The organism is Escherichia sp. MOD1-EC6819 (assembly GCF_002965765.1).
GTDB lineage: Bacteria > Pseudomonadota > Gammaproteobacteria > Enterobacterales > Enterobacteriaceae > Escherichia > Escherichia ruysiae.
This window is the reverse complement of record NZ_PTRG01000012.1, coordinates 114,367-172,037: the sequence shown is the minus strand read 5'-3', so window position 1 is coordinate 172,037 and position 57,671 is coordinate 114,367. Positions and strand designations below refer to the sequence as shown.

The window sequence follows — 57,671 nt, the reverse complement described above, 5'->3', positions numbered from 1 at the left end:
ATATGGTTACACCAGCAAAGGGGACAAAGTTTATTTGCAATGCTTTGATGCTGATGAGCTGAAACGCATTAAAAATGAGCTGGAACCGAAAATGGGCATGAATCTCAATCTGGTTCAGTTGATTGCTTATACTGACTGGAATGAAACTCAGCAGAAACAGCCGGACGGAACCTGGGTAAATTACAGCTATGACTGGATGTTTAAGCCGGGTGCCATGAAGCAGGTGGCGGAATATGCCGACGGTATTGGCCCCGATTACCATATGGTGATTGATGAGAAATCGCAGCCGGGTAATATCAAGCTTACCGGAATGGTAAAAGATGCACAGCAGAATAAGCTGGTGGTGCATCCTTATACCGTGCGGGCCGACAAGCTACCGGAATATGCCACCGATGTGAATCAATTGTATGACGCTCTGTATAACAAAGCAGGTGTTAATGGGCTGTTTACGGACTTCCCGGATAAGGCAGTAAAATTCCTCAATAAAGAGTAAATTCAGTGTCGGATGGCACTTATGTGCCATCCGGTGCCTCTCTTCATTCACACCCCTGCACATAGCGGACATATTTCATTCTTCAATAAAGTCTGTTGGTTATCCTTACTTGCTGTTATTTACAGCGGGATGACTTGTTTCCGGCAAAAGAGATCCAGTAAGAAACACTTTTTATTAAGTTTTTCTTAAGGTAAACACCTATAGTCATTGTCGTTAACAATAAAGACAGGCGACAGGGTATGGCTGTTTCAGCAAAACACGATGAGTTTAATCATTGGTGGGCTACAGAAGGTGACTGGGTTGAAGAGCCGAATTTCCGCCGCAACGGCATGAGCGGGGTGCAATGCGTCGAGCACAACGGCAAAAAGTTGTACGTGAAGCGCATGACTCACCACTTGTTTTATTCTATCCGCTATCCGTTTGGGCGTCCGACGATTGTGCGCGAGGTTGCGGTGATAAAAGATCTGGAACGCGCTGGCGTGATTGTGCCGAAAATCGTTTTTGGAGAAGCGGTGAAAATTGATGGCGAATGGCGCGCGTTGCTGGTGACAGAAGATATGGCGGGATTTGTCAGCATTGCTGACTGGTATTCACAACACGCAGTAACGCCTTATTCCGACGATGTGCGGCAAGCCATGTTAAAAGCGGTGGCGTTGGCATTTAAAAAGATGCATAGCGTTAATCGTCAGCATGGTTGCTGTTATGTTCGCCATATCTATGTGAAAACAGAAGGTAAGGCAGAAGCCGGTTTTCTTGATCTGGAGAAAAGTCGCCGTCGTCTGCGTCGCCATAAAGCGATTCATCATGACTTCCGCCAGCTGGAGAAATATCTGGAACCGATCCCCAAAGCCGACTGGGAGCAGGTGAAAGCGTATTATTCTGCCATGTAATCGTTGTAGGCCAGATAAGATGCATAAGCGTCGCATCTGGCGCTAGTACCCAATCACATCTCGATTTCAATATCGCCTTTTGCCCGGCAACAACAGGGCAAAATCTCCCCTGGCTGAATAAAGGCTAACGGTTCGGCAATCCAGTCCACCTGGCCTGCGACAAGGCGCGTGCGACAGGAGCCGCAGTAGCCTTCGCGGCACTGATACTCAACTGCCACATTGTGGGATTCCAGCGCCGCCAGCAGGGAAGGGTGTTCATCCTGGCACAGCAGTTGTGTGCCAGTGATGCGCAGGGTAACACGAGCCATCAGAGTTGGAAGTTACTCAAATCGTCGGTGTCTACTTCCGAGTCAATCTGTCCGACCAGATAAGAACTGACTTCCACTTCCTGCGGAGCAACCTGTACGTTATCAGACACCAGCCAGGTGTTGATCCACGGGATTGGGTTGGAGCGCGTCTGGAACGGCAGATCTAAACCAACCGCCTGCATACGGATATTGGTGATGTACTCGACGTACTGGCAGAGAATGTCTTTATTCAGACCAATCATCGAACCGTCGCGGAACAGATAATCCGCCCAATCTTTCTCTTGCTGTGCTGCCTGAACGAACAGGTCATAGCACTCTTGCTTACACTCTTCGGCAATTTCCGCCATCTCAGGATCGTCCGCGCCGCTACGCAACAGATTCAGCATATGCTGAGTACCAGTCAGGTGCAGGGCTTCGTCACGGGCAATCAGGCGAATAATTTTGGCGTTGCCTTCCATCAGCTCACGTTCAGCGAATGCGAAAGAGCAAGCGAAGCTGACGTAGAAACGAATCGCTTCCAGCGCGTTAACGCTCATCAGGCAGAGATACAGTTTTTTCTTCAGCTCGCGCAGGCTAACGGTCACGGTTTTGCCGTTGACGGTATGAGTGCCTTCGCCAAGCAGATGCCAGTAACTGGTCATTTCGATCAGTTCGTCGTAGTAAGCTGAAATCCCTTCCGCGCGTTTCTGGATCTGCTCGTTGGTGACGATATCGTCAAACACAACAGACGGATCGTTAACGATATTACGAATGATGTGCGTGTAGGAGCGGGAGTGAATTGTTTCCGAAAACGCCCAGGTTTCTACCCAGGTTTCCAGTTCGGGAATGGAAATCAGCGGCAGCAGCGCCACGTTCGGGCTACGACCCTGAATGGAATCCAGCAGCGTCTGATATTTCAGGTTGCTGATAAAGATGTGTTTTTCGTGCTCCGGCAGCGCCTGATAATCGATACGGTCGCGGGAGACGTCAACTTCTTCCGGGCGCCAGAAGAAAGAGAGCTGCTTTTCGATCAATTTTTCGAAGATTTCATATTTTTGCTGATCGTAGCGAGCCACGTTGACCGGCTGACCAAAGAACATGGGTTCTTTGAGCTGATCATTCTTCGTCTGTGAAAAGGTGGTATATGCCATGAATGTGTCCTGTGGTTTTATTACCCCTCACCCTAACCCTCTCCCGCAAGGGGAGAGGGGACGGTTTGGTGCAAAGGCTGGGGGATTATCAGATCTTACATGCGCCGCTTTCGCAGCCATCGTCCTGGATTGACGGCACCAGATCGTCCTGCGCGTCTTCAGCGCCGTCACGGGTGTTCTGATAATACAGCGTTTTGACCCCGAATTTGTAGGCGGTGAGCAGGTCTTTCAGCAACTGCTGCATCGGCACTTTTCCTGACGGGAAACGTGACGGATCGTAGTTGGTGTTAGCAGAGATCGACTGATCGATAAATTTCTGCATGATACCCACCAGTTGCAGGTAGCCATCGTTACCCGGCATTTCCCACAGCAGCTCATAGGCGTCGTGCAGGTGTTCGTAGTCAGGCACCACCTGGCGCAGAATACCGTCTTTCGACGCTTTAATGCTGACGTAACCGCGCGGCGGCTCAATACCGTTAGTGGCGTTGGAGATCTGCGAAGAGGTCTCGGACGGCATCAGAGCAGAAAGCGTGGAGTTACGCAGGCCGTGCGTTTTGATTGACTCACGCAACGCTTCCCAGTCGTAATGCAGCGGTTCATTGGCGATAGCATCCAGATCTTTCTTGTAGGTATCGATCGGCAGGATGCCTTTCGCGTAAGTGGTTTCGTTAAACCACGGACACGCGCCTTGCTCTTTCGCCAGCTCGTTAGACGCTTTCAGCAGGTAATATTGAATAGCTTCGAAGGTTTTATGCGTCAAGTTGTTGGCGCTGCCGTCAGAGTAGCGTTTACCGTGCTTCGCCAGGTAGTAAGCGAAGTTGATTACACCAATACCCAGCGTGCGACGACCCATCGCTCCGCGTTTGGCTGCCGGGATCGGGTAGTCCTGATAATCCAGCAACGCGTCGAGTGCGCGTACCGCCAGAATCGCCAGCTCTTCCAGTTCATCCAGGCTATTAATTGCGCCCAGGTTGAAAGCAGACAGCGTACACAGCGCGATTTCACCGTTTTCGTCGTTGACGTCATTGAGCGGTTTGGTCGGCAGGGCGATTTCCAGGCACAGGTTAGACTGGCGCACTGGTGCAATAGCCGGATCAAACGGGCTGTGGGTGTTGCAGTGGTCAACGTTCTGAATATAGATACGACCGGTAGACGCACGTTCCTGCATCATCAGCGAGAACAGCTCAACGGCTTTCACACGCTGCTTGCGGATGCTGTCGTCTTTCTCATATTTGGTATACAGACGTTCAAACTCTTCCTGATCGGCGAAGAACGCGTCGTACAGCCCCGGTACGTCGGACGGGCTGAACAGAGTGATATCTTCACCTTTCAGCAGGCGGGTATACATCAGTTTGTTGATCTGTACCCCGTAGTCCATATGACGCACGCGGTTGCCTTCCACACCACGGTTGTTTTTCAACACCAGCAGGCTTTCTACTTCCAGATGCCAAATTGGGTAGAACAGCGTTGCTGCACCGCCGCGCACACCGCCCTGAGAACAGGATTTCACCGCTGTCTGGAAATGTTTGTAGAACGGAATACAACCGGTATGGAACGCTTCGCCACCGCGAATCGGGCTACCCAGCGCACGAATACGACCGGCGTTGATGCCGATCCCGGCACGCTGGGATACGTATTTTACAATCGCGCTGGAAGTCGCGTTGATGGAATCCAGGCTGTCGCCGCATTCGATCAGTACGCAGGAGCTGAACTGACGAGTCGGGGTACGCACGCCGGACATGATTGGCGTCGGCAGCGAAATTTTAAATGTGGAAACCGCGTCGTAAAAACGCTTCACATATTGCAGACGGGTTTCACGCGGATAGTTTGAGAACAGGCAGGCAGCAACCAGAATATACAGGAACTGGGCGCTTTCGTAGATCTCGCCGGTTACGCGGTTTTGTACCAGATATTTGCCTTCCAGTTGCTTAACGGCAGCGTAAGAGAAGGTCATATCACGGTCGTGATCGATAAACGTGTCCATCTGCTTGAACTCTTCTTCCGTGTAGTCTTCCAGCAGATGATTATCGTATTTGCCCATTTCGACCATTTTCTTCACATGGTCATACAGCGCAGGCGGCTCAAACTGGCCGTAGGCTTTTTTACGCAGGTGGAAAATTGCCAGGCGCGCGGCGAGGTACTGATAATCCGGTGCTTCACGGGAGATCAGGTCTGCGGCAGCCTTGATAATGGTTTCGTGGATGTCAGAAGTCTTGATACCGTCATAAAACTGAATGTGGGAGCGCAGTTCGACCTGGGAAATCGAAACGTTATGCAGTCCTTCTGCCGCCCAATCCAGAACGCGATGGATTTTGTCGAGATTGATGCGCTCTGTGCTACCGTTGCGCTTTGTCACCAGCAGATTCTGATTCATGTATGTAGTACCTGTTCTTTCCGAAATAGTTTCATGCAGACTACCTGTAGTGAGGGAAGTCGCTACAAACACTATATATAGGGGGTATGTTTGGGATTCACTGCAAGATAGTGTGAAAATGACCCTCTTGCAAGTGTATAACTTTGTGGATAACTCGCGACGGAAAAGGCGGCTTCCACGCACCTTAGGTCAGACAAGGTGTTCGGGAAAGTCAATGGGAAGAGAAAAAATTGTTAAAAATAACCGTTCGGTGATTTCTTGAACGTTCAATTTAAGATAATTATTGATCCAGGTTATTTATTGCGCTTATGTCAGATGTGGCGAAAATTGATACCATCACAAACTCATATCACGTCGACACTTATTGTTATGTTTATGATGTGAGCAAATGTAAAGAGGTGTGGTTCACGAAACAGATATTTTTTAATCAGTAGATGTAAAATAAAAGTTTGCGATATTGATTATTCCAGGTAAACAAGAAATGAATTAATCAGTTTAATATGTTTTAATTATCATTGTTTAATAATCAGGTAAACTTTGAAAGAAATAATTAATTCCTTTCTGTAAATATTATTGCTGGTACGCTTATTTTAAAAATTTCTTGTTTACAATTGGTTGTTATCTACAATCGCAATATGCCTTTTAATGATAGCCTGTTATTTCTCACAGGCTGTCAGATCATGAATAAAAAATGGATTATTTTTATCAGGAAAGGATATCTGTTAATTTTCCTGGCTGTCGTTGCTTGCGTGTTTACGCGTGCAAACGCGGCGTCGCAGATTCTGTCTTCATGTCAGGGGGTTAATGTTACTACCAGTTGCCTGGCCAGTCGCCAGAGCCTCTCAGGTAGTATGCAGACCTGGAGTGTTGCTGACGGGCAATGGCTTATTTTTTCCTCTATGGCAAATGATGCCAGTGGCGGGGCGGTATTTTTACAACAAGGAGCTGATTTCATATTGTCAGCACAAGGTGGAACAGGTATGACTCTGTTCGAAAATAATACCGTGAGTGGTGAATATAATAATGGAGGTGCTATTTTTGCGAAAGAAAACTCAACGCTGAATCTTACTCGGGTTATCTTCGACAGTAATGTGGCAGGAGGATATGGCGGGGCAATCTATTCTGCGGGTACAAATGACGCTGGTGATATTGATCTTAGCGTTACCAATGCTGTATTTACAGGTAATATTGCTAACGACGGCAAAGGTGGCGCAATTTATTCGATTAATAATAATATTTACTTAAATAATACGATTTTTAATCATAATCGGGCATATACATCAACAAGTTACAGTGATGGCGATGGTGGCGCTATCGATATCACTGATAATAATACGGAAACCATTCACCCATCAGAGTTCACAATAATTAATAACACCACGTTTACAGATAATATTGCTGAAGGTTACGGTGGCGCAATTTATAGCAGTAGTACGAACTCTCCCTATCTTATTGATATTTCGGTTGATGCCAGCTACAGCTACAACGGTGGCGTTTTGATGGATGAGAACAACAGTGCCGCAGGATATGGCGATGCGCCATCTGCATCGGCGGGCGGCTTTATGTACATCGATTCAAGTCAGGTCAGGTTTGATATCGCTGGTAATAAAACGTTGATTATTGGTGACCTGAGCAACGATGGTGCGCTCGATTCCATTGCCGGAACCGGAAGTATCAGCAAAACCGGCGCAGGCGAACTGGTGCTTAATGCGGATAATAATAATTTTACCGGCGAGATGCGGGTTGAAAACGGTGAAGTGACGCTGGGGCGTAGCAATTCTCTGATGAATGTTGGCGATGATCGTTGCCAGAGTAATCCACAAAATTGCTATGGACTGATGGTCGGCAGTATCAGTCATCGGGATGATCAGGCAGAACTTAACGTTGGCGCAACACAGCAGACTTTTGTTCACTCACTGACGGGTTTTCAGAATGGCACTTTAAATATTGATGCTGGCGGTAACGTGACGGTAAATGCCGGCGGGTTTAGCGGAACTATTGAAGGTGAAGGGCAACTGACCATTGCCGAAAATGGTAGCTATGCGCTGGCGGGGGCGTCGTCGATGGCACTGACCGGCGATGTCGTGGTAGAAGATGGCGCAATCCTCTCGCTGGCGGGAAACGCGGCGGATCTGGCGGCGATGCAGGACGATCCGCAGTCAATTGTATTAAACGGTGGCGTATTAGATCTTTCCGATTTCACCACCTGGCAGAGCGGTACGTCAGAGAACGATGGGCTGGAAATCAGTGGTAACGGCGGTACGGTGATTGGTCAGCAGGACGTTGTCGATCTTTATGGTGGTGAGGAATTGCATATTGGCGATGACGGGAAAAAAGGCGTCTATGTAGTGGTAGATGCAGGCGATGGACAGGTAAGCCTGGCGAATGACAATCAATACCTCGGCACAACACAAATCGCTTCCGGCACGCTGGTAGTGAGCAACAATTCTCAGCTTGGTGATACTCACTATAACCGCCAGGTTATCTTCACTGATAATCAACAAGATAGCGCGATGGAGATTACGGCTGATGTCGATACTCGCTCTGCGATGGCTGGTCATGGGCGTGATATCGAAATGCGCGCTGATGGCGAAATTGTGGTTGATGATGGTGCTGTGACGCAGTGGGGCGCATTGATGGCCGACAGCAGTGGACAGCACCAGGACGCGGGAACCACACTGACGAAAACCGGTGCAGGCACGCTGGAACTGACTGCCAGCGGCACGGCGCAGTCGGCAGTGCGAGTGGAAGAAGGTACGCTGAAAGGTGATGTTGCGGATATCTTTCCTTACGCTTCGTCGCTGTGGGTTGGTGACGGGGCAACGTTCGAGACTGGCGCGGATCAGGATATTCAGTCTATTGATGCCAGTTCCAGTGGCACTATCGACATCAGCGATGGCACGGTTTTGCGTTTAACCGGGCAGGATACGTCTGTGGCGCTCGACGCCTCATTATTTAACGGTGGCGGTACGCTGGTGAATGTCACCGATGGCGTTACGTTAACGGGCGAGCTTAATACCAACCTTGAAACTGACAGCCTGACTTATCTTCCTGGCGTGACGATCAATGGTGATCTGAGCAATACTTTCGGCGCGGTCAGCCTGCAAAATGGCGTCGCTGGCGATACCCTGATCGTAAACGGTGATTACAACGGTGGCGGTACGTTGTTGCTCGACAGCGAATTAAACGGCGATGACTCGGTAAGCGACCGGTTGGTGTTGAACGGTAATACCGCTGGCAACACGACCGTGGTGGTTAACCCCATTACTGGCATTGGCGATCCGACATCTACAGGTATAAAACTGGTTGATTTCGCTGGCGATCCCACACAATTTCAAAATAACGCGCAGTTCAGTCTGGCGGGCAGCGGCTACGTCAATATGGGAGCGTATGACTACACGCTGGTGGAAGATAACAACGACTGGTATTTGCGATCACAAAAAGTCACGCCTCCATCGCCACCTGATCCAGACCCGACTCCCGATCCTGATCCCACGCCCGCTTATCAGCCGGTGTTGAATGCAAAAATTGGTGGATATCTTAATAACCTTCGGGCGGCAAATCAGGCGTTTGTGATGGAGCGACACGATCACGCAGGTAGCAACGGTCAGACGCTGCATTTGCGCATTATCGGCGGACGTTATCATTACACGGCGGCAGGGCAACTGGCTCAGCATGAAGACACCTCTACGGTGCAGCTTAGCGGTGATCTGTTTAGGGGGCGCTGGGGCGATGATGGCGAATGGATGCTTGGGATTGTAGGTGGCTACAGCGATAACCAGGGAGACAGCCGCTCGAATATGACTGGAACTCGCGCCGATAACCAGAACCACGGTTATGCCGTTGGTCTGACTTCGAGCTGGTTTCAGCATGGTAGCCAGCAGCAGGGGGCGTGGCTGGATAGCTGGCTGCAATACGCGTGGTTTAGCAATGATGTTTCCGAACAAGGCGATGGCGCGGATCATTACCACTCGTCGGGTATTGTCGCCTCGCTGGAAGCTGGCTATCAGTGGTTACCGGGGCATGGTGTGGTAATCGAACCACAGGCGCAGGTGATTTATCAGGGCGTGCAGCAGAATGATTTTACCGCCGCTAACCGTGCGCGGGTGTCGCAATCGCAGGGCGATGATATTCAGACGCGTGTCGGGATACATAGCGAATGGCGTAATGCTTTCCATATCACGCCAACCCTGGATCTGAATTATTATCACCATCCCCATTCGGCGGAAATTGAAGACGATGGCAGCAATATCAGCGACGATGCGCCGAAGCAGCGTGGTGAAATAAAAGTGGGGATAACAGGCAATATTAGCCAGCGAGTTTCCCTGCGCGGCAGCGTCGCATGGCAGAAGGGAAGTGATGATTTTGCCCAGACGGCAGGATTTTTGTCGATGACGGTGAAATGGTAATTGTTGTCCGCCCGGCATCGTTGCCGGATGCGGCGTAAACGCCTTATCCGACCTACGGGGGAGTCATTTGTAAGCCTGATAAGACGCGGCAAGCGTCGCATCAGGCATTGGTACGGTTGCCGGATGAATCCGGTCAACAGGAGAGCCATTTGTAGGCCTGATAAGACGCGGCAAGCGTCGCATCAGGCATTGGTACGGTTGCCAGATGAATCCGGTCAACAGGGGAGTCATTTGTAGGTCTGATAAGACGCGGCAAGCGTCGCATCAGGCATTGGCGCGGTTGTCAGATGTATCCGGTCAACAATCTCACTTATTCTGCGTGTGCAGCATATAGTTCACATCCACGCCGGGGCCGAGCTTAAAAGTATTTGTGATTGGGTTGTAATGTAGCCCGGTCATATGGCGCTCTTTAAGACTGGTCTGATCCACCCAGCCCAGCAGTTCTGCCGGTTTAATAAACTTCTTCACATCATGCGTGCCTTTGGGCACCATGCGCAAAATATATTCCGCGCCGACCACCGCCATCAGCCATGACTTGCCGTTGCGGTTAAGCGTGGAGAAAAAGACATCGCCGCCCGGTTTCACCAGTTGCGCACAGGCTCTAACCACTGACTGTGGATCGGGGACGTGCTCCAGCATCTCCATGCAGGTCACCACATCATACTGTCCGGCATGTTTTGCTGCGTGTTCTTCAACGGTTTCCTGCACGTACTCCACCTGAATACCGCTTTCCAGCGCGTGTAGCTTTGCAACTTGTAGCGGTTCAAAACCCATATCCAGGCCGGTCACCGTCGCGCCTTCGCGCGCCATACTCTCAGCCAGAATGCCGCCGCCACAACCGACATCGAGCACCTTTTTGCCAAATAAACCGCCAGCACGCTCGGCAATATAGCCCAGACGCAGCGGGTTAATGCGGTGCAGCGGTTTGAACTCACCTTCAAGATCCCACCAGCGGGAGGCGACGGCTTCAAATTTAGCGATCTCTTCGTGGTCTACGTTATGGTTTACCGGCGATTTTTCGGCATTCATTGGCACTTCTACTCCGTAATTGGCAAGACAAACGAGTATATCAGGCATTGGATGTGAATAAAGCGTATAGGTTTACCTCAATCTGCGCGGCTGTGTTATAATTTGCGACCTTTGAATCCGGGATACAGTAGAGGGATAGCGGTTAGATGAGCGACCTTGCGAGAGAAATTACACCGGTCAACATTGAGGAAGAGCTGAAGAGCTCCTATCTGGATTATGCGATGTCGGTCATTGTTGGCCGTGCGCTGCCAGATGTCCGAGATGGCCTGAAGCCGGTACACCGTCGCGTACTTTACGCCATGAACGTACTAGGCAATGACTGGAACAAAGCCTATAAAAAATCTGCCCGTGTCGTTGGTGACGTAATCGGTAAATACCATCCCCATGGTGACTCGGCGGTTTATGACACGATCGTCCGTATGGCGCAGCCATTCTCGCTGCGTTACATGCTGGTAGACGGTCAGGGTAACTTCGGTTCCATCGACGGCGACTCTGCGGCGGCAATGCGTTATACGGAAATCCGTCTGGCGAAAATTGCCCATGAACTGATGGCCGATCTCGAAAAAGAGACGGTCGATTTCGTTGATAACTATGACGGTACGGAAAAAATTCCGGACGTCATGCCGACCAAAATTCCTAACCTGCTGGTGAACGGTTCTTCCGGTATCGCCGTAGGTATGGCAACCAACATCCCGCCACACAACCTGACGGAAGTCATCAACGGTTGTCTGGCGTATATCGATGATGAAGACATCAGCATTGAAGGGCTGATGGAACACATTCCGGGGCCGGACTTCCCGACGGCGGCAATCATTAACGGTCGTCGCGGTATTGAAGAAGCTTACCGTACCGGTCGCGGCAAGGTATATATCCGCGCCCGTGCTGAAGTGGAAGTTGACGCCAAAACCGGGCGTGAAACCATTATCGTCCACGAAATTCCGTATCAGGTGAACAAAGCGCGCCTGATCGAGAAGATTGCGGAACTGGTAAAAGAAAAACGCGTGGAAGGCATCAGCGCGCTGCGTGACGAGTCTGACAAAGACGGTATGCGCATCGTGATTGAAGTTAAACGCGATGCGGTCGGTGAAGTGGTGCTCAACAACCTCTACTCCCAGACCCAGCTGCAGGTTTCTTTCGGTATCAACATGGTGGCATTGCACCATGGTCAGCCGAAGATCATGAACCTGAAAGACATTATCGCTGCGTTTGTCCGTCACCGTCGCGAAGTGGTGACCCGTCGTACCATTTTCGAACTGCGTAAAGCCCGCGATCGTGCTCATATTCTTGAAGCATTAGCCGTAGCACTGGCGAACATCGACCCGATCATTGAACTGATCCGTCATGCGCCGACGCCTGCAGAAGCGAAAACCGCGCTGGTTGCTAATCCGTGGCAGCTGGGCAACGTTGCCGCGATGCTGGAGCGTGCGGGTGACGATGCTGCGCGTCCGGAATGGCTGGAGCCAGAGTTCGGCGTGCGTGACGGTCTGTACTACCTGACCGAACAGCAAGCTCAGGCAATTCTGGATCTGCGTTTGCAGAAACTGACCGGCCTTGAGCACGAAAAACTGCTCGACGAATACAAAGAACTGCTGGATCAGATCGCGGAACTGCTGCGTATTCTGGGTAGCGCCGATCGTCTGATGGAAGTGATCCGCGAAGAGCTGGAACTGGTTCGTGAACAGTTCGGCGACAAACGTCGTACTGAAATCACTGCCAACAGCGCAGACATCAACCTGGAAGATCTGATCACTCAGGAAGATGTGGTCGTGACGCTCTCTCACCAGGGCTACGTGAAGTACCAGCCGCTTTCGGAATACGAAGCGCAGCGTCGTGGCGGGAAAGGTAAATCTGCCGCACGTATTAAAGAAGAAGACTTTATCGACCGACTGCTGGTGGCGAACACCCACGACCATATTCTGTGCTTCTCCAGCCGTGGTCGCGTCTATTCGATGAAGGTTTATCAGTTGCCGGAAGCTTCTCGTGGTGCACGTGGTCGTCCGATCGTCAACCTGCTGCCGCTGGAACAGGACGAACGTATCACCGCGATCCTGCCTGTGACCGAGTTTGAAGAAGGCGTGAAAGTCTTCATGGCGACTGCTAACGGTACTGTGAAGAAAACCGTCCTCACCGAATTCAACCGTCTGCGTACCGCCGGTAAAGTGGCGATCAAGCTGGTTGAAGGCGATGAGCTGATCGGCGTTGATCTGACCAGTGGCGAAGACGAAGTAATGCTGTTCTCCGCCGAAGGTAAAGTGGTGCGCTTTAAAGAGTCTTCTGTCCGTGCGATGGGCTGCAACACCACGGGTGTTCGCGGTATTCGTTTAGGCGAAGGCGATAAAGTCGTGTCTCTGATCGTACCGCGTGGCGATGGCGCAATCCTTACTGCAACACAAAATGGTTACGGTAAACGTACTGCGGTGGCGGAATACCCAACTAAGTCGCGTGCGACGAAAGGGGTTATCTCCATCAAAGTGACTGAACGTAACGGTTTAGTGGTTGGTGCGGTACAGGTTGATGACTGCGATCAGATCATGATGATCACCGATGCCGGTACGTTGGTACGTACCCGCGTTTCGGAAATCAGCATCGTGGGCCGTAACACCCAGGGCGTGATCCTCATCCGTACTGCGGAAGATGAAAACGTAGTGGGTCTGCAACGTGTTGCTGAACCGGTTGACGAGGAAGATCTGGATACCATCGATGGCAGTGCTGCGGAAGGGGACGATGAAATCGCTCCGGAAGTGGACGTTGACGACGAGCCAGAAGAAGAATAATTTTATTTCTTCATGTCAAAAGGGAGCCATCTCCCTTTTTTAAATTGAAAAGTCCAGGCTGCAAAGTCTGGGCTTTTGTCGTATTAGGGCGCGATAAAGTTGTGCATCGCCCATAAAAAATGGCTGGCTTTACACAAGGAATGTGGCAATGAGTGGTGAAAAAAAGGCGAAAGGCTGGCGGTTTTATGGCCTTGTAGGTTTTGGTGCAATAGCCCTACTTTCCGCTGGCGTCAGGGCATTGAAGGCAGCAACAGTGTGCAGGTCATCAGCCCGGATGGGCAAAGCCGACAAAAAATGCAGTTTTACTCAACGCCGGGTACAGGAACGATTCGCGCACGTTTACGGCTGGTTCTCTCGTGGGATACGGATAATACCGACCTCGATCTTCATGTCGTTACGCCTGATGGCGAACACGCCTGGTACGGTAACACGGTGCTGAAAAACAGTGGCGCACTGGATATGGATGTCACGACGGGGTACGAACCCGAGATTTTCGCCATGCCAGCGCCAGTTCACGGGCGTTATCAGGTGTATATCAACTACTATGGCGGACGCAGCGAAACGGAATTAACCACCGCCCAACTGACGCTGATCACCGATGAAGGATCGGTCAATGAGAAACAGGAAACATTTATTGTACCGATGCGTAATGCTGGCGAGCTGACGCTGGTGAAAAGTTTTGACTGGTAATTAATGAGGTTACTTTCACTGTCGATGTTTAAGAAAACGCCCGATGACTTTCGCTATCGGGCGTTTTTGTTCGTTAATTCAATCGTTCAATCACCATCGCAATTCCCTGACCGCCGCCAATGCACAGCGTCGCCAGACCCAGCGTTTTATCGCGAGCCTGCATTGCATGTAATAGTGTGACCAGAATACGTGCACCGCTGGCGCCGATAGGATGCCCCAGCGCGATGGCTCCGCCGTTGACATTCACTTTCTCAGGATCAAAGCCCAGGGTTTTCCCAACGGCAAGGAACTGCGCGGCAAATGCTTCATTGGCTTCGATGAGATCAATGTCTGCCAGTTGCAGCCCCGCCAGTTGTAACGCTTTTTGCGTGGCAGGTACTGGCCCCATACCCATCAATGCAGGGGGCACGCCACCGCTGGCATAGCTTTTAATGCGTGCCAGTGGTTTTAGGCCTGCCGCCAGCGCCGCAGATTCTTCCATAATCACCAGTGCGGCAGCCCCATCGTTAATGCCAGACGCGTTCCCGGCGGTGACCGTTCCGGCTTTGTCGAAGGCCGGGCGCAATGCAGCAAGAGCTTCTGCAGTAGAATCTACTTTCGGGAATTCATCGCGATCGAAGACGATGTTTTTCTTCCGTGTGACAACATTTACCGGGACAATTTCGGCGGTAAAAGCACCGGACTCAATGGCTGCTGCCGCTTTACGCTGTGAATGTAGCGCCAGTTCATCCTGCATTTCACGGGTAATTCCGTACTCTTTGGCAACGTTCTCGGCGGTAATACCCATATGATAACCGTGAGTGGCGCACATCAGGCCATCGCGCAGGATCACGTCATAAACCTGTCCGTCTCCAAGACGATAACCAGAGCGTGCTTTTGCATCGAGTAAATAGGGCGCTAAACTCATGTTCTCCATTCCACCCGCTACGATGCTCTGTGCCTGACCGGCCTGAATTGCCTGGGCGGCAAGCGCCACGCTTTTCAGACCAGAACCACATACTTTGTTGACCGTAAATCCGCACACCGTTTCTGCCAGTCCGCTTTTTAGCAGTGCCTGACGAGCCGGATTTTGCCCCAGCCCGGCCTGCAATACGTTACCCATAATCACTTCATCGACGTGTTGTGAATCGAGTTTTGCGCGTTCAATGGCGGCCTGAATTACTGTTGCCCCCAGATCGATGGCGCTGGTGGAGGCGAGTGAACCATTAAAACTACCGATGGCAGTACGTACCGCACTGACGATGACACAATTTTTCATTTTATATTCCTTCTGTCTGTAGAGTTGCCGTCAGAACAGCGTTAAACCAATGACGAAAATGACGCCGGAGAAGAGCAGGGCAGTGATGCAATAGCCCATGATGTCGCGGACACCGAGCCCGGCGATTGCCAGTGCTGGCAGCGCCCAGAACGGTTGTGCCATGTTCATCCATTGCTCGCCGTAGGCGATCGCCATTACCGATTTACCGAGATCAGCGCCCAGCGCCTGGGCTGCGGGTATCACGAAAGGTCCCTGAATAACCCAGTGACCGCCGCCAGACGGAACGGCGAAGTTAATCAGTGCAGAACTAAAGAAGGTCATTACCGGGAAGGTGTCTTTGTTCGCAACATTGATGAAGAATTCGGTAATGAGTCCGCCCAGACCGGAGTGCTCCATCATCAGTTGGATCCCGGCGTAGAAGGGGAATTGCACCAGAATACCGGCGGTACTGCGTGCTGCCGCGCTGATAGCACGCATATAAGCCATTGGCGTTTTATGTAGCAGCAGACCCGCAATCATAAACATCAGGTTGACGGTATTGATGGTGATGTTGAAGCCATGTTCGCTGAAGTACATTGCCAGGTAAGCGATACCGAGTGCGCCGATGATCAACGTCAGAATGCGGCTTTCTTCCAGTCGCTCGGACGGTGGAGCATCTTTCGGTAGCTGCTTTTGAAAATCAGCCTCTTCCATGAGTAGTTTTGGATCGATACTCACCACGTCAGACGGTTTTGGCATCATCATGCGGGTGATAAATGGCATCACCACAATCAATGCCACAGTGATGAAAATGTTAAAACCACTGAACAGAGTATCGCCCACCGGGATAAGCCCGGCGATATGCTCAACCGGGTTGCCCGGTGTTGCAGCCAACAGAGGCATTGAGCCAGAGAAGCCGCCACCCCAGGTGAGAAAACCAATGTAGGCGCAGGCAATGAGCAACGGATAATCAGAGCCAGGTACTCGCCGGGCGACTTCACGGGCGAACATTGCGCCGACAACCAGACCAAATCCCCAGTTGATGACACAAGCGACGGAACCGAAGAAAGTGACCAGCATGACGCCCTGTACGGGTGTTTTTGCGGCGGAGGCGGCAGTCCGCAGCAAGCTTTTCACCGGAGCAGAGCTGGCAAGGGCATGACCGGTAACGATGATCAGCGCCATCTGCATACCGAACGCCAGCAAGTTCCAGAAACCGTCACCCCACATTTTCACCATGCTGATCGGCGTTTGTGGTGTTAACCAAAGCGCGATCACGAACGTTAGCAACGTCAGCAACATGGCAAAAATCAGAGGATCGGGAAGCCACCGGCTGACAAAACGCGTCATAAAACGTGAGATGCGACCAATCATAAATCACCCCGTTGCGTATTCAGATCGGCGGCTACTTCAAACTGAGCTTCGGTTTTGGCACGCACGGTGGCTAAATCACACCCGTCGGCAATTTCGGTGAGCCACATTTTGCCGTCAATGAAACGAAAGACAGCCAGTTCAGTGACCAGCATATGCACCGCGTGTTGCGCAGTGAGCGGCATGGTGCAGCGGCGCAAAATTTTCGGTGAACCATCTTTGGCGCAATGTTCCATGGCAATGATCACTTTGCGCGCCCCGGTCACCAGATCCATCGCGCCACCCATACCGGGCACCATTTTTCCAGGCACTACCCAGTTCGCGAGGTTGGCTTCTTCGTCTACCTGCAAACCACCGAGCACGCAGGCATCAATATGACCGCCACGGATCAGCGCAAATGACATGGCGCTGTCAAACATGGCTGCGCCGGGTAAAACGCCGCATGGTTGTCCGCCTGCGTTAACCAGATCTGGATGCGCTGTCGTGACCGGGCCTAAACCGAGGAAGCCGTTTTCCGATTGCAGAGTGATATGAATGCCTTCTGGCAAATAGTTGGCGACCATCGTCGGCAGACCAATGCCCAGATTCACGATGTCACCATCACGAAGCTCTTGTGCCACACGGCGTGCAATACGTTGTTTCGCATCCATTATTTGCTCTCCTGTGAAACGATGATGTGGTCGATAACGGCACCAGGGGTGACAATATGGTCAGGTTGCAGCTCGCCGACTTCGACCAGTTCATCTGGCTCCACCAGCGTGATATCAGCCGCAAGGGCAATCAGGGGGTTAAAGTTGCGGGCGCTAAGTTGATAGGTCAGGTTGCCAAGTGTGTCGCAACGATGAGCGCGAATGAGCGCCAGGTCGGCGCGCAGCGGGCGTTCAAGCAGCCAGGTTTTACCGTCGAGTGTCAGTGTCTGTTTGCCTTCCTCTACGACGGTGCCGACACCAGTTGGAGTGAGAAAACCACCAAGTCCAGCGCCACCACAGCGGATTTGCTCGATTAGCGTACCTTGTGGCACCAGAACGACGTCCATTTCACCAGATATCATGCGCCGACCTGTTTCCGGGTTGGTGCCGATATGTGACGCAATTACTTTGCGGACTCGACCATTGACGATGAGCGGACCGATGCCGGTATCAACAAACGCGGTATCATTGGCTATCAATGTCAGGTCGCGAACACCAGATTCCAGTAATGCTTCAACCAGGCGGGATGGAGTGCCAATCCCCATAAATCCGCCCACCATGATGGTCATGCCGTCACGAAAGAAGCCGGAGGCGTCTTGTAATGTCATCAATTTTGTTTTCATTATTTATCCCTCTTACATACACCGTTGTGGGTACAGTCAGGGAATAGCAAGGGGAGTGCCAGAATGAGAATATTTGATGTTGTTTTTAACTGATTGAATATAAAAGGATAAATAAGGTGGGGATTAAGAAGGAGGATGATTGGCTATGCAGAAATTTGCGCACTGTGCAAATTTCTGCATAGCAAGTTTTGGTGTTATACATCCGCCGGATCGATACCGTATTCCTGGAGTTTATACATCAATGCACGGCGACTGATACCCAGCATCAAAGCGGTGCGGGTTCGGTTTCCGTCCTGTTGTTCCAGCACTTCCATAATGATGCGTTTTTCGACGCGTTTAATTTCCTCTTTTAAATTACGCTCACCGACAGGGGCTGTTTTTGCCTCACCAGCATTACAGACTGGCTGACGAATCTGTGGCGGAAGATCCTCAGAAAAAATGATCGGACCTGAGTTCATTACGACGGCGCGTTCAATGACGTTGGAAAGCTCTCGAATATTTCCCGGCCATGACCAGGCGGTAAGCAGTGACATTGCCATCGGATCGATGTCGATAATATCGCGCTGATTCTCACTACTGAATTTTTGCAAAAAGTGATTAGCTAACAGGGAAATATCTTCCCGGCGATCGCGCAGAGGCGGCAGTATTAAATGAATAACGTTAAGGCGATAAAAGAGATCTTCACGGAAGGTGCCTTCTTTTACCATTGCCTGCAAGTCGCGGTTGGTGGCAGCAATGATGCGGATATCAACTTTTATGGTCTGATGGCCGCCAATCCGTTCAAATTCCCGTTCCTGCAGAATGCGTAGTAATTTGGCTTGCAGTACCAGCGGCATTTCGCCAATTTCGTCTAGGAGCAGAGTACCTTCGTTGGCACGTTCAAATAATCCCTGACGCAAGGTTTGTGCACCAGTAAATGCACCTTTTTCATGACCAAACAGTTCACTTTCGAGCAACGATTCCGGCAGCGCCGCGCAGTTGACTTTAATGAACGGCCCCTTTGCCCGCCGCGAATTGTAGTGAATCGCTCTGGCAATCAACTCTTTCCCGGTGCCGCTTTCACCGCTAATCAAGACGCTGGCCTGAGAAAGGGCAATTTTGGCGGTGTCTTTGCAGATGTCCATCATCGCCGGGCTGTTGGTGAGAATGTGCCCCCATTGCCAGCTGGTGCTCAGTGCCTGGTGCAGATGACGGATCTCTTTTTTCATTGACTGGAGTTGTAAAGCGCGCTGAACGATTAAATTCAACTCATCGAGATCAAACGGTTTGATAACATAGTCGAAAGCACCGCAGCGTAGTGCTTCGACGGCGGTTTCCACTTCAGCATAGGCCGTCATCAGAATAACGGGTGTCCGGGTCTCCTGGCTGCGCATCTCCTTTAGTGCCTTGATGCCGTCCATCTCAGGCATACGGATATCCATCAACACCACGTCGGGGTGAATATCGGCAAACAGGTGTAATGCGGTGCGTCCGTTGTTCGCACAATGTGTTTCGTATCCTTGTAGTGCAAAAGCGGTGCTCAGCATACGGCGAACATTATCTTCATCATCAACAATAAGGATGCGATTAATAGCGGTCATACAGTCTGATTTCCCTGCGGGTTGATCGGTAAAATAAGGGTGAAGGTTGCGCCGTAGCCCGGCAAACTGGTGACGCGAATATCCCCCTGATGGGCATTAATGATGCGTTGACTTAACGCCAGACCAAGCCCGGTTCCTGAGGCTTTGGTGGTGAAAAAGGGATCGAAGATCTTTTTTTGCAGCGAGAGATCAATGCCACAGCCGTTGTCTTCTATTGAAATAGCCTGTTGTGAGTCGCTGTACTGCCAGGTTCGAATGCGAATTTTCCCTCGGGCACTGATAGCCTGGACGGCATTGATCAGGATATTCAGGAGTACCTGTTTGAGCAGTTCGCGATCGGCACTAATCGGGCTTAATTCATTGTCCAGTTCGCTTATGAAGTCGATCCGCGCTTGTACGCCGGCGGTTTGCACCAGTACCAGAGTTTCTTCAACCAATGCATTGAGGCTGACTTGTTGCCATTGACCGTGGCGTGGGCGTGAAAAATCGAGCAATTGCTGAATGACTTTGTTAATTGAGTCGATTTCTTTGATTACTACGGACAGATATTCCTGATGTATTGGGTCAGTGGTTTGTTGGCGCAAGATCTGTACATAACCACGAATAGCCGTCAGCGGATTACGGACTTCATGCGCCACGCCAGCCATCAGCTCACCCAGTGTGGCGAGGCGTTCAGCTTGCGCCATGCGGCGTTGGGTTTCTTTGCGGGCAGTTAAATCAGAGAAAATCACCAAAGCACCTATCATTTCACCATGCGTGTTATGAATACGACTGGTAGTGACACTGATTTCAATGGTGCGGTCACGGCCTGGAAAACTGATCTCCAGCGCCACGTGTTCGGTGCCATGTTCCAGCGTATCCAGAACTGGACTGTAGAACTGAGTATTGTCGAACAACATGGAGTAAGGCTGCCCTACCAGTTCATGACGTTGATAGCCAGTGATGACTTCTGCTGCTGGGTTCATGGTGGTTACATCACCCTGGCGGTCGATGGCAATGACGCCATCGGCAGCGTTTTCAATAATCAGATCGTTAAGTGTCCGCGTTTCACGCAGTGCCTGGGCGAGGTTGTTAACACTCTGACTGATTTGCCCCATTTCACCGGGCAATTGTGGTAATCGAGTGGGAATATTTTGCGCCAGAGTCGAGAGGCCATCGGTGATGATATCTATATTGGCGCTCAGGCGACGGGAGAAAAGCACAATCAACAACAGGCTTATCAGCAAACCGGCGGTGAGTACAATGATAATCCTCACATCCATTTTCCAGGCCTGGCGGCGAATATCTTCGGTTAATTCATTGGCCCAGATATAACCGAGGACTTCACCATTACGTTCAATGGGGATCATTGAATTCAAAATATCGCCGCGCACCTGCCTGCCTGAATAAACCAAAGGGGTATTTGTACGCATAACTTCGCGACCAGGGTGATCCGCAGCAATAGTAACGCCCACATTATTCTGATATAGCGATGAAGGCGCATAGGTGATTATCGCATCCAGCGTCTTGTTATAATAACCAGCGCCTATGCCAGGAAAGGCATGAGTGATATTTTCGGTAATGGGGGCAAGCTCTGCATTCAATGCGCGGATACGCTCTTCACGCGGTAAGTCGATGTAGAGATCGTAGCGATCGCCTAGCGCCTGATTAAGCAGGTTGACCACGGCAGAAAGTTTTTTCTCTTTTTCAGATAAGACTGCTGAACGTCCTTCCGTTTCTACGATATAACCAATAGTAAGCGTTGGGACAATGACCATCAGGATTGCCATCAGGATCATTTGATTGCGTAAGCGGCGTGGATAAATCCACTTCATATAATGCATGCTGAAATCCATCAATCTTGTCCGATATATGACGATTATCGGGGGTTAAGGTGATGATTTCTCGGCGGTGTATCATATTACCGAGAAGAGAGAACATTGCGGTGGCACGCTTTTACCGCTACCTTAACCACACTCCATCGGTCACCTGAGGCGGAGCTTCGCCCCTTTGAAATACCTTGCTTCTTTTCGCACAACCCTGAAAGTCTCGCGCTATATGTTCAGAGCATTGGCGTTATTGCTCTGGTTGCTGATTGCTTTTTCATCAGTGTTTTACATCGTCAATGCCCTGCATCAGCGAGAATCTGAGATTCGTCAGGAATTTAACCTGAGTTCCGATCAGGCTCAGCGGTTTATTCAGCGCACTTCTGACGTGATGAAAGAGCTGAAGTACATTGCTGAAAATCGCTTATCTGTAGAAAACGGCGTGCTTTCCCCGCGTGGGCGAGAAACGCAAGCGGATGTGCCGGTGTTCGAACCGTTGTTTGCTGATTCCGATTGTTCCGCGATGAGTAACACCTGGCGTGGCTCTCTGGAGTCACTGGCGTGGTTTATGCGCTACTGGCGCGATAATTTCTCTGCAGCTTACGATCTCAACCGCGTATTTTTGATCGGCAGCGATAACCTCTGCATGGCAAACTTTGGCCTGCGTGATATGCCGGTTGAACGCGATACCGCCCTGAAAGCTCTGCATGAACGCATCAATAAGTATCGTAATGCTCCGCAGGATGACAGCGGCAGCAACCTTTATTGGATCAGCGAAGGCCCGCGTCCTGGCGTTGGATATTTTTACGCGCTGACGCCGGTGTATCTGGCGAACCGTTTGCAGGCCTTGCTGGGCGTTGAACAAACCATTCGGATGGAGAACTTCTTCTTACCAGGTACATTACCGATGGGGGTTACTATCCTTGATGAGAATGGTCATACCCTGATTTCGTTGACCGGACCAGAAAGCAAAATCGAGGCTGAACCGCGTTGGATGCAGGAACGTTCCTGGTTTGGTTATACACCAGGCTTCCATGAACTGGTGCTGAAGAAAAATCTGCCGCCATCATCGTTAAGTATTGTTTACTCGGTGCCCGTAGATCAGGTGCTGGAACGCATTCGTATGCTGATACTTAACGCTATTTTGCTGAATGTGATTGCTGGTGCGGCGCTGTTCACCCTCGCGCGGATGTACGAGCGGCGTATTTTCATTCCGGCAGAAAGTGACGCCCAGCGTCTGGAAGAACACGAGCAGTTTAATCGCAAGATTGTCGCCTCCGCACCGGTGGGGATCTGTATTTTGCGCACCGCTGATGGCGTCAATATTTTGAGTAACGAACTGGCGCATACCTATCTCAACATGCTTACGCATGAGGATCGCCAGCGGCTGACGCAAATTATCTGCGGGCAGCAGGTCAATTTTGTCGATGTCCTGACCAGCAACAATACTAATCTGCAAATCAGCTTTGTTCATTCTCGCTATCGTAATGAAAACGTGGCGATTTGCGTACTGGTCGATGTTTCTTCGCGCGTGAAGATGGAAGAGTCGTTGCAAGAGATGGCGCAGGCAGCAGAACAGGCGAGTCAGTCGAAATCGATGTTCCTTGCTACCGTCAGCCACGAGTTGCGAACGCCGCTGTATGGCATTATCGGTAACCTGGATCTGTTGCAAACCAAAGAGTTGCCGAAAGGCGTTGACCGTCTGGTGACGGCAATGAATAACTCTTCCAGCCTGCTGTTGAAAATTATCAGCGACATTCTCGATTTCTCGAAGATTGAATCGGAACAGTTAAAGATAGAGCCACGTGAGTTTTCACCGCGTGAAGTGATGAACCATATCACCGCCAACTATTTGCCGCTGGTGGTGCGAAAGCAGCTTGGTTTGTACTGCTTTATTGAACCGGATGTGCCGGTAGCTTTAAACGGCGATCCGATGCGTTTACAGCAGGTTATCTCCAATCTGTTGAGTAACGCCATTAAATTTACCGATACCGGCTGCATTGTTCTGCATGTCCGTGCTGATGGTGATTATCTTTCTATTCGTGTTCGCGATACTGGCGTGGGTATTCCGGCGAAAGAAGTGGTGCGGCTTTTTGATCCCTTCTTCCAGGTAGGGACGGGCGTACAGCGTAACTTCCAGGGAACCGGTCTGGGGCTGGCGATTTGTGAAAAATTGATCAGCATGATGGACGGTGACATCTCGGTGGAGTCTGAACCAGGCATGGGAAGCCAGTTTACGGTGCGTATTCCGTTGTATGGTGCGCAATATCCACATAAAAAAGGTGTCGAAGGATTAACGGGTAAACGCTGCTGGTTGGCGGTACGTAATGCGTCACTATACCAGTTTATCGAAACCAGTTTGCAGCGCAGTGGTGTAATCGTTACAACATACGAAGGTCAGGAACCCTCACCAGAGGATGTGTTGATTACGGATGAGGCGCTGAGCGAAAAATGGCAGGGTAGAGCGGTGGTGACGTTCTGCCGTCGGCATATTGGTATTCCGCTGGAGAAAGCGCCCGGTGAGTGGGTGCATAGCGTCGCCTCGTCGCATGAACTGCCTGTGCTACTGGCGCGTATCTATCGGATAGAAATTGAAAATGATGATCCTGCCAACGTTCTGCCATTGATGGACAAAGATTCCACTAGCAATGACGACATGATGATTCTGGTGGTTGACGATCATCCGATTAACCGTCGCTTACTAGCCGATCAGCTCGGATCGTTGGGTTATCAGTGTAAAACGGCAAATGATGGCGTCGATGCGCTTAATGTACTAAGCAAGAATCATATCGATATCGTGCTTAGCGACGTCAACATGCCGAATATGGACGGTTACCGGTTAACGCAACGTATTCGTCAGTTAGGGCTAACGTTGCCGGTAATCGGGGTGACTGCCAATGCGTTGGCTGAAGAGAAGCAGCGGTGTCTGGAGTCCGGTATGGATAGCTGTCTGTCGAAGCCCGTGACGCTGGATGTCATAAAACAGACGCTGACGATGTATGCCGAGAGGGTCAGGAAAGCGCGGAAATCGTAGGAGCGGTCGGAGCAAATGCCTGATGCGACGCTGGCGCGTCTTATCAGGCCTATGTTTGTGCAGTGTATTGAAATATTGGGATTTGTAGGCCGGATAAGGCGTTCACGCCGCATCCGGCGGTCGGTGCTTATCTGGCCTGTCGGGAGATTACTCTTTATCTGCCGGGCTTAAGGTCACAGAAGAGAGATAGTTCAGCAGGGCGATATCGTTCTCGACACCCAACTTCATCATCGCGGATTTCTTCTGGCTGCTGATGGTTTTGATGCTACGGTTGAGCTTTTTAGCAATCTCGGTAACCAGAAAACCTTCTGCAAACAGGCGCAGTACTTCACTCTCTTTAGGTGAGAGACGCTTGTCACCGTAACCACTGGCGCTGATTTTCTCCAGCAGACGAGATACGCTTTCCGGGGTAAATTTCTTGCCTTTTTGCAGCGCGGCGAGGGCTTTCGGCAGATCTGTAGGCGCGCCTTGCTTCAGGACGATTCCTTCGATATCCAGATCCAGTACCGCGCTAAGAATTGCCGGGTTGTTGTTCATGGTCAGAACAATGATCGACAGGCTAGGGAAATGACGCTTGATGTATTTGATCAAGGTGATCCCGTCACCGTATTTATCTCCAGGCATGGAGAGATCGGTAATCAACACGTGCGCATCCAGTTTCGGCAGGTTGTTGATCAGTGCTGTGGAATCTTCAAATTCGCCGACAACATTCACCCACTCAATTTGCTCAAGTGATTTGCGAATACCGAACAGTACTATCGGATGGTCATCGGCAATAATTACGTTCATATTGTTCATGTAATAGGCTACCTTGCTACAGCAAGCTCTTGACATAGCTGTCAATGTCGCTGATGTATTTTTCTGTTCCTGGGACATCCTTCTCGCGAATAAGATGTTCCAGCGTTTCACATAACTGCTTGCCGGGTACCAGATTTAGCATGGCAAACACGCCTTTAAGACGATGAGCCGTTTGGGCTAATGCAGCAAAGTCACTGGTTGCTGCTTCAGTATACAGCCTCTTAACATCATCCGGTACTGTGTCTACAAAGAGCGCATAATAGCCGCTGGCATGGAGTTGTGCATTTTCATCTCCACCCATAGGCGATTCTGTCACCTCTTCCTGCGCCAGTTGCACTTCAATTAATTGTAAGACCGCTTCCTGCATAGCATTGCTCATATTGAAGTTGACGCACAATTGACCAGGCCCAATTTCCCGTACGCCAGACTCATCATCGCTTAAAAGCAAGCCAGAGGCAGTAAGATTAGACGGATTATCCGTTAAAAAGATATCATAATCCTGACTAATTAATCTTTCATCGGGTGTGATACAGGTTGCACCCCAATTTTCTAACTGGCGAGTGACAATATTCCGAATTTCTGTGGAAGTTACATCCACCATCACGGTGACATCATCCAGTAAACGTTCTTCTTCCTCTTCAACGTCCGGGGTAGCAGGGAGCATTTTTATATGCACGGAGTATCGTGTGCCAAGCCCGTCCCGCGTTTTAATATTTAAATGACCGCCCAGTTTTCGCGCTAGTTGATCACTTAACCAGAATGCCAGCGGGTCCGCCTTGCCATAGCGATCGCTTTGGGTCTGGTTGATGAACGGGAAGTGCAAATTATCCATTTCATGAATACTTACACCATCTCCGGTGTCAAGAATGCGGAAAGTCAGACGTTCGTCAGAGGATTCATCCTGATCAACCTCAAGGGTAATTTTCCCCAGTTGCGTTGAGGTGACGGCATATTGCATCAACAGCAGCAAAATACGGCGTAAAGCATCGCGATCGCCACGGCGCATATCGTGTGCTTTCAGATGATTGTTAATCAGCAGTTGCAGGCCTTTGCGTTTCATTGCTGGTAGCACTGCGGGCACTACTTCATCGATTAAATCCTGTACGGAGAAAAGCTCGGTCTCGCTCTTCCAGCTATCGTCCGCAAGAATATTCGCTAGCTGAATTTCATCGACTAGGCGCACCAGCACATCAGCTTGATTTGCCAGTTGTTTGCTTTCCGGGGAGTTGAGTTTAGCCGCACTCTCCGCCAGTGACCGTGCGGGTTCTTTCAGCGCATCGCCAATGTTTTGCATAAAGGCCATCCGGCCCTGCTGGTTTTTCTCATACAGGCGCTGTGCCTGCTTGAGTTTCTTGTTCACCAGCACCTCGCGATCCTGATCGCGAATGATGAAGATTTGCGTACGCGGCGCTATCTGGCTGCGGAACATGCGAATTTCATACAGCTCGTTATTGACGGTCGCCTGAATAATCCCCTGATGCTGTTCTGCCATGGTGGTGATGTTTTGCAGATTCAAATGCGGCAGCAGATGGTCGGCAATCTTATTGCTGATAACTGTGCGATTCGATTCCTGATCGTGAACCAGCAGACCGAGTGGCAGCAGTGACACAATCTCTTCATTTATTGCTCGCAAAATACGCAGTTCGTTATTCACTGCGGTGCTGGGAACGCTTTCTGTGCTGCGCCCGGAGAAATGGCGAAAGGTGGTGTAACCAAAAAGCGCCAGTGCCAGCAAACCGATATTCAGCAGCAGTGGCAGCAGAATATTTTGCAATGTATCCAGCAGCAAAGTGCCGTAAGGAACCTGCCAGACCAGCCGCATATCGGTGGAGTTGAGCGCCGAAGAGATTTCAATCTTCGAACTATTAAAGTTAATGCTGACGCTATCCGTTGCTTCTTTCTCATTATTATTGTTACCCGCAGTACCTGCTTCTGGTTCAAGACGGAAGCTATCCAGCGGCATCCCTGGCGGGATTAAATCATTAATAGGCAGATCAAATGCAACCACTGTTGCCAGATGTCCCGGCTGGTTAAAGGTTGTACGCAAGGTAAAATAATGACCGTTCTGCCAGGCAAGACGGCGCAGGTTAGAAAAACTTTCACGTTCATCCAGGGCGTTAGCCTGTTGCAGCATCTCTGCGCGACGAGAATCAACAATGTCACTGACGGTCGATTCTTTAAATCCGGAGGTGAGATCTTTTAACGGCAGGGTCGAGATAAGAATCAGGCTGTTATCCTGACCGTTCAGATAATACATCGACCACGGTACATTTTCTGCGCCCCATAATGTGTCCAGATAAGTAGACATTCGTTGGGTCATCTCAAGCGTTGAGTTGTCGTGAGAACCAAAGATCAGGGCTTCTGTTTTGCGACGCGGTTTTTCCAGATAGTAGACATCCTGTTTCAGACGCGTCTCTTGCAAACTTTCGCTGGTGGAAGGTGAAGTCGTTGCAGCGATGTTGTCGTAGATCTGCCAGGTCACGTAACGCCAGGTATCGACGCGCTTTTGTATAGCATGAGTAATGTCGACAATCTGGTAGCTTTTATCTTTCAGCCAGGCGTTGACTGCGCTTTGTACCATTACACCCATCATCACCAGCAACACAATGATCAACAGTAAAAAGAAGCGGGTAATGCTCCCCGGTAGGAGTGAAAAGCGGGTCGTGGCCGTTGTCTCTTTCTGACGCATTCGTGTTTATGACCTGTTAAAACTTCGCGAAGTGATAGGGCAGTATAAAGGGTACAGTGCGAAATTCCAGACTATTACCCGATAGATGATTCTCTATTCCTCAACGATATGTCTCGTTCTGCCAGATGAGAAATAGATGTACACACCGCATTCTGCTGTACAAATAATCTGCAAAAAAGAAGAGCGAAATTAATTACGGATAAAGAAAAGATGGCGGGAATTATATCTTGTTAATTTTTTGTGAATTATTAACAAGCGTTATAATTTTCCAGCGGTAGTACAAAAAAATAAAAGTTGTGTAAAGAAGGGTAAAAAAAACCGGATGCGAGGCATCCGGTTGAAATAGGGGTAAACAGACATTCAGAAATGAATGACGGTAATAAATAAAGTTAATGATGATAGCGAGACATATTTTAGTTGCGAGTGAAGATTTTGTTTTGGCATTCAGTGCTATCAAGTACTTAAGAATAAGTTATTGATTTTAACCTTGAATTATTATTGCTTGATGTTAGGTGCTTATTTCGCCAATCATCAAGAATCTTAAAAAGTTCCATCATATTTACATTTTGAAACATCTATAGCGACAAATGAAACATCTTAAAAGTTTTAGTATCATATTCGTGTTGGATTATTCTGCATTTTTGGGGAGAATGGACTTGCCGACTGATTAATGAGGGTTAATCAGTATGCAGTGGCATAAAAAAGCAAATAAAGGCATATAACAGAGGGTTAATAACATGAAAGTTAAAGTACTGTCCCTCCTGGTCCCAGCTCTGCTGGTAGCAGGCGCAGCAAACGCTGCTGAAGTTTACAACAAAGACGGCAACAAATTAGATCTGTACGGTAAAGTAGACGGCCTGCACTATTTCTCTGACAACAAGTCAGAAGACGGCGACCAGACCTATGTACGTCTTGGTTTCAAAGGCGAAACTCAGGTTACTGACCAGCTGACCGGTTACGGCCAGTGGGAATATCAGATCCAGGGCAATACCTCTGAAGACAACAAAGAAAACTCCTGGACCCGTGTGGCATTCGCTGGTCTGAAATTCCAGGACGTTGGTTCTTTCGACTACGGTCGTAACTACGGCGTTGTTTACGACGTAACTTCCTGGACCGACGTACTGCCAGAATTTGGTGGCGACACTTACGGTTCTGACAACTTCATGCAGCAGCGTGGTAACGGCTTCGCGACCTACCGTAACACCGACTTCTTCGGTCTGGTTGACGGTCTGAACTTTGCTGTTCAGTACCAGGGTAAAAACGGTAGCGTAAGCGGCGAAGGCATGACCAACAACGGTCGTGGTGCTCTGCGTCAGAACGGCGACGGCGTTGGCGGTTCTGTTACTTATGATTACGAAGGCTTCGGTATCGGTGCTGCAGTTTCCAGCTCCAAACGTACCTGGGATCAGAACAACCTGGGCTTCATCGGTACTGGCGACCGTGCTGAAACCTACACCGGTGGTCTGAAATACGACGCTAACAACATCTACCTGGCTGCTCAGTACACCCAGACCTACAACGCGACTCGCGTAGGTACCCTGGGTTGGGCGAACAAAGCACAGAACTTCGAAGCTGTTGCTCAGTATCAGTTCGACTTCGGTCTGCGTCCGTCTGTAGCATACCTGCAGTCTAAAGGTAAAAACCTGGGTGTCGTTGCTGGTCGTAACTACGACGACGAAGATATCCTGAAATATGTTGATGTTGGTGCTACCTACTACTTCAACAAAAACATGTCCACCTACGTTGACTACAAAATCAACCTGCTGGACGACAACCAGTTCACCCGCGCTGCAGGCATCAACACTGATGATATCGTAGCTCTGGGTCTGGTTTACCAGTTCTAATCTCGATTTATATCGAACAAAGGGCCTGCGGGCCCTTTTTTCATTGTTTTCAGCGTACAAACGCAGTTTTTTGGTGTACTCTTGCGACCGTTCGCATGAGGATAATCACGTATGGAAATAAGATTTACCCGCGTGGCATTGCTGGCTGCCGCGCTCTTCTTTGTTGGTTGCGATCAAAAAACACAACCCGCCAAATCCCACGCTACTGAAGTTACCGTTCTTGAAGGCAAAACGATGGGAACCTTCTGGCGTGCCAGCATCCCTGGCATTGACGCCAAACGCAGTGCTGAACTTAAAGAGAAGATTCAGACCCAGCTGGACGCCGACGATCAGCTGCTTTCGACCTATAAAAAAGACTCCGCGCTGATGCGCTTTAACGACTCGAAAAGTTTGTCGCCGTGGCCGGTAAGTGAAGCGATGGCCGATATCATCACCACCTCGCTGCGCATTGGCGCCAAAACCGATGGCGCGATGGATATTACTGTCGGGCCGCTGGTGAATCTGTGGGGCTTTGGCCCGGAACAACAGCCAGTACAAATCCCGAACCAGGAACAGATCGACGCGATGAAAGCCAAAACAGGTTTGCAGCACCTGACGGTCATTAATCAGTCGCATCAGCAATATCTGCAAAAAGATCTGCCGGATTTATATGTCGATCTCTCCACCGTCGGCGAAGGTTATGCGGCAGATCATCTGGCACGCTTAATGGAGCAGGAAGGTATTTCCCGCTATCTGGTGTCGGTGGGGGGCGCGCTGAACAGCCGTGGCATGAACGGCGAAGGGCAGCCGTGGCGGGTGGCGATCCAAAAACCGACCGATAAAGAGAACGCGGTTCAGGCCGTGGTGGATATCAACGGTCACGGGATTAGCACCTCCGGCAGCTATCGCAACTATTACGAACTGGACGGCAAACGCCTTTCCCATGTTATCGATCCGCAAACCGGGCGTCCCATTGAGCACAATCTGGTCTCCGTGACGGTGATTGCCCCGACGGCGCTGGAAGCCGACGCCTGGGATACAGGTTTGATGGTGCTCGGGCCGGAGAAAGCCAAAGAAGTCGTTCGTCGGGAAGGGCTGGCGGTCTATATGATCACCAAAGAGGGCGATAGCTTTAAAACCTGGATGTCGCCGCAGTTTAAAAGCTTCCTTATTAGCGAAAAAAATTAAAGCGCAAGATTGTTGGTTTTTGCGCGATGGTGACCGGGCAGACTAAAGGCTATCCTTAACCAGGGAGCTGATGATGAAAAACGCCACACGCTTAACTGATGATCAACGCTGGCAATCTGTCTTAGCCCGCGACCCGAACGCCGACGGCGAATTTGTCTTCGCCGTGCGCACCACGGGCATCTTTTGCCGTCCGTCTTGCCGCGCCAGACATGCCTTGCGGGAAAACGTTTCTTTCTATACGGATGCCAGCGAGGCGCTTGCCGCTGGCTTTCGCCCCTGCAAACGTTGTCAGCCAGACAAAGCCAATCCCCAGCAACATCGCCTTGATAAAATTACCCACGCCTGCCGACTGCTGGAACAGGAAACGCCTGTAACGCTGGAAGCCTTAGCCGACCAGGTGGCGATGAGTCCGTTCCATTTGCATCGATTGTTTAAAGCGACGACTGGAATGACGCCTAAAGCCTGGCAACAGGCCTGGCGCGCTCGTCGTTTACGGGAATCTCTGGCAAAAGGGGAAAGCGTGACTCAGGCGATTCTCAATGCCGGATTCCCCGACGGCAGCAGTTACTACCGTAAAGCCGATGAAACGCTGGGCATGACGGCTAAACAGTTTCGTCACGGTGGCGAAAGCCTGGCTGTGCGTTATGCGCTGGCTGATTGTAAGCTGGGTCGTTGCCTGGTGGCAGAAAGCGAGCGGGGGATTTGCGCGATATTACTGGGTGATGATGACGCGACATTAATCAGTGAACTGCGGCAGATGTTTCCCGCTGCCGACAACGCACCCGCTGACCCGACGTTTCAGCAACGCCTACGCGAAGTGATCGCCAGCCTCAATCAGCGCGATACGCCGCTGACGTTGCCGCTGGATATTCGCGGCACCGCTTTTCAACAGCAAGTCTGGCAGGCGCTGCGTACCATTCCTTGCGGTGAAACTGTGAGTTATCAGCAACTGGCAAACACCATCGGCAAACCGAAAGCGGTACGTGCCGTGGCAAGTGCCTGCGCCGCCAATAAGTTAGCGATCGTTATACCTTGTCATCGGGTGGTACGTGGTGATGGCACACTTTCCGGTTACCGCTGGGGTGTTTCGCGTAAAGCACAGTTGCTACGCCGTGAAGCTGAAAACGAGGAAAAATAATGTTGGATCTGTTTGCTGACGCTGAACCGTGGCAAGAACCCCTGGCACCTGGCGCGGTGATCCTGCGCCGTTTTGCCTTTAATACTGCGGAGCAACTGATGCAGGGAATCAGCAATGTCGCCCGCCAGTCACCGTTTCGCCAGATGGTCACACCCGGCGGATATACCATGTCGGTGGCGATGACCAACTGCGGGCGTCTGGGCTGGACCACCAATCGGCAGGGTTATCTCTATTCGCCCATTGATCCGCAAACAAATAAACCGTGGCCCGCCATGCCGCAGAGTTTTCATAATTTATGTCAACGTGCGGCTACGGCGGCGGGCTATCCAGATTTCCAGCCAGATGCTTGTCTTATCAACCGCTATGCCCCTGGCGCGAAACTGTCGTTACATCAGGATAAAGACGAACCGGATCTGCGCGCACCGATTGTTTCTGTTTCTCTGGGCTTACCCGCGATTTTTCAATTTGGTGGCCTCAAACGTAATGATCCGTTAAAACGACTGTTGCTGGAGCATGGCGACGTGGTGGTTTGGGGCGGTGAATCGCGGCTGTTTTATCACGGCATTCAACCACTCAAAGCGGGCTTTCATCCACTCACCGCCGACTGCCGCTACAATCTGACATTCCGTCAGGCAGGTAAAAAAGAATAAAAATAAGAATTATTATTGCTGTGAGCGCGGAGATGTTTAAACTGCGGGCTGTAATTCATTGTCCGGGTTTTCTGCATGGAACTTCTTGTACTTGTCTGGCGGCAGTATCGCTGGCCATTTATCAGTGTGATGGCGCTAAGCCTCGCCAGTGCGGCATTAGGCATTGGCTTAATTGCTTTTATCAATCAGCGCCTTATCGAAACGGCGGATACCAGTCTGCTGGTGTTGCCGGAGTTTCTGGGGTTATTGCTGCTGTTGATGGCCGTCACTCTCGGATCGCAACTGGCGCTCACCACTTTGGGGCATCACTTCGTTTACCGACTGCGTAGTGAATTTATCAAGCGGATTCTCGATACTCACGTCGAGCGCATTGAACAACTCGGTAGCGCCTCGTTGTTGGCGGGGTTAACCAGCGATGTGCGCAATATCACCATTGCTTTTGTGCGTCTGCCGGAACTGGTGCAGGGGATCATCCTCACTATCGGTTCCGCGGCGTATTTGTGGATGCTGTCGGGTAAAATGTTGCTGGTAACGGCTATCTGGATGGCAGTCACCATTTGGGGCGGTTTTGTGCTGGTGGCGCGGGTGTACAAACATATGGCGACCCTGCGTGAAACCGAAGACAAGCTGTACACGGATTTTCAAACCGTACTCGAAGGGCGCAAAGAGCTGACTCTGAACCGTGAACGCGCCGAGTATGTGTTTAACAACCTCTACATTCCTGATGCGCAAGAGTATCGCCATCATATTATTCGCGCAGACACCTTCCATCTTAGTGCCGTGAACTGGTCAAACATCATGATGCTGGGCGCAATCGGCCTGGTGTTCTGGATGGCGAACAGTCTCGGTTGGGCTGATACCAACGTTGCCGCGACCTATTCGTTGACGCTGTTATTCCTGCGTACGCCGCTGCTTTCGGCGGTTGGCGCATTGCCGACGCTGCTGACGGCGCAGGTGGCGTTTAACAAGCTGAACAAATTCGCGCTCGCGCCTTTCAAAGCAGAGTTTCCGCGCCCGCAGGCGTTTCCCAACTGGCAAACGCTGGAGCTGCGTAACGTGACGTTTGCTTATCAGGATAACGCGTTTTCCGTTGGGCCGATTAACCTCACCATCAAACGTGGTGAACTGCTGTTTCTGATTGGTGGCAACGGTAGCGGAAAATCGACGCTGGCGATGTTGCTGACGGGCTTGTATCAGCCACAAAGCGGCGAAATCTTGCTGGATGGCAAACCTGTCAGCGGCGAACAACCGGAAGATTATCGCAAACTGTTTTCGGCAGTGTTTACCGATGTCTGGCTGTTTGATCAACTGCTGGGGCCGGAGGGTAAACCCGCTAACCCGCAACTGGTTGAGAAGTGGCTGGCGCAGCTGAAAATGGCTCATAAGCTTGAGTTAAGCAACGGGCGTATTGTTAACCTGAAGTTATCAAAAGGGCAGAAAAAACGCGTGGCGCTGTTGCTGGCGCTGGCAGAAGAACGCGATATTATCCTGCTGGATGAATGGGCGGCGGATCAGGACCCACACTTCCGTCGTGAGTTTTATCAGGTGCTGCTGCCGCTAATGCAGGAGATGGGTAAAACGATTTTCGCCATCAGTCATGATGATCATTACTTTATCCACGCTGACCGCCTGCTGGAGATGCGCAACGGGCAACTTAGCGAACTGACGGGCGAAGAGCGCGATGCTGCTTCGCGTGATGCCGTTGCCCGGACGGCATAATATTTCGACGCTGACCTGGCGGACTGCTGCCGCCAGGTCAATATTCTAAAAATCCCTTCGTTTCTAATAACCCTATAATTAATCAACGAAATTATAATGTTTCTAAAATTAGAATATAATTTATAAACATTATTTAAATGTTGTTACTTAAGTGTTACCGTTGATGCCGCGCAAATCTCACCTGCAATAAAGCGACTAAAAGTAAGGCATTAACAAGATGAAAAAAGTGACTGCCATGCTCTTCTCGATGGCCGTGGGGCTTAATGCCGTTTCGATGGCGGCAAAAGCGAAAGCGTCCGAGGAGCAGGAAACTGATGTACTGTTGATTGGCGGCGGCATTATGAGCGCCACATTGGGGACTTATTTACGCGAGCTGGAGCCAGAGTGGTCGATGACCATGGTAGAGCGCCTGGAGGGTGTCGCGCAGGAGAGTTCGAACGGCTGGAACAACGCCGGAACGGGGCATTCTGCGCTGATGGAACTCAATTACACCCCGCAAAACGCCGATGGCAGCATCAGTATTGAAAAAGCAGTCGCCATTAATGAAGCATTCCAGATTTCCCGCCAGTTCTGGGCGCACCAGGTCGAGCGCGGCGTGCTGCGTACTCCGCGTTCATTTATCAATACCGTTCCGCACATGAGCTTTGTCTGGGGCGAAGATAACGTCAATTTCCTGCGTGCCCGCTATGCGGCATTGCAACAAAGTTCGCTGTTTCGCGGTATGCGTTACTCTGAAGATCACGCGCAAATCAAAGAGTGGGCTCCGTTAGTGATGGAAGGGCGCGATCCGCAGCAGAAAGTGGCGGCTACACGCACAGAAATCGGCACTGATGTGAACTACGGCGAGATCACCCGCCAGTTAATTGCTTCCTTGCAGAAGAAATCTAACTTCTCGCTGCAACTCAGCAGTGAAGTCCGCGCCCTCAAACGTAATGACGATAACACCTGGACCGTCACCGTTGCCGATCTGAAAAATGGCACTGCACAGAACATCCGCGCGAAATTTGTCTTTATCGGCGCGGGCGGTGCGGCGCTGAAGCTGTTACAGGAATCGGGTATTCCGGAAGCGAAAGACTACGCTGGTTTCCCGGTTGGTGGGCAGTTCCTTGTTTCGGAAAACCCGGACGTGGTTAACCATCATCTGGCGAAGGTCTATGGGAAAGCCTCCGTTGGCGCACCGCCAATGTCGGTTCCGCATATCGATACCCGTGTGCTGGACGGTAAACGCGTAGTGCTGTTTGGGCCATTTGCCACCTTCTCAACCAAATTCCTCAAAAACGGTTCACTGTGGGATCTGATGAGTTCCACCACCACCTCTAACGTGATGCCGATGATGCACGTCGGGCTGGATAATTTCGATCTGGTGAAATATCTGGTAAGTCAGGTGATGTTGAGTGAAGAGGATCGTTTTGAAGCGTTGAAAGAGTACTATCCGCAGGCGAAAAAAGGGGACTGGCGTTTGTGGCAAGCAGGACAGCGTGTGCAGATTATCAAACGCGATGCCGATAAAGGCGGCGTACTGCGTCTGGGGACAGAAGTGGTCAGCGACCAGCAAGGAACCATTGCCGCGCTGTTGGGGGCATCTCCGGGGGCGTCAACCGCCGCGCCGATTATGTTGAATTTGCTGGAAAAAGTATTTGGCGATCGCGTTTCCAGCCCGCAATGGCAGGCAACGTTGAAAGCGATCGTTCCGTCTTATGGCCGTAAGCTGAACGGCGATGTGGCGGCAACAGAACGCGAGTTGCAGTACACCAGCGAAGTGCTGGGGCTGAAATACGATAAGCCGCAGGCGGCAGACAGTACGCCGAAACCGCAGTTGAAACCGCAACCCGTTCAAAAAGAAGTGGCGGATATTGCGTTGTAATGGTGCGCCGCATCCGGCATTGAGTGTCGGATGCGGCGTAACCGCCTTATCCGACCTACGGGGTGCCGCATTTCACAGCAGCGTAGGCCTGATAAGACGCGCAGCGTCGCATCAGGCAACCGACTCCGGGCGCTAGATGTCGGATGCGGCGTAACCGCCTTATCCGACCTACGGGGTGCCGCATTTCACAGTAGCGTAGGCCTGATAAGACGCGTCAGCGTCGCATCAGGCAACCGGCTCGTGCGCCAGATGTCGGATGCGGCGTGACCGCCTTATCCGACATACGGAGTGCAGCACTTCACAGCAGTTTAGCGAACTACCGCGTTGTCAATTTTCTCTTCCGCCTTCCAGACCCGGTACTTCACATCCACATTGTCTGGCGTATACACCACGATCGGCAGCTTACTGTTGTAACGCAGCATTCCAGCATCGCCCAGATACGCGGTGACAAATTTCTTCTCTTTCTTGCCATCCGGGCAGGCCATCATCGTCGAAACCGGGGAGCTTACTTTATCAAAGACATAATAATCATAGCCCCAGCCTTCCAGCGTTTTGCTTTCCAGCTTCCCGCCGAGACGATGCAAATTGCAATCGACTTCCAGCGTCTGACCGATTAACAGTTCTACTTTCAGGGTAGATTCATCTTCTTGCGGAGTTAACTGAATCACCTGACGCTTCATGCCTTTTTCAGCTTGTGGATAAGGCGCTACTTTCTCCAGTGGCTGGACACTCTCTGCCGCCCATGCGGAGGTGGTAGCGAAAGCGGCAAACAATACTGCAGGTAGAATGGTCTTCATTTTTGCTTTCCTTCTTCATTTATAGGTTTTCACCGATGATGTCGCTGAAGGTTAACATATTCATCAGATTTATTAATTTGCTTTATGAATAACCTAAAGAATATTCAGACAATTTTACCTGCCCTTTTAGTGTTAAATTCTGATGAATGGCGAAGCCTGGAGAAATATTTCTGGTGAATTAATCGCTATATAAATATGTTTATAACCATTTGAAATGTGAGCAAAAGCCCGTTTTTGCCACTCTTCCCACCACTCTTTTGATCCTGCTACAGGTTTTACCCCGATCGGGGTATGCATCTTTGACACATCCTTTAATATCTTAGCGGCTATAAAAATGGCTTATTAATTATGCGGTTTATTTGGTCGCTCTCAGTTTTCAGAGCGCGTTAATGATGGAAGGTCAATGTGAAGATTGATGCATCCCGTCGGGGCATACTCACTGGTCGCTGGCGCAAAGCCAGTAACGGTATCCGTCCGCCCTGGTCCGGTGATGAATCTCATTTTCTGACCCATTGCACCCGCTGCGACGCCTGTATTAATGCTTGTGAAAACAACATTCTGCAACGCGGCGCGGGCGGCTATCCGAGCGTTAATTTCAAAAATAACGAGTGCAGCTTCTGTTACGCCTGCGCGCAGGCTTGCCCCGAATCGCTATTTTCTCCGCGCCACACCAGGGCCTGGGATTTGCTGTTCACCATCGGGGAGGCGTGCCTGGCGTATCAGTCAGTTGAATGCCGCCGCTGTCAGGATAGCTGTGAGCCAATGGCAATTATCTTTCGCCCGACGCTCTCCGGGATCTACCAGCCGCAACTTAATAGCCAACTTTGCAACGGATGTGGAGCATGTGCAGCCAGCTGTCCGGTATCAGCCATAACTGCGGAGTATCTCCATGCACACTAACTGGCAAGTTTGCAGCCTGGTCGTGCAGGCCAAAAGCGAACGAATTTCAGACATCAGCACCCAACTGAACGCCTTTCCCGGCTGTGAAGTTGCTGTCAGCGACGCGCCGAGCGGTCAGTTGATTGTGGTGGTGGAAGCAGAAGACAGCGAAACGCTGATCCAAACCATTGAGTCAGTACGCAACGTAGAGGGCGTGCTGGCGGTGTCGCTGGTTTATCACCAGCAGGAAGAGCAAGGTGAGGAAACACCATGAAACTCAGTCGTCGTAGCTTTATGAAAGCTAACGCCGTTGCGGCCGCTGCGGCGGCTGCCGGTCTCAGCGTGCCGGGCGTTGCCCGCGCCGTTGTTGGTCAGCAGGAAGCCATTAAATGGGATAAAGCGCCGTGCCGTTTCTGCGGTACTGGTTGCGGCGTTCTGGTCGGAACGCAGCAGGGGCGTGTGGTGGCCTGTCAGGGCGACCCGGACGCACCGGTTAACCGTGGTCTGAACTGCATTAAGGGCTATTTCCTGCCCAAAATCATGTACGGTAAAGACCGTTTGACGCAGCCGCTTCTGCGTATGAAAAACGGTAAATATGACAAAGAAGGCGAATTTACCCCAATCACCTGGGATCAGGCCTTCGATGTGATGGAAGAGAAATTCAAAACCGCCCTGAAAGAAAAAGGGCCGGAATCGATCGGTATGTTCGGTTCTGGTCAGTGGACTATCTGGGAAGGTTATGCCGCGTCCAAGCTGTTCAAAGCGGGCTTCCGTTCGAACAACATCGACCCGAACGCGCGTCACTGTATGGCGTCGGCGGTGGTTGGCTTTATGCGTACCTTTGGTATGGATGAGCCGATGGGCTGCTATGACGACATCGAGCAGGCTGACGCGTTTGTGCTGTGGGGCGCAAACATGGCGGAGATGCACCCGATCCTCTGGTCGCGCATCACTAACCGTCGTCTCTCTAACCAGAACGTCACCGTGGCGGTGCTTTCTACCTACCAGCATCGTAGCTTCGAACTGGCGGATAACGGCATCATCTTTACGCCACAGTCTGACCTGGTGATCCTGAACTACATCGCCAACTATATCATTCAAAACAATGCGATAAATCAGGACTTCTTCAGCAAACACGTTAATCTGCGTAAAGGGGCGACGGACATCGGCTACGGTTTACGTCCGACCCATCCGCTGGAAAAAGCAGCGAAGAATCCAGGTTCTGACGCCTCCGAACCGATGAGCTTTGAAGATTACAAAGCCTTCGTTGCTGAGTATACGCTGGAAAAAACTGCCGAAATGACCGGCGTGCCGAAAGATCAGTTAGAACAACTGGCGCAGCTGTATGCCGATCCGAACAAGAAAGTCATCTCCTACTGGACGATGGGCTTCAACCAGCATACTCGTGGCGTGTGGGCCAACAACCTGGTCTACAACCTGCACCTGCTGACCGGAAAAATTTCCCAGCCGGGTTGCGGTCCGTTCTCCCTGACCGGGCAGCCTTCCGCGTGCGGTACTGCGCGTGAAGTGGGCACCTTTGCTCACCGTCTGCCTGCGGACATGGTGGTGACTAACGAGAAACACCGTGATATCTGCGAGAAGAAGTGGAATATCCCGAGCGGCACCATTCCGGCGAAAATCGGTCTGCACGCGGTGGCACAAGACCGTGCGCTGAAAGACGGCAAGCTGAATGTTTACTGGACCATGTGTACCAACAACATGCAGGCCGGGCCGAACATTAATGAAGAGCGTATGCCGGGCTGGCGCGATCCGCGCAACTTCATCATCGTCTCCGATCCGTATCCGACAGTCAGTGCGCTGGCAGCGGACTTGATCCTGCCGACCGCAATGTGGGTAGAGAAAGAGGGCGCTTACGGTAATGCCGAACGCCGTACTCAGTTCTGGCGTCAGCAGGTACAGGCCCCGGGCGAAGCGAAATCGGATCTCTGGCAGTTAGTCCAGTTCTCCCGCCGCTTCAAAACAGAAGAAGTATGGCCGGAAGAGCTGCTGGCGAAGAAACCGGAACTGCGTGGCAAAACGCTGTACGAAGTTCTGTATGCCACCCCCGAAGTGAGCAAATTCCCGCTATCCGAACTGGCGGAAGATCAGCTGAACGATGAATCCCGCGAGCTGGGCTTCTATCTGCAAAAAGGGCTGTTCGAAGAGTACGCATGGTTTGGTCGCGGTCACGGTCACGATCTGGCACCGTTCGATGACTACCACAAAGCGCGCGGTCTGCGCTGGCCGGTGGTGAACGGTAAAGAAACGCAGTGGCGTTACAGCGAAGGTAACGACCCGTACGTGAAAGCGGGCGAAGGCTATAAGTTCTACGGTAAACCGGATGGCAAAGCGGTGATCTTCGCACTGCCGTTCGAACCGGCGGCGGAAGCACCGGATGAAGAGTACGATCTGTGGCTCTCTACCGGACGCGTCCTGGAGCACTGGCACACCGGCAGTATGACTCGCCGTGTGCCGGAACTGCACCGTGCCTTCCCGGAAGCGGTCCTGTTTATTCACCCGTTGGATGCGAAAGCGCGCGATCTGCGCCGTGGCGACAAAGTGAAAGTGGTTTCTCGCCGTGGCGAAGTGATCTCGATTGTTGAAACGCGCGGTCGTAACCGTCCGCCGCAGGGCCTGGTGTACATGCCGTTCTTCGACGCCGCACAGCTGGTTAACAAACTGACGCTGGATGCGACCGATCCGCTCTCGAAAGAGACGGACTTCAAGAAGTGCGCGGTCAAACTGGAGAAGGTGTAAGCCATTATGTCCCGGTCAGCGAAACCTCAAAATGGTCGCCGCCGCTTTCTGCGCGATGTCGTTCGCACAGCAGGCGGGCTGGCTGCCGTGGGTGTGGCGCTGGGGTTACAACAGCAAACCGCACGCGCATCTGGCGTGCGGTTGCGCCCGCCCGGAGCCATAAACGAGAACGCCTTTGCCAGTGCCTGTGTGCGTTGCGGTCAGTGTGTTCAGGCTTGCCCTTACGACACCTTAAAACTGGCGACGCTGGCCTCTGGCCTGTCGGCGGGTACGCCATATTTTGTCGCACGGGATATTCCTTGCGAAATGTGTGAGGACGTCCCGTGCGCCAAAGTATGCCCCAGCGGCGCGCTGGATCGTGAGATCGAATCGATCGACGACGCGCGGATGGGACTGGCGGTGCTGGTGGACCAGGAAAACTGTCTCAACTTTCAGGGGCTGCGCTGCGATGTTTGTTATCGCGAATGCCCGAAAATTGATGAGGCCATCACCCTGGAGCTGGAGCGCAACACGCGTACCGGTAAGCACGCCCGTTTTCTGCCGACGGTTCACAGCGACGCCTGTACCGGTTGCGGTAAGTGCGAAAAGGTGTGTGTGCTGGAACAACCGGCAATCAAAGTGTTACCGCTGTCACTGGCGAAAGGGGAGTTAGGTCACCATTACCGCTTCGGCTGGCTGGAGGGGAACAATGGCAAATCGTAAACGTGACGCCGGGCGCGAGGCGCTGGCGAAGAAAGGCTGGTGGCGCAGTCACCGTTGGCTGGTGTTACGTCGCCTTTGTCAGTTCTTCGTGCTGGGGATGTTTTTGAGCGGTCCGTGGTTTGGTGTGTGGATCTTGCACGGCAACTACAGCAGTAGCCTGTTATTCGACACCGTTCCGCTGACCGATCCGCTGATGACGCTGCAAAGTCTTGCCAGCGGTCATCTGCCTGCCACGGTGGCGCTGATCGGTGCGGTGATTATCACCGTGCTCTACGCCCTGGCAGGAAAGCGATTATTTTGCAGCTGGGTCTGCCCGCTGAACCCGATTACCGACTTAGCGAACTGGTTACGCAGGCGCTTTGAACTCAATCAGTCTGCGACCATCCCGCGCCACATTCGGTACGTGCTGTTGGTGGTCATTCTGGTGGGATCGGCCTTAACCGGCACGCTCATCTGGGAATGGATCAACCCCGTTTCTCTGATGGGCCGTAGCCTGGTAATGGGATTTGGCAGCGGCGCGCTGCTTATTCTCGCGCTGTTTTTATTTGATCTACTGGTCGTTGAACACGGCTGGTGCGGGCACATTTGTCCGGTCGGCGCGCTGTATGGCGTGTTGGGTAGCAAAGGTGTGATTACCGTTGCGGCCACCGATCGGCAGAAATGTAACCGCTGTATGGATTGTTTTCATGTTTGCCCGGAACCGCATGTGCTACGTGCCCCGGTGCTGGATGAACAAAGCCCGGTGCAGGTCACCAGCCGCGATTGCATGACGTGCGGTCGCTGCGTGGATGTCTGTTCTGAGGATGTATTTACAATAACTACACGATGGAGTTCGGGAGCGAAATCATGAAAAGCCATGACCTGAAGAAAGCGCTGTGTCAATGGACGGCGATGCTGGCCCTGGTGGTGAGCGGCGCGGTTTGGGCGGCAAATGGCGTCGATTTTAGCCAGTCGCCGGAAGTATCCGGGACGCAGGAAGGGGCCATTCGGATGCCAAAAGAGCAGGATCGGATGCCGCTGAACTATGTGAATCAGCCGCCAATGATCCCGCATAGCGTTGAAGGTTATCAGGTAACGACCAATACCAACCGCTGCTTACAGTGCCACGGTGTTGAAAGCTATCGCACCACTGGCGCACCGCGCATCAGTCCTACTCACTTTATGGACAGCGACGGCAAAGTGGGCGCAGAAGTGGCTCCGCGTCGTTATTTCTGTCTGCAATGTCACGTACCGCAGGCCGATACCGCGCCAATCGTGGGGAATACCTTTACCCCATCAAAAGGTTACGGGAAATAAGAGGTTATTATGGGAAATTCTGACCGTAAGCCTGGTCTGATTAAGCGCCTGTGGAAATGGTGGCGTACCCCCAGCCGTCTGGCGCTGGGGACGCTGCTGTTGATCGGTTTTGTCGGCGGCATCGTCTTCTGGGGCGGCTTTAACACCGGGATGGAAAAAGCCAATACCGAAGAGTTCTGCATTAGCTGCCACGAAATGCGTAACACGGTGTATCAGGAATACATGGATTCCGTGCACTACAACAACCGTAGCGGCGTCCGTGCGACCTGTCCGGATTGTCACGTTCCGCACGAGTTTGTGCCGAAGATGATACGCAAGCTCAAAGCAAGTAAAGAGCTGTATGGTAAAATTTTTGGCGTTATTGACACGCCGCAGAAATTTGAAGCTCATCGCCTGACGATGGCACAGAATGAGTGGCGGCGCATGAAGGACAATAACTCGCAGGAGTGCCGTAACTGTCACAACTTCGAGTATATGGATACAACCGCCCAGAAATCTGTTGCCGCTAAGATGCACGACCAGGCGGTGAAAGATGGGCAAACCTGTATTGATTGCCATAAAGGGATAGCGCACAAGCTGCCCGATATGCGTGAAGTCGAGCCAGGTTTTTAACAGGGTTATTGCTTGGGTATGCTTGAAGCCAGAGAGTTACTTTGTGAGCGGGATGAACGAACCTTATTTAGTGGTTTGTCATTTACGCTGAACGCAGGAGAGTGGGTACAAATCACCGGCAGCAACGGCGCGGGGAAGACAACACTTCTCCGTTTGCTGACGGGGTTGTCTCGCCCTGATGCGGGTGACGTTCTCTGGCAAGGGCAGCCCTTGCATCAGGTACGCGACAGCTACCATCAAAACCTGTTATGGATAGGCCATCAGCCGGGGATCAAAACCCGGCTGACGGCGTTAGAAAATCTGCACTTTTATCATCGCGATGGTGATACCGCACAATGTCTGGAAGCCCTGGCGCAGGCCGGGCTTGCCGGATTCGAAGATATTCCCGTAAATCAACTTTCTGCCGGGCAACAACGCCGCGTCGCTTTAGCGCGTCTGTGGCTGACCCGTGCCACGTTATGGATCCTCGACGAACCTTTTACCGCGATTGACGTTAACGGCGTCGATCGTCTGACCCAGCGTATGGCGCAGCATACGGAGCAGGGGGGGATTGTGATTCTGACCACTCACCAGCCGCTCAACGTTGCTGAAAGTAAAATCCGCCGCATTTCGCTGACGCAAACGAGGGGCGCATGATGTTCTGGCGCATTTTCCGTCTTGAGCTGCGCGTGGCGTTTCGCCATAGTGCCGAAATCGCTAATCCGCTGTGGTTCTTCCTGATTGTTATTACCCTTTTTCCGCTCAGTATTGGCCCGGAGCCGCAGCTGCTGGCGCGTATTGCACCGGGAGTTATCTGGGTTGCGGCGCTGCTTTCTTCACTGCTGGCGCTGGAGCGACTGTTCCGTGACGATTTGCAGGACGGCAGTCTTGAACAATTGATGTTGTTGCCGTTACCCTTGCCTGCCGTTGTGCTGGCGAAGGTGATGGCGCACTGGATGGTAACCGGTCTGCCGTTACTCATCCTCTCGCCTCTGGTGGCATTGCTACTGGGAATGGACGTTTATGGCTGGCAAGTGATGGCGCTGACGCTGCTGCTGGGAACCCCAACGCTTGGCTTTCTCGGCGCACCTGGCGTGGCACTGACGGTGGGACTTAAGCGCGGCGGCGTGCTACTGAGCATTCTGGTGTTACCGCTGACTATCCCATTACTCATCTTTGCCACCGCCGCGATGGACGCGGCTTCGATGCATTTGCCCGTTGACGGGTATCTGGCAATTTTAGGCGCGTTGCTGGCAGGCACCGCGACATTAAGTCCTTTTGCGACGGCGGCAGCGTTAAGAATCAGCATTCAATAACGCTGGATTACTGATTTTTGTTCAAGTCTGGTATCGAAACTATGTGGAAAACACTGCATCAACTGGCGATCCCACCACGGCTCTACCAAATCTGTGGCTGGTTTATACCGTGGCTGGCAATCGCCAGTGTGGTTGTGCTTACCGTCGGCTGGATCTGGGGATTCGGCTTTGCCCCCGCTGATTATCAACAGGGAAATAGCTACCGCATTATCTACTTGCATGTGCCTGCGGCGATCTGGTCAATGGGGATTTATGCCTCAATGGCGGTGGCCGCGTTTATCGGCCTGGTCTGGCAGATGAAAATGGCCAACCTGGCGGTGGCGGCGATGGCGCCCATTGGTGCCGTGTTTACCTTTATTGCCCTGGTCACCGGTTCTGCGTGGGGAAAACCGATGTGGGGCACCTGGTGGGTATGGGACGCACGCCTGACTTCTGAACTGGTGCTGCTGTTTTTGTATGTGGGTGTGATTGCCCTGTGGCACGCCTTCGACGACCGCCGTCTGGCGGGCCGTGCGGCAGGTATCCTGGTGCTGATTGGCGTGGTGAATCTGCCGATTATTCATTACTCCGTGGAGTGGTGGAACACCCTGCATCAGGGATCAACGCGAATGCAGCAAAGTATCGATCCGGCGATGCGTTCGCCGCTGCGCTGGTCGATTTTCGGCTTCCTGCTGCTGTCTGCCACGCTGACGCTGATGCGGATGCGTAATTTGATTTTGCTGATGGAAAAACGCCGTCCGTGGGTGAGTGAACTGATACTGAAAAGAGGCCGTAAATGACCCCTGCATTTGCTTCCTGGAATGAATTTTTCGCAATGGGCGGTTACGCCTTTTATGTCTGGCTGGCGGTGGTGATGACCGTTATTCCGCTGGTGGTTTTGGTCGTGCACTCGGTGATGCAGCATCGCGCAATTCTGCGTGGCGTGGCGCAACAGCGGGCGCGTGAGGCGCGTTTACGTGCTGCGCAACAGCAGGAGGCTGCATGAATATTCGCCGTAAAAACCGCTTGTGGATTGCCTGTGCCGTGCTGGCGGGGCTGGCGCTGACGATTGGCCTGGTGCTATATGCGCTGCGCTCGAATATCGATCTTTTTTATACGCCGGGGGAGATTCTCTACGGCAAACGTGAAACCCAACAGATGCCGGAAGTCGGGCAGCGCCTGCGCGTCGGCGGAATGGTGATGCCGGGGAGCGTGCAGCGCGATCCCAATTCGCTGAAAGTAACGTTCACCATTTACGACGCTGAAGGCTCAGTGGATGTCTCTTATGAAGGCATTTTGCCGGATCTGTTCCGTGAAGGGCAGGGCGTTGTGGTGCAGGGCGAACTGGAAAAAGGCAATCATATCCTCGCGAAAGAAGTGCTGGCGAAACACGATGAAAACTATACGCCGCCAGAAGTCGAAAAAGCGATGGAAGCGAATCACCGTCGCCCGGCGAGTGTTTATAAGGATCCAGCATCATGATGCCAGAAATTGGTAACGGGCTGCTGTGCCTGGCGCTAGGAATTGCGCTGCTGCTGTCCGTGTATCCGTTATGGGGCGTGGCGCGCGGAGATGCGCGCATGATGGCGTCTTCCCGCTTGTTTGCCTGGCTACTGTTCATGACTGTGGCTGGCGCATTTCTGGTGCTGGTCAATGCTTTCGTGGTCAACGACTTTACCGTCACCTATGTTGCCAGCAACTCGAATACCCAGCTTCCGGTATGGTATCGCGTGGCGGCGACCTGGGGCGCGCATGAAGGTTCACTGCTGCTGTGGGTGTTGCTGATGAGCGGCTGGACGTTTGCGGTAGCGATTTTTAGCCAGCGTATTCCGCTGGATATTGTTGCTCGCGTACTGGCGATAATGGGGATGGTTAGCGTCGGATTTTTGCTGTTCATTCTCTTTACCTCAAACCCGTTCTCCCGCACGCTGCCGAACTTCCCGATTGAAGGGCGCGATCTTAACCCACTGTTGCAGGATCCGGGGCTGATCTTCCATCCGCCTCTGCTCTATATGGGCTACGTCGGTTTCTCGGTGGCGTTTGCTTTTGCCATCGCTTCTTTGTTGAGTGGGCGTCTGGACAGCACTTACGCACGTTTTACCCGTCCGTGGACGCTGGCGGCGTGGATCTTCCTGACGCTCGGCATTGTGCTTGGTTCCGCATGGGCCTATTACGAACTCGGCTGGGGCGGCTGGTGGTTCTGGGATCCGGTAGAAAACGCCTCGTTTATGCCGTGGCTGGTGGGGACTGCGCTGATGCACTCACTGGCGGTCACTGAACAACGCGCCAGCTTCAAAGCGTGGACATTACTGTTGGCAATCAGTGCCTTCTCGCTGTGTCTGCTGGGGACTTTCCTCGTGCGTTCCGGCGTGCTGGTATCGGTACACGCGTTTGCGTCTGATCCGGCGCGCGGTATGTTTATCCTCGCCTTTATGGTACTGGTGATTGGCGGTTCGCTGCTGCTGTTTGCCGCGCGTGGACACAAAGTTCGCTCACGCGTAAACAATGCGCTGTGGTCGCGGGAATCTCTGCTGTTAGCGAACAACGTTTTGCTGGTCGCCGCGATGCTGGTGGTGTTGCTGGGGACGCTGCTGCCGCTGGTGCATAAACAACTGGGGCTGGGCAGTATTTCGATTGGCGAACCGTTCTTCAACACCATGTTTACCTGGCTAATGGTGCCGTTTGCGCTGTTGCTTGGCGTCGGCCCTCTGGTGCGCTGGGGACGCGATCGCCCGCGTAAAATCCGCAATTTGTTGATTATCGCCTTCATCTCAACGCTGGTGCTGTCTCTGCTGTTGCCGTGGCTGTTCGAAAGCAAAGTTGTGGCGATGACGGTGCTTGGCCTGGCAATGGCCTGCTGGATTGCGGTGCTGGCAATTGCGGAAGCTGCGCTGCGTATTTCACGCGGCACGAAAACCACCTTCAGTTATTGGGGGATGGTGGCGGCTCACCTGGGGCTGGCAGTGACAATTGTTGGCATTGCTTTTAGTCAGAACTATAGCGTTGAGCGTGATGTGCGCATGAAGTCCGGCGATAGCGTCGATATTCATGAATATCGCTTCACCTTCCGTGATGTCAAAGAGGTGACTGGCCCGAACTGGCGTGGCGGTGTGGCGACTATCGGCGTAACGCGAGATGGCAAGCCGGAAACAGTGCTGTATGCAGAAAAACGTTATTACAACACTGCCGGGTCGATGATGACCGAAGCGGCGATTGACGGCGGCATCACGCGTGACCTGTACGCCGCGCTCGGTGAAGAGCTGGAAAACGGCGCGTGGGCAGTTCGTCTTTACTACAAACCGTTTGTTCGCTGGATCTGGGCGGGCGGGCTGATGATGGCGTTGGGCGGGCTGCTGTGCCTGTTTGATCCTCGCTATCGCAAGCGCGTGAACCCGCAAAAAACTGCGCCGGAGGCTGTATGAAGAGCAAAGTATTGTTAATTCCTTTGATTATCTTCCTGGCGATTGCCGCAGCATTGCTGTGGCAGCTGGCGCGTAATGCCGAAGGGGATGATCCGACCAATCTGGAATCGGCGCTCATTGGCAAGCCTGTGCCGAAGTTTCGTCTCGAATCACTGGACAATCCGGGGCAGTTTTATCAGGCGGATGTGCTGACTCAGGGTAAACCGGTGCTGCTTAACGTCTGGGCGACCTGGTGTCCGACCTGCCGTGCGGAACATCAATATCTGAATCAGCTTTCTGCGCAGGGCATCCGCGTGGTCGGCATGAACTATAAAGACGACAGGCAGAAAGCAATTAGCTGGCTGAAAGAACTGGGCAATCCTTACGCGCTAAGCCTGTTTGATGGCGACGGCATGTTAGGGCTGGATCTCGGCGTGTATGGCGCGCCAGAAACGTTTCTCATCGATGGCAACGGCATCATTCGCTATCGCCATGCGGGCGATCTCAATCCTCGCGTCTGGGAAGAAGAGATCAAGCCGCTGTGGGAGAAATACAGTAAGGAGGCCGCACAATGAGGTTTTTATTGGGCGTGCTGATGCTGATGATCTCCGGCTCGGCGCTGGCGACCATCGACGTGTTGCAGTTTAAAGATGAAGCACAGGAACAGCAGTTCCGCCAGCTCACGGAAGAACTGCGCTGCCCGAAATGCCAGAACAACAGTATTGCCGATTCCAACTCGATGATTGCCACTGACCTGCGCCAGAAAGTGTATGAACTGATGCAGGAAGGTAAAAGCAAGAAAGAGATTGTTGATTATATGGTGGCGCGTTACGGCAACTTCGTCACTTACGATCCGCCATTAACACCGCTGACCGTGCTGCTGTGGGTGCTGCCAGTTGTCGCTATTGGTATCGGCGGCTGGGTGATTTACTCCCGCTCGCGGCGTCGGGTGCATGTGGCGCAGGAGGAGTTTCCTGAACAAAGCGTGCCGGAAGGTAAGCGTGCCGGATATGTTGTTTATCTGCCGGGTATTGTGGTGGCGTTAATTGTGGCAGGCGTCAGCTACTACCAGACTGGCAATTATCAGCAGGTAAAAGTTTGGCAGCAGGCCACGGCACAGGCTCCGGCGTTGCTGGACAGGGCGCTCGATCCGAAAGCCGATCCGCTCAACGAAGAAGAGATGTCACGTCTTGCGCTGGGAATGCGTACTCAACTGCAAAAAAATCCAGGAGATATTGAAGGCTGGATTATGTTGGGCCGCGTTGGCATGGCGCTGGGTAACGCCAGTATCGCGACCGATGCATATGCCACTGCGTATCGCCTCGATCCGAAAAACAGTGATGCTGCGCTAGGTTACGCGGAGGCGTTAACGCGTTCTTCTGACCCCAACGATAACCGCCTGGGCGGCGAGTTGTTGCGTCAACTGGTGAGAAGTGACCACAGCAATATTCGCGTGCTGAGCATGTATGCGTTTAACGCCTTTGAGCAGCAGCGATTTGGCGAAGCCGTTGCCGCGTGGGAGATGATGTTGAAACTCTTGCCTGCCAACGATACTCGCCGTGCGGTGATTGAGCGCAGTATCGCGCAGGCGATGCAGCATTTGTCGCCGCAGGAGAGTAAGTAAGAAGAAGCCCGATGGTGACGCCATTGGAGCCAGGCGGATGACAACGTGCGCTATGTTTATGCCGGATGCGGCGTGATCGCCTTATTCGGCCTACAAAATCGTGCAAATTCAATACATTGCTCGATCTGCGTAGGCCTGATAAGCATAGCGCATCAGGCAGTTTTGCGTTTGTCATCAATCTCAGCCCGATGATAAATCCATCGGGCTATTTTTTTATTGTGTCCCGCGTTGTTGCAGGAACAGAATGGTGGCCGCCACGCGTGAGCGGACATTGAGTTTACGCAGCAGATTGCGAATGTGCACTTTTACCGTCTGCTCAGAAATATTCAACACCGAGGCAATTTGCTTATTCGACAGCCCTTGCGCCAGCTCGTGCAGAACATCCAGCTCACGCTCCGTCAGCACGCTGAAGGGATCTTCTTCCGCACCGAACATTTCACGTTCGCGCAAGTACTGATTGACGCGTTCGCTAAAGACTTTGCTGCCTTTTGCTCCGGCGCGAATTGCTTCCAGCAATACTTCCGGGTCGCTGTCTTTTAGCAGATAGCCGTCTGCGCCTGCGTCTATCAGTGCAAAGACATCGCTGGAGGCATCTGATACGGTCAGGATAATAATTTGCGCGGTAACGCCATCCCTGCGCAAGGCATTGAGGGTATCCAGGCCACTCATACCTTTCATATTGAGATCCAGCAAGATAACGTCGATATCCAGTCGATTAGCCAGATCGATAGCACTAGCGCCGTCGCCTGCTTCGGCGACCACTTCAAAACCAGGATCAAGCTCCAGTAACTGACGAACACCGCGTCGCATAAGTGGATGATCATCCACAATCATCACCTGAAAAGGCGTTGCTTCAGGCATAGTAGTCTCCTGAGGTTTTATTAGAATCATTATGTTTGAGCGTAGCGTTGGTAACGCTACCAGGCGCGTGAATGTTACCCCATTTTATGTATGGGCATGTAGTAAAACTGCAAGTGAGGGTAGCAAGACAATGCTGTGGATATAAAAAAACCAACCGTAAAGGTTGGTTTTTTTGGGATTTTTGGTCGGCACGAGAGGATTTGAACCTCCGACCCCCGACACCCCATGACGGTGCGCTACCAGGCTGCGCTACGTGCCGACTCGTGGCTGCTTATACTACCGTTTTCCACACCGATTGCAAGTAAGATATTTTGCTAACTGATTTATAATTAATCAGTTAGCGATGAAACGCTTCTCGTCTGTCAGCACTTGCAATAACAAACTTAACTGTGGTTTTTCGTCTTTCACTCTTTCGCCACGTAAGTTGTAAGTGCGGTATTTACCGTTATTGTTCAGTACCAGCGTCATTTTCGGGGTGGTAATTGCCAGCGTATCGTTATTCGCCGCAGTCACCCAGTAATGACGGCGCTCAGGGTTGAACAAATCCTGACCTTGCGAATATTCGCTCGCTGGTGTGCTGACGTGTAGCAGACGTTGCATCAGCGTGGTCATCAGATCGGTATGGTCGGTCAGGGTATTAATTCGCTGTGCCGGTGTGCCTGGCCAGTGAATCACTAACGGCACCTGAAGATGACCGTGGGACCAGTCAAAGGTTTCTTCCTCTTCGACCAGCGGAATGCCCCGACCGGCAGTAATAATCACCACCGTATTGTCCAGTTTGCCAGAATCACGCAGTGCATTGAGCACGCGGTTGATCTGGTCATCGACATTGCCTGCCGCCCGGCTATATTTCCGTGAAAATGCCTGCTGATTGCTGTCGTCAATGTTAGTGCCATTGAAAGAGACCCACGAGAACCAGCGATTATCTTCTTGCGCGTAGCGGCTCAGCCAGTTGATCCACTGTGTGGCAGTCTGCTCATCGGATTGCGTGCGAACGCTCGGCATTGAGAAGTCTGACAACAATGCCTGACGATACAACGGGCTGGTAAAGCCATCGGATGAGAATAGCCCCAGTTGATAGCCTTGCTGGTTAAGCGCGGTAATTAATGCCGCAGGTGTACGGGTCGACAGAATGCCGTCCATATAACTTGGCGATATGCCATAGAACAGGCCAAAGATGCCGTTGTCGGTCGTGTTGCCGGAACTCATATGGCGCGTGAACGAAATATTTTGTTCCGCAAAGCCTGCCAGCGCAGGCATCTGCTTCTCAAAGCGTGAGTAGTTCAGGCCATCGACAGTAATCAGCAAGACGTTTTGCCCGGTGCCCATATCGCGGTAGCGCAGTTCGCTTAACGGATACTGTACGGAAACAGCATCTGGATTGCCTTGCTCAATAAGACGGCGTTGATACTCTTGTGCATCAAGCAAGCCATGCTTCTCAAGAAAACGTCGCGCCGTCATCGGGTACGAAAGCGGCAGGTTGGCGCGCTGCATGGTGATCGGGCGATAGAAGTTAGCATCGGCCCAAATATAAACCACATGCGAGGCAATAAAGGCGATGAATAAGAATGCGGCCAGCGGACGGGCGAAGCGCCGACGACGTGTCAGGCTGCGCAGCTTTTGCCAGCTCCACGTCGCAAATACCAGTTCAAGCAATAATATTACCGGCACACTGATGAACATCAGCTGCCAGTCGCGCGCCATCTCATTTTCGTCCGGGTTGATAACCAACTGCCAGACGATGGGATTAAGATGGAGATGGAAACGGGTAAAGACTTCGCTATCGATCAGTAATAGCGTCATTCCCGCTGTTGCCAGAATGACGGACAAAAACCTCATCAGCCTCTGGGAGCCGACAATAAAGGTCAGCGGGAAGAGGATCAGCAAATAGGTGGCGAACACCAGGAAGCTGAAATGACCGATAATGCTTACGTAGGAATAAATACGACCCGCAAGCGTTGTCGGCCAGTCGGCGATAAACAGGTAACGGCTGCCAATGACGAGCGAAAGCAGAATATTGAACAGTGCAAACCAGTGCCCCCAACTGACCATCTGGGAGACTTTTTCACGGTAGCGCTGACGATGAGTTACCATAACCTGTTATCTGTTTCCCTTAGTGCGCTTTGTCTTCGTTGATAGAGGACTGTAAGGCGCGGGCAAAAGAGTTGGCAATCGCCTGGCGCTGAGCCGGGGCAATGCTGGTGTTGATAAGGTTGGTGACCATATTGCCTAACACCATCAGGGAAAGGTCGGTCGGAGCCTTATGTTTTTCCAGTACGTTGAGCAGCTCTGCGAGCAATTGTTCAACCTGTTCATCACTGTAGCGGGAAATTTGTGGCATAAATCGAAATCAGTTAGTTGATGAAAGGGCAACATATTACCGTAGCAACGGTTTTTTTTCTGCTTTTTTATACTTTAAATCATTCGCGTTACGCCACCTTCTGTAAAATGACCGCCATCTTTTATTGCGTCGCTTAACCAGCGGTGGTTGAATACCGCCCGGTCTAAAAGGAGAGTTTATCATGAGTCTGGATATCAACCAGATTGCTCTGCACCAGCTTATCAAGCGTGATGAGCAGAACCTTGAGCTGGTGCTGCGCGATTCATTGCTGGAACCGACGGAAACCGTCGTTGAGATGGTGGCGGAGCTGCATCGTGTCTATAGCGCCAAGAATAAAGCCTACGGTTTGTTTAGCGAGGAAAGTGAACTGGCGCAGACGCTGCGCTTACAGCGTCAGGGCGAAGAAGACTTTCTGGCATTTAGTCGGGCAGCAACTGGTCGCCTGCGTGACGAACTGGCGAAATATCCTTTTGCTGACGGCGGCTTCGTGCTGTTTTGTCACTATCGCTATCTGGCGGTTGAGTATTTGCTGATTTGCGTACTGAACAATTTAAGCAGTATGCGCGTTAACGAAAACCTCGACATCAACCCAACCCATTATCTCGATATTAATCATGCTGATATCGTTGCGCGTATCGATTTGACCGAGTGGGAAACCAATCCAGAATCGACCCGTTATCTCACTTTCCTGAAAGGGCGAGTAGGGCGCAAAGTGGCTGATTTCTTTATGGACTTCCTCGGTGCCAGCGAAGGATTGAATGCGAAAGCGCAAAACCGTGGACTGTTACAGGCGGTCGATGACTTTACCGCCGAAGCGCAACTGGATAAAGCAGAACGGCAGAACGTTCGCCAGCAGGTTTATAGCTACTGTAATGAGCAATTGCAGGCGGGCGAAGAGATCGAGCTGGAGTCGCTGTCGAAAGAACTGGCGGGCGTCAGCGAAGTGAGCTTCACGGAATTTGCGGCTGAAAAAGGCTATGAACTGGAAGAGAGCTTCCCGGCAGATCGTAGCACGCTGCGTCAGTTGACTAAGTTTGCCGGTAGCGGTGGTGGCTTAACCATCAACTTTGATGCAATGCTGTTAGGCGAACGGATTTTCTGGGACCCGGCGACCGATACCCTGACCATTAAGGGCACGCCGCCGAACTTGCGCGATCAGCTTCAGCGCCGGACGTCTGGCGGTAATTAATCGGTTTTACGTAATGAATGCCAGATGCGGCGTGACGCCTTCTCTGGCCTGCAAATAACGGTAATACCTGTATGCCTGATAAGACGCACTGCGTCGCATCAGGCATAATCTGCGGATACAAAAAACCCCGCCGGAGCGGGGTTTTTTACAACTTATTCAGCAATTAAGCGCGAACGAAGTCGATGTGCTGCAGCTTCGGTTTGTACGGGTGACGCTGTACATCCTGAGCTTTAACTTTGATTTCTTTACCGTCAACAACGATGGTCAGAACTTCGCTGTAGAATTCAGCTTTAACTTGCATGTTCATGACTTTGTCGTGATCCAGCTCGATAGCCAGCGGCGCTTCTTTGCCACCGTAGATGATTGCCGGGAACTTGTTAGCGGCACGCAGGCGGCGGCTCGCACCCTTACCCTGCTCTTTACGTACTTCTGCGTTAATAGTAAACATTTCTTTCTCTCTTAAATTAATCCTGCTACAGGCGACCCAGCAACAGGTAAGTGATCTGCTTTGCGTATGCAAAAGCGGGCGAGATTCTATACTCAATCGCCTTATACATCAATCAAAACTACCATTAACCGCGTAATTCATGCGCCCGACGAAAACGACCTTCGTAATCGAACACTTTTTCACGCACTTGCCAGTACTGACCTTTCATGCGGGCAACAACAAAATCCGGATGGCGCAATAAGGCTTGCTGGGCGAGGATATCGGCGGCGGTTATCCAGCGCAGAGGGATGCCCGGTGTGCGCGTATGCGGGCGGATAAAAAGTTGTTCGAAGGCGGTACGCTGGGCGGGCGTTTGTAGACGGAAACGCTCACTCACATCCGCTCCGTCTTCATCGTAATAGGTAATTTTCAACCATTCGCCTTTCTCATCGTGACCATGCTGCAAAGACATGCCGCTACAGCGTAATACCAGCGCGTCTTTGAGTCGTAGCGCCGCTTTTAACATGTCGTCTGGATCAACCAGTACCGTGTCACATTCGCGGCATCGTCGGGCGGCAATATCGTTTTCCGCGTTACATTGTGGGCAATTTTTAAAACGGAAACGGAAGTCACACTGTTCGCGATGACCGTCGTCATCTTCAAACCACCCCTGACAGCGACGACCAAAGTGTTCAATCAATGTACCGTCGGCGGTCGTTTTGCCCCAGAAGGTGTTGGCAAAACCGCAGGCAGGGCAGAAAACCTGTACCGGGACGTTGTCACTTTTGCCTTTTGGTGTACCGACCTCCGGCGCGTAGAGATCGTGAGGATTACCCGCATAATCAAGAATTAAGCAATCAGTCTTGCCGGGAGCCAGACGCAGACCGCGCCCGACAATTTGTTGGTAAAGACTCACCGATTCGGTAGGGCGCAGAATAGCAATAAGATCGACGTGCGGGGCGTCAAATCCGGTGGTCAGTACCGCGACGTTGACCAGATAGCGAAAACGCTGGGCTTTAAAATCTTCAATTAATACATCACGTTCAGCGCCGGGTGTGTCACCGGTAATGAGTGCTGCATCTTCGGCGGGCAGCAATCCCACAATCTCTTTTGCGTGTTCAACCGTCGCGGCGAAAATCATCACCCCTTTGCGCGTTGCGGCGAACTCCATAATCTGGCTGATGATGTGCGGCGTAATACGTTGTTGTTTTTTCAGCTCGCGGTTGAGATCGGCTTCGCTGAACAGCCCATTACTCTGTGCCTGCAAGCGGCTGAAATCGTATTGCACTACCGGCATATCAAGCCGTTCTGGTGGCGTCAGATAGCCGTGTTTAATCATATAACGCAGCGGCAGCTCATAAATGCAGTCACGGAAAAGGGCTTTCTCGTCGCCACGTACCATGCCGTGATAATGGAACTGGTAGATCCAGCCTTTGCCCAGCCGAAAAGGCGTGGCGGTCAGCCCCAACAGGCGTAAGTGGGGATTCACTTTTGTCAGGTGAGTAAGGATTTGCTGATACTGGCTCTCTTCATCGTCGCCAATGCGGTGGCATTCATCGACAATCAACAGCGAAAATTCACCCTGAAAGGCATCGAGATTGCGTGCGACCGACTGCACGCTGCCAAACACCACTTTACCGTGGCTCTCTTTGCGCTTCAGCCCGGCGGCAAAAATATCGGCTTCCAGCCCCAGCGCCTGATATTTTGCATGGTTTTGCGCCACCAGCTCTTTGACGTGCGCCAGCACCAGCACGCGACCACGCGCCAGCCGTGCCAGTTCCGCTATCACCAGGCTTTTACCTGCACCAGTAGGCAGCACGATAACGGCAGGAGTTTTATGACGACGAAAATGGTTGAGCGTGGCATCCACGGCTTCTTGCTGATATGGACGGAGTGTAAAAATCATGGTCTCGCGTAGGTAGATTATTCTGCTAATAGTATGCCACGGATCTTTTTCTCTTGAGGGAAGTTATTAGACCGCTATACTGGGCGAACAACAGTTCAGATTTTCGGGTCATTACCCGACCTCCGTTTTTTACAGGCAAAATCACACACATGCGACTTGATAAATTTATCGCACAGCAACTCGGCGTTAGCCGTGCTATTGCCGGGCGTGAAATCCGTGCCACTCGTGTCACCGTCGATGGCGAAATCGTCCGCAATGCAGCGTTCAAACTGCTTCCTGAACATGATGTCGCTTACGATGGCAACCCGCTGGCGCAGCAACACGGCCCACGTTACTTCATGCTCAATAAGCCTCAGGGCTATGTTTGCTCCACGGACGACCCGGATCACCCAACGGTGCTCTATTTTCTGGATGAACCGGTAGCGTGGAAACTGCACGCCGCAGGGCGTCTGGATATCGATACCACCGGTCTGGTGCTGATGACAGATGATGGTCAGTGGTCGCACCGCATTACTTCTCCGCGCCATCATTGCGAGAAGACCTATCTGGTGACGCTGGAATCCCCCGTAGCTGACGATACGGCAGAGCAATTTGCTAAAGGCGTGCAGCTGCATAACGAAAAAGATCTCACTAAGCCGGCGGTGCTGGAAGTGATTACCCCAACGCAGGTTCGTCTGACCATCAGCGAAGGGCGTTATCATCAGGTGAAACGCATGTTCGCCGCCGTGGGTAACCACGTGGTTGAGCTGCATCGTGAACGTATTGGCGGCATTACGCTGGATGCTGATTTAGCACCCGGTGAATATCGTCCGTTAACTGAAGAAGAAATTGCCAGCGTCGTCTAACTTTTCAATGACTTTCAGGAGCCCGTTGTGACCACCCGACAGCATTCGTCGTTTGCTATTGTTTTTATCCTTGGCCTGCTGGCCATGTTGATGCCGCTGTCGATTGATATGTATCTGCCCGCGCTGCCAGTGATTTCTGCGCAGTTTGGTGTGCCAGCGGGCAGTACGCAGATGACCCTGAGTACCTATATTCTGGGTTTTGCGTTGGGGCAGTTAATCTACGGGCCGATGGCAGATAGCTTCGGGCGTAAGCCGGTGGTTCTTGGCGGTACGCTGGTATTTGCTGCGGCGGCGGTGGCGTGTGCACTGGCGCAAACTATCGATCAGCTGATTGTGATGCGTTTCTTTCACGGGCTGGCAGCGGCGGCGGCCAGCGTGGTCATCAACGCCCTGATGCGCGACATCTACCCGAAAGAAGAGTTCTCGCGGATGATGTCGTTTGTCATGCTGGTAAC

Annotated in this window: 48 protein-coding genes, 1 tRNA gene and 2 pseudogenes (2 of these 51 only partly in view); 31 read left to right on the top strand and 20 right to left on the bottom strand. The window is 51.9% G+C overall.

From position 1 onward, the window contains the following. Together glpQ and inaA are read left to right on the top strand one after the other, a co-directional pair. On the top strand, nucleotides 1–493 hold the 3' end of the coding sequence (gene glpQ / locus A7Z06_RS18115) for a glycerophosphodiester phosphodiesterase (RefSeq protein ID WP_000779066.1). 584 nt of this gene lie to the left of the window's left edge; 493 of the gene's 1,077 nt are visible here — the last part of the coding sequence; its start codon lies beyond the left edge, outside the window; the stop codon is at nucleotides 491–493. A gap of 239 nt (nucleotides 494–732) precedes the next feature. Next, nucleotides 733–1,383: a lipopolysaccharide kinase InaA gene (gene inaA, locus A7Z06_RS18110; protein ID WP_000301019.1), complete on the top strand. Its 651-nt coding sequence runs from the start codon at nucleotides 733–735 to the stop codon at nucleotides 1,381–1,383. A gap of 53 nt (nucleotides 1,384–1,436) precedes the next feature. Here the strand turns inward: inaA and yfaE are convergent, their stop codons facing one another. The 3 genes from yfaE to nrdA all read right to left on the bottom strand — a co-directional run bounded on the left by yfaE (nucleotide 1,437) and on the right by nrdA (nucleotide 5,195). Then, on the bottom strand, nucleotides 1,437–1,691 hold the full coding sequence (gene yfaE, locus A7Z06_RS18105) for a ferredoxin-like diferric-tyrosyl radical cofactor maintenance protein YfaE (protein WP_000135040.1): 255 nt from the start codon (nucleotides 1,689–1,691) through the stop codon (nucleotides 1,437–1,439). Continuing rightward, the gene (nrdB, locus tag A7Z06_RS18100) at nucleotides 1,691–2,821 is read right to left on the bottom strand and encodes a class Ia ribonucleoside-diphosphate reductase subunit beta (RefSeq protein WP_000332038.1); all 1,131 of its coding nucleotides are present in this window, start codon (nucleotides 2,819–2,821) and stop codon (nucleotides 1,691–1,693) included. Before nrdB ends, yfaE begins: the two co-directional genes overlap by 1 nt. 88 nt (nucleotides 2,822–2,909) lie before the next feature. Beyond that, entirely contained in the window at nucleotides 2,910–5,195 is a 2,286-nt protein-coding gene (nrdA, locus tag A7Z06_RS18095; RefSeq protein ID WP_001075191.1) for a class 1a ribonucleoside-diphosphate reductase subunit alpha, read from the bottom strand. Between the two features lie 680 nt (nucleotides 5,196–5,875). On the opposite strand from nrdA, the gene yfaL reads away from it, so the two are divergent. After that, nucleotides 5,876–9,604: an AIDA-I family autotransporter adhesin YfaL/EhaC gene (gene yfaL / locus A7Z06_RS18085; protein WP_105279523.1), complete on the top strand. Its 3,729-nt coding sequence runs from the start codon at nucleotides 5,876–5,878 to the stop codon at nucleotides 9,602–9,604. Between the two features lie 306 nt (nucleotides 9,605–9,910). Here yfaL and ubiG read toward each other — a convergent pair whose 3' ends face one another. Beyond that, a complete protein-coding gene (gene ubiG, locus A7Z06_RS18080) occupies nucleotides 9,911–10,633 on the bottom strand; it encodes a bifunctional 2-polyprenyl-6-hydroxyphenol methylase/3-demethylubiquinol 3-O-methyltransferase UbiG (protein ID WP_000990776.1) in 723 nt (240 codons plus the stop codon). Between the two features lie 146 nt (nucleotides 10,634–10,779). Between ubiG and gyrA the strand changes: the two genes are divergently transcribed. From gyrA to A7Z06_RS18065, 3 genes and pseudogenes are all read left to right on the top strand, one after another. After that, the gene (gene gyrA / locus A7Z06_RS18075; RefSeq protein ID WP_001281237.1) at nucleotides 10,780–13,407 is read left to right on the top strand and encodes a DNA topoisomerase (ATP-hydrolyzing) subunit A; all 2,628 of its coding nucleotides are present in this window, start codon (nucleotides 10,780–10,782) and stop codon (nucleotides 13,405–13,407) included. A gap of 148 nt (nucleotides 13,408–13,555) precedes the next feature. Then, nucleotides 13,556–13,657 (top strand): annotated as a pseudogene (locus tag A7Z06_RS22125) (hypothetical protein); the annotation flags it as partial. Then, nucleotides 13,648–14,097: pseudogene (locus A7Z06_RS18065) on the top strand (YfaP family protein); the annotation flags it as partial. The pseudogenes A7Z06_RS22125 and A7Z06_RS18065, both read left to right, overlap by 10 nt. 73 nt (nucleotides 14,098–14,170) lie before the next feature. Here A7Z06_RS18065 and atoB read toward each other — a convergent pair. From atoB to atoS, 6 genes are all read right to left on the bottom strand, one after another. After that, nucleotides 14,171–15,355 (bottom strand): acetyl-CoA acetyltransferase, encoded by a 1,185-nt coding sequence (gene atoB / locus A7Z06_RS18060; RefSeq protein ID WP_000786558.1) that lies wholly within the window; start codon nucleotides 15,353–15,355, stop codon nucleotides 14,171–14,173. 30 nt (nucleotides 15,356–15,385) lie between these two features. Further along, nucleotides 15,386–16,708: a TIGR00366 family protein gene (locus A7Z06_RS18055; RefSeq protein WP_000580275.1), complete on the bottom strand. Its 1,323-nt coding sequence runs from the start codon at nucleotides 16,706–16,708 to the stop codon at nucleotides 15,386–15,388. Beyond that, nucleotides 16,705–17,355 carry an acetate CoA-transferase subunit beta gene (gene atoA, locus A7Z06_RS18050; protein ID WP_000339060.1) on the bottom strand — a complete coding sequence of 217 codons (651 nt, stop codon included), beginning with the start codon at nucleotides 17,353–17,355 and terminating at the stop codon, nucleotides 16,705–16,707. The genes A7Z06_RS18055 and atoA overlap by 4 nt, the downstream gene beginning before the upstream one ends. Beyond that, the gene (gene atoD, locus A7Z06_RS18045; RefSeq protein ID WP_000850524.1) at nucleotides 17,355–18,017 is read right to left on the bottom strand and encodes an acetate CoA-transferase subunit alpha; all 663 of its coding nucleotides are present in this window, start codon (nucleotides 18,015–18,017) and stop codon (nucleotides 17,355–17,357) included. Before atoD ends, atoA begins: the two co-directional genes overlap by 1 nt. A 194-nt stretch (nucleotides 18,018–18,211) precedes the next feature. Continuing rightward, nucleotides 18,212–19,597, bottom strand: a complete 1,386-nt coding sequence (gene atoC, locus A7Z06_RS18040) for an acetoacetate metabolism transcriptional regulator AtoC (RefSeq protein WP_000125304.1) — start codon at nucleotides 19,595–19,597, stop codon at nucleotides 18,212–18,214. Then, nucleotides 19,594–21,420 (bottom strand): two-component system sensor histidine kinase AtoS, encoded by a 1,827-nt coding sequence (gene atoS, locus A7Z06_RS18035; protein ID WP_010347615.1) that lies wholly within the window; start codon nucleotides 21,418–21,420, stop codon nucleotides 19,594–19,596. Before atoS ends, atoC begins: the two co-directional genes overlap by 4 nt. 166 nt (nucleotides 21,421–21,586) lie before the next feature. Between atoS and rcsC the strand changes: the two genes are divergently transcribed. Continuing rightward, nucleotides 21,587–24,436, top strand: coding sequence for a two-component system sensor histidine kinase RcsC (rcsC, locus tag A7Z06_RS18030; protein ID WP_000876095.1), 2,850 nt, complete (start codon nucleotides 21,587–21,589; stop codon nucleotides 24,434–24,436). A gap of 147 nt (nucleotides 24,437–24,583) precedes the next feature. Here rcsC and rcsB read toward each other — a convergent pair whose 3' ends face one another. Further along, entirely contained in the window at nucleotides 24,584–25,234 is a 651-nt protein-coding gene (rcsB, locus tag A7Z06_RS18025; protein ID WP_001516743.1) for a response regulator transcription factor RcsB, read from the bottom strand. Between the two features lie 16 nt (nucleotides 25,235–25,250). Continuing rightward, nucleotides 25,251–27,923, bottom strand: coding sequence for a phosphotransferase RcsD (gene rcsD, locus A7Z06_RS18020; protein WP_001249070.1), 2,673 nt, complete (start codon nucleotides 27,921–27,923; stop codon nucleotides 25,251–25,253). Between the two features lie 737 nt (nucleotides 27,924–28,660). On the opposite strand from rcsD, the gene ompC reads away from it, so the two are divergent. From ompC to mqo, 6 genes are all read left to right on the top strand, one after another. Further along, nucleotides 28,661–29,767: a porin OmpC gene (gene ompC, locus A7Z06_RS18015; RefSeq protein WP_000865604.1), complete on the top strand. Its 1,107-nt coding sequence runs from the start codon at nucleotides 28,661–28,663 to the stop codon at nucleotides 29,765–29,767. A gap of 111 nt (nucleotides 29,768–29,878) precedes the next feature. Next, nucleotides 29,879–30,934: an FAD:protein FMN transferase ApbE gene (gene apbE / locus A7Z06_RS18010; protein ID WP_000405667.1), complete on the top strand. Its 1,056-nt coding sequence runs from the start codon at nucleotides 29,879–29,881 to the stop codon at nucleotides 30,932–30,934. Between the two features lie 73 nt (nucleotides 30,935–31,007). Next, nucleotides 31,008–32,072 (top strand): bifunctional DNA-binding transcriptional regulator/O6-methylguanine-DNA methyltransferase Ada, encoded by a 1,065-nt coding sequence (gene ada / locus A7Z06_RS18005; RefSeq protein WP_000786436.1) that lies wholly within the window; start codon nucleotides 31,008–31,010, stop codon nucleotides 32,070–32,072. Beyond that, entirely contained in the window at nucleotides 32,072–32,722 is a 651-nt protein-coding gene (alkB, locus tag A7Z06_RS18000) for a DNA oxidative demethylase AlkB (protein ID WP_000884981.1), read from the top strand. The genes ada and alkB overlap by 1 nt, the downstream gene beginning before the upstream one ends. A gap of 75 nt (nucleotides 32,723–32,797) precedes the next feature. Then, complete coding sequence (gene yojI, locus A7Z06_RS17995) at nucleotides 32,798–34,441, top strand: microcin J25 efflux ABC transporter YojI (RefSeq protein ID WP_000422208.1); 1,644 nt, start codon at nucleotides 32,798–32,800, stop codon at nucleotides 34,439–34,441. 217 nt (nucleotides 34,442–34,658) lie between these two features. Beyond that, nucleotides 34,659–36,305 carry a malate dehydrogenase (quinone) gene (mqo, locus tag A7Z06_RS17990; RefSeq protein ID WP_105279522.1) on the top strand — a complete coding sequence of 549 codons (1,647 nt, stop codon included), beginning with the start codon at nucleotides 34,659–34,661 and terminating at the stop codon, nucleotides 36,303–36,305. Between the two features lie 308 nt (nucleotides 36,306–36,613). On the opposite strand, the gene eco is transcribed toward mqo, so the two are convergent. Further along, nucleotides 36,614–37,102, bottom strand: coding sequence for a serine protease inhibitor ecotin (eco, locus tag A7Z06_RS17985; RefSeq protein ID WP_000849222.1), 489 nt, complete (start codon nucleotides 37,100–37,102; stop codon nucleotides 36,614–36,616). A 132-nt stretch (nucleotides 37,103–37,234) separates the two neighbouring features. Further along, a complete protein-coding gene (locus tag A7Z06_RS21830) occupies nucleotides 37,235–37,399 on the bottom strand; it encodes a hypothetical protein (RefSeq protein ID WP_021551082.1) in 165 nt (54 codons plus the stop codon). Between the two features lie 108 nt (nucleotides 37,400–37,507). Between A7Z06_RS21830 and napF the strand changes: the two genes are divergently transcribed. Genes napF through ccmH form a run of 15 tightly spaced genes read left to right on the top strand, consistent with a single transcriptional unit; the run spans nucleotide 37,508 to nucleotide 49,647 of the window. Continuing rightward, complete coding sequence (gene napF / locus A7Z06_RS17975) at nucleotides 37,508–38,002, top strand: ferredoxin-type protein NapF (RefSeq protein WP_000686720.1); 495 nt, start codon at nucleotides 37,508–37,510, stop codon at nucleotides 38,000–38,002. Beyond that, nucleotides 37,992–38,255 carry a chaperone NapD gene (gene napD, locus A7Z06_RS17970; RefSeq protein WP_000557378.1) on the top strand — a complete coding sequence of 88 codons (264 nt, stop codon included), beginning with the start codon at nucleotides 37,992–37,994 and terminating at the stop codon, nucleotides 38,253–38,255. The genes napF and napD overlap by 11 nt, the downstream gene beginning before the upstream one ends. Further along, nucleotides 38,252–40,738: a periplasmic nitrate reductase subunit alpha gene (napA, locus tag A7Z06_RS17965; RefSeq protein ID WP_000778064.1), complete on the top strand. Its 2,487-nt coding sequence runs from the start codon at nucleotides 38,252–38,254 to the stop codon at nucleotides 40,736–40,738. Before napD ends, napA begins: the two co-directional genes overlap by 4 nt. Nucleotides 40,739–40,744: 6 nt before the next feature. Continuing rightward, the gene (gene napG, locus A7Z06_RS17960) at nucleotides 40,745–41,440 is read left to right on the top strand and encodes a ferredoxin-type protein NapG (RefSeq protein WP_000091300.1); all 696 of its coding nucleotides are present in this window, start codon (nucleotides 40,745–40,747) and stop codon (nucleotides 41,438–41,440) included. After that, nucleotides 41,427–42,290: a quinol dehydrogenase ferredoxin subunit NapH gene (gene napH / locus A7Z06_RS17955; RefSeq protein WP_000013484.1), complete on the top strand. Its 864-nt coding sequence runs from the start codon at nucleotides 41,427–41,429 to the stop codon at nucleotides 42,288–42,290. The genes napG and napH overlap by 14 nt, the downstream gene beginning before the upstream one ends. Then, nucleotides 42,287–42,736 carry a nitrate reductase cytochrome c-type subunit gene (napB, locus tag A7Z06_RS17950; protein WP_000835174.1) on the top strand — a complete coding sequence of 150 codons (450 nt, stop codon included), beginning with the start codon at nucleotides 42,287–42,289 and terminating at the stop codon, nucleotides 42,734–42,736. The genes napH and napB overlap by 4 nt, the downstream gene beginning before the upstream one ends. A 9-nt stretch (nucleotides 42,737–42,745) precedes the next feature. Beyond that, nucleotides 42,746–43,348 (top strand): cytochrome c-type protein NapC, encoded by a 603-nt coding sequence (gene napC / locus A7Z06_RS17945; protein ID WP_000528376.1) that lies wholly within the window; start codon nucleotides 42,746–42,748, stop codon nucleotides 43,346–43,348. Nucleotides 43,349–43,360: 12 nt separating this feature from the next. After that, nucleotides 43,361–43,984 (top strand): cytochrome c biogenesis heme-transporting ATPase CcmA, encoded by a 624-nt coding sequence (ccmA, locus tag A7Z06_RS17940; RefSeq protein ID WP_077693946.1) that lies wholly within the window; start codon nucleotides 43,361–43,363, stop codon nucleotides 43,982–43,984. Continuing rightward, on the top strand, nucleotides 43,981–44,643 hold the full coding sequence (gene ccmB / locus A7Z06_RS17935) for a heme exporter protein CcmB (protein ID WP_000971739.1): 663 nt from the start codon (nucleotides 43,981–43,983) through the stop codon (nucleotides 44,641–44,643). Before ccmA ends, ccmB begins: the two co-directional genes overlap by 4 nt. A gap of 41 nt (nucleotides 44,644–44,684) precedes the next feature. Further along, on the top strand, nucleotides 44,685–45,422 hold the full coding sequence (gene ccmC / locus A7Z06_RS17930; protein ID WP_001295447.1) for a heme exporter protein CcmC: 738 nt from the start codon (nucleotides 44,685–44,687) through the stop codon (nucleotides 45,420–45,422). Continuing rightward, nucleotides 45,419–45,628, top strand: coding sequence for a heme exporter protein CcmD (gene ccmD / locus A7Z06_RS17925; RefSeq protein ID WP_000186547.1), 210 nt, complete (start codon nucleotides 45,419–45,421; stop codon nucleotides 45,626–45,628). Before ccmC ends, ccmD begins: the two co-directional genes overlap by 4 nt. Then, a complete protein-coding gene (ccmE, locus tag A7Z06_RS17920) occupies nucleotides 45,625–46,104 on the top strand; it encodes a cytochrome c maturation protein CcmE (RefSeq protein WP_001026418.1) in 480 nt (159 codons plus the stop codon). The genes ccmD and ccmE overlap by 4 nt, the downstream gene beginning before the upstream one ends. Further along, entirely contained in the window at nucleotides 46,101–48,044 is a 1,944-nt protein-coding gene (gene ccmF / locus A7Z06_RS17915; protein ID WP_000982467.1) for a cytochrome c-type biogenesis heme lyase CcmF, read from the top strand. The genes ccmE and ccmF overlap by 4 nt, the downstream gene beginning before the upstream one ends. Then, nucleotides 48,041–48,598, top strand: coding sequence for a thiol:disulfide interchange protein DsbE (dsbE, locus tag A7Z06_RS17910; protein ID WP_000837957.1), 558 nt, complete (start codon nucleotides 48,041–48,043; stop codon nucleotides 48,596–48,598). Before ccmF ends, dsbE begins: the two co-directional genes overlap by 4 nt. Further along, nucleotides 48,595–49,647, top strand: a complete 1,053-nt coding sequence (gene ccmH / locus A7Z06_RS17905; protein ID WP_001211595.1) for a cytochrome c-type biogenesis thiol:disulfide oxidoreductase CcmH — start codon at nucleotides 48,595–48,597, stop codon at nucleotides 49,645–49,647. The genes dsbE and ccmH overlap by 4 nt, the downstream gene beginning before the upstream one ends. Before the next feature lie 213 nt (nucleotides 49,648–49,860). Here the strand turns inward: ccmH and narP are convergent, their stop codons facing one another. The 4 genes from narP to A7Z06_RS17885 all read right to left on the bottom strand — a co-directional run bounded on the left by narP (nucleotide 49,861) and on the right by A7Z06_RS17885 (nucleotide 52,849). Then, nucleotides 49,861–50,508 (bottom strand): nitrate/nitrite response regulator protein NarP, encoded by a 648-nt coding sequence (gene narP, locus A7Z06_RS17900; RefSeq protein WP_010348111.1) that lies wholly within the window; start codon nucleotides 50,506–50,508, stop codon nucleotides 49,861–49,863. Between the two features lie 182 nt (nucleotides 50,509–50,690). Continuing rightward, nucleotides 50,691–50,767 (bottom strand) — tRNA-Pro (locus A7Z06_RS17895). 74 nt (nucleotides 50,768–50,841) lie between these two features. Next, nucleotides 50,842–52,602: an LPS biosynthesis-modulating metalloenzyme YejM gene (yejM, locus tag A7Z06_RS17890; RefSeq protein WP_105279521.1), complete on the bottom strand. Its 1,761-nt coding sequence runs from the start codon at nucleotides 52,600–52,602 to the stop codon at nucleotides 50,842–50,844. 19 nt (nucleotides 52,603–52,621) lie between these two features. Further along, nucleotides 52,622–52,849, bottom strand: a complete 228-nt coding sequence (locus A7Z06_RS17885) for a YejL family protein (RefSeq protein ID WP_001135667.1) — start codon at nucleotides 52,847–52,849, stop codon at nucleotides 52,622–52,624. 181 nt (nucleotides 52,850–53,030) lie between these two features. On the opposite strand from A7Z06_RS17885, the gene yejK reads away from it, so the two are divergent. Next, nucleotides 53,031–54,038 (top strand): nucleoid-associated protein YejK, encoded by a 1,008-nt coding sequence (yejK, locus tag A7Z06_RS17880; RefSeq protein WP_000050780.1) that lies wholly within the window; start codon nucleotides 53,031–53,033, stop codon nucleotides 54,036–54,038. A 163-nt stretch (nucleotides 54,039–54,201) separates the two neighbouring features. Here yejK and rplY read toward each other — a convergent pair whose 3' ends face one another. Both rplY and A7Z06_RS17870 read right to left on the bottom strand, forming a co-directional pair. After that, nucleotides 54,202–54,486 (bottom strand): 50S ribosomal protein L25, encoded by a 285-nt coding sequence (gene rplY, locus A7Z06_RS17875; RefSeq protein ID WP_000494185.1) that lies wholly within the window; start codon nucleotides 54,484–54,486, stop codon nucleotides 54,202–54,204. Between the two features lie 124 nt (nucleotides 54,487–54,610). Then, nucleotides 54,611–56,371 carry a DEAD/DEAH box helicase gene (locus tag A7Z06_RS17870; protein ID WP_000578056.1) on the bottom strand — a complete coding sequence of 587 codons (1,761 nt, stop codon included), beginning with the start codon at nucleotides 56,369–56,371 and terminating at the stop codon, nucleotides 54,611–54,613. Between the two features lie 149 nt (nucleotides 56,372–56,520). On the opposite strand from A7Z06_RS17870, the gene rsuA reads away from it, so the two are divergent. Then, the gene (gene rsuA, locus A7Z06_RS17860) at nucleotides 56,521–57,216 is read left to right on the top strand and encodes a 16S rRNA pseudouridine(516) synthase RsuA (RefSeq protein ID WP_105279520.1); all 696 of its coding nucleotides are present in this window, start codon (nucleotides 56,521–56,523) and stop codon (nucleotides 57,214–57,216) included. A gap of 27 nt (nucleotides 57,217–57,243) precedes the next feature. Next, nucleotides 57,244–57,671, top strand: the start of a protein-coding gene (gene bcr / locus A7Z06_RS17855; RefSeq protein WP_000213383.1) for a multidrug efflux MFS transporter Bcr. It continues 763 nt past the right edge of the window; only the first 428 of its 1,191 coding nucleotides appear in the window; its start codon is at nucleotides 57,244–57,246; the stop codon falls past the right edge of the window.

What these genes read in the sequence shown, in the direction of transcription:
- inaA (WP_000301019.1), top strand. Translation starts at nt 733, where the DNA reads ATGGCTGTTTCAGCAAAACACGATGAGTTTAATCATTGGTGGGCTACA.
- yfaE (WP_000135040.1), bottom strand. Translation starts at nt 1,691, where the DNA reads ATGGCTCGTGTTACCCTGCGCATCACTGGCACACAACTGCTGTGCCAG.
- nrdB (WP_000332038.1), bottom strand. Translation starts at nt 2,821, where the DNA reads ATGGCATATACCACCTTTTCACAGACGAAGAATGATCAGCTCAAAGAA.
- nrdA (WP_001075191.1), bottom strand. Translation starts at nt 5,195, where the DNA reads ATGAATCAGAATCTGCTGGTGACAAAGCGCAACGGTAGCACAGAGCGC.
- yfaL (WP_105279523.1), top strand. Translation starts at nt 5,876, where the DNA reads ATGAATAAAAAATGGATTATTTTTATCAGGAAAGGATATCTGTTAATT.
- ubiG (WP_000990776.1), bottom strand. Translation starts at nt 10,633, where the DNA reads ATGAATGCCGAAAAATCGCCGGTAAACCATAACGTAGACCACGAAGAG.
- gyrA (WP_001281237.1), top strand. Translation starts at nt 10,780, where the DNA reads ATGAGCGACCTTGCGAGAGAAATTACACCGGTCAACATTGAGGAAGAG.
- atoB (WP_000786558.1), bottom strand. Translation starts at nt 15,355, where the DNA reads ATGAAAAATTGTGTCATCGTCAGTGCGGTACGTACTGCCATCGGTAGT.
- A7Z06_RS18055 (WP_000580275.1), bottom strand. Translation starts at nt 16,708, where the DNA reads ATGATTGGTCGCATCTCACGTTTTATGACGCGTTTTGTCAGCCGGTGG.
- atoA (WP_000339060.1), bottom strand. Translation starts at nt 17,355, where the DNA reads ATGGATGCGAAACAACGTATTGCACGCCGTGTGGCACAAGAGCTTCGT.
- atoD (WP_000850524.1), bottom strand. Translation starts at nt 18,017, where the DNA reads ATGAAAACAAAATTGATGACATTACAAGACGCCTCCGGCTTCTTTCGT.
- atoC (WP_000125304.1), bottom strand. Translation starts at nt 19,597, where the DNA reads ATGACCGCTATTAATCGCATCCTTATTGTTGATGATGAAGATAATGTT.
- atoS (WP_010347615.1), bottom strand. Translation starts at nt 21,420, where the DNA reads ATGCATTATATGAAGTGGATTTATCCACGCCGCTTACGCAATCAAATG.
- rcsB (WP_001516743.1), bottom strand. Translation starts at nt 25,234, where the DNA reads ATGAACAATATGAACGTAATTATTGCCGATGACCATCCGATAGTACTG.
- rcsD (WP_001249070.1), bottom strand. Translation starts at nt 27,923, where the DNA reads ATGCGTCAGAAAGAGACAACGGCCACGACCCGCTTTTCACTCCTACCG.
- ompC (WP_000865604.1), top strand. Translation starts at nt 28,661, where the DNA reads ATGAAAGTTAAAGTACTGTCCCTCCTGGTCCCAGCTCTGCTGGTAGCA.
- apbE (WP_000405667.1), top strand. Translation starts at nt 29,879, where the DNA reads ATGGAAATAAGATTTACCCGCGTGGCATTGCTGGCTGCCGCGCTCTTC.
- ada (WP_000786436.1), top strand. Translation starts at nt 31,008, where the DNA reads ATGAAAAACGCCACACGCTTAACTGATGATCAACGCTGGCAATCTGTC.
- alkB (WP_000884981.1), top strand. Translation starts at nt 32,072, where the DNA reads ATGTTGGATCTGTTTGCTGACGCTGAACCGTGGCAAGAACCCCTGGCA.
- yojI (WP_000422208.1), top strand. Translation starts at nt 32,798, where the DNA reads ATGGAACTTCTTGTACTTGTCTGGCGGCAGTATCGCTGGCCATTTATC.
- mqo (WP_105279522.1), top strand. Translation starts at nt 34,659, where the DNA reads ATGAAAAAAGTGACTGCCATGCTCTTCTCGATGGCCGTGGGGCTTAAT.
- eco (WP_000849222.1), bottom strand. Translation starts at nt 37,102, where the DNA reads ATGAAGACCATTCTACCTGCAGTATTGTTTGCCGCTTTCGCTACCACC.
- A7Z06_RS21830 (WP_021551082.1), bottom strand. Translation starts at nt 37,399, where the DNA reads ATGCATACCCCGATCGGGGTAAAACCTGTAGCAGGATCAAAAGAGTGG.
- napD (WP_000557378.1), top strand. Translation starts at nt 37,992, where the DNA reads ATGCACACTAACTGGCAAGTTTGCAGCCTGGTCGTGCAGGCCAAAAGC.
- napA (WP_000778064.1), top strand. Translation starts at nt 38,252, where the DNA reads ATGAAACTCAGTCGTCGTAGCTTTATGAAAGCTAACGCCGTTGCGGCC.
- napG (WP_000091300.1), top strand. Translation starts at nt 40,745, where the DNA reads ATGTCCCGGTCAGCGAAACCTCAAAATGGTCGCCGCCGCTTTCTGCGC.
- napH (WP_000013484.1), top strand. Translation starts at nt 41,427, where the DNA reads ATGGCAAATCGTAAACGTGACGCCGGGCGCGAGGCGCTGGCGAAGAAA.
- napB (WP_000835174.1), top strand. Translation starts at nt 42,287, where the DNA reads ATGAAAAGCCATGACCTGAAGAAAGCGCTGTGTCAATGGACGGCGATG.
- napC (WP_000528376.1), top strand. Translation starts at nt 42,746, where the DNA reads ATGGGAAATTCTGACCGTAAGCCTGGTCTGATTAAGCGCCTGTGGAAA.
- ccmB (WP_000971739.1), top strand. Translation starts at nt 43,981, where the DNA reads ATGATGTTCTGGCGCATTTTCCGTCTTGAGCTGCGCGTGGCGTTTCGC.
- ccmC (WP_001295447.1), top strand. Translation starts at nt 44,685, where the DNA reads ATGTGGAAAACACTGCATCAACTGGCGATCCCACCACGGCTCTACCAA.
- ccmD (WP_000186547.1), top strand. Translation starts at nt 45,419, where the DNA reads ATGACCCCTGCATTTGCTTCCTGGAATGAATTTTTCGCAATGGGCGGT.
- ccmE (WP_001026418.1), top strand. Translation starts at nt 45,625, where the DNA reads ATGAATATTCGCCGTAAAAACCGCTTGTGGATTGCCTGTGCCGTGCTG.
- ccmF (WP_000982467.1), top strand. Translation starts at nt 46,101, where the DNA reads ATGATGCCAGAAATTGGTAACGGGCTGCTGTGCCTGGCGCTAGGAATT.
- dsbE (WP_000837957.1), top strand. Translation starts at nt 48,041, where the DNA reads ATGAAGAGCAAAGTATTGTTAATTCCTTTGATTATCTTCCTGGCGATT.
- ccmH (WP_001211595.1), top strand. Translation starts at nt 48,595, where the DNA reads ATGAGGTTTTTATTGGGCGTGCTGATGCTGATGATCTCCGGCTCGGCG.
- narP (WP_010348111.1), bottom strand. Translation starts at nt 50,508, where the DNA reads ATGCCTGAAGCAACGCCTTTTCAGGTGATGATTGTGGATGATCATCCA.
- yejM (WP_105279521.1), bottom strand. Translation starts at nt 52,602, where the DNA reads ATGGTAACTCATCGTCAGCGCTACCGTGAAAAAGTCTCCCAGATGGTC.
- A7Z06_RS17885 (WP_001135667.1), bottom strand. Translation starts at nt 52,849, where the DNA reads ATGCCACAAATTTCCCGCTACAGTGATGAACAGGTTGAACAATTGCTC.
- yejK (WP_000050780.1), top strand. Translation starts at nt 53,031, where the DNA reads ATGAGTCTGGATATCAACCAGATTGCTCTGCACCAGCTTATCAAGCGT.
- rplY (WP_000494185.1), bottom strand. Translation starts at nt 54,486, where the DNA reads ATGTTTACTATTAACGCAGAAGTACGTAAAGAGCAGGGTAAGGGTGCG.
- A7Z06_RS17870 (WP_000578056.1), bottom strand. Translation starts at nt 56,371, where the DNA reads ATGATTTTTACACTCCGTCCATATCAGCAAGAAGCCGTGGATGCCACG.
- rsuA (WP_105279520.1), top strand. Translation starts at nt 56,521, where the DNA reads ATGCGACTTGATAAATTTATCGCACAGCAACTCGGCGTTAGCCGTGCT.